47 protein-coding genes, 2 tRNA genes and 1 pseudogene (1 of these 50 only partly in view) are annotated in these 57,671 nt (G+C 59.0%); 34 read left to right on the top strand and 16 right to left on the bottom strand.

Annotated elements, in window-relative coordinates; all coding sequences use genetic code 11:
* Window positions 1-56 precede the first annotated feature (56 nt).
* The 6 genes and pseudogenes from hflK to JOE34_RS25765 all read left to right on the top strand — a co-directional run bounded on the left by hflK (window position 57) and on the right by JOE34_RS25765 (window position 10,184).
* On the top strand, window positions 57-1,262 hold the full coding sequence (gene hflK, locus JOE34_RS03410) for an FtsH protease activity modulator HflK (RefSeq protein ID WP_003422345.1): 1,206 nt from the start codon (window positions 57-59) through the stop codon (window positions 1,260-1,262).
* Complete coding sequence (hflC, locus tag JOE34_RS03405; protein WP_003393535.1) at window positions 1,262-2,131, top strand: protease modulator HflC; 870 nt, start codon at window positions 1,262-1,264, stop codon at window positions 2,129-2,131. The genes hflK and hflC overlap by 1 nt, the downstream gene beginning before the upstream one ends.
* Window positions 2,132-2,401: 270 nt before the next feature.
* Window positions 2,402-3,589, top strand: coding sequence for an ATP phosphoribosyltransferase regulatory subunit (locus JOE34_RS03400; protein ID WP_016567069.1), 1,188 nt, complete (start codon window positions 2,402-2,404; stop codon window positions 3,587-3,589).
* A gap of 54 nt (window positions 3,590-3,643) precedes the next feature.
* A complete protein-coding gene (locus JOE34_RS03395) occupies window positions 3,644-4,936 on the top strand; it encodes an adenylosuccinate synthase (RefSeq protein WP_003422343.1) in 1,293 nt (430 codons plus the stop codon).
* 170 nt (window positions 4,937-5,106) lie between these two features.
* A complete protein-coding gene (locus JOE34_RS03390) occupies window positions 5,107-7,041 on the top strand; it encodes a methyl-accepting chemotaxis protein (protein ID WP_016567070.1) in 1,935 nt (644 codons plus the stop codon).
* Between the two features lie 315 nt (window positions 7,042-7,356).
* A pseudogene (locus tag JOE34_RS25765) lies at window positions 7,357-10,184 on the top strand (hypothetical protein).
* 87 nt (window positions 10,185-10,271) lie between these two features.
* On the opposite strand, the gene JOE34_RS03375 reads toward JOE34_RS25765, so the two are convergent.
* Window positions 10,272-10,358: transfer RNA gene (locus JOE34_RS03375), tRNA-Leu, on the bottom strand.
* Between the two features lie 160 nt (window positions 10,359-10,518).
* Window positions 10,519-10,605, bottom strand: a tRNA-Leu gene (locus JOE34_RS03370).
* Between the two features lie 225 nt (window positions 10,606-10,830).
* On the opposite strand from JOE34_RS03370, the gene rnr reads away from it, so the two are divergent.
* The 12 genes from rnr (at window position 10,831) to azu (ending at window position 28,216) form a co-directional block, all read left to right on the top strand.
* Window positions 10,831-13,464: a ribonuclease R gene (gene rnr / locus JOE34_RS03365; RefSeq protein ID WP_003393525.1), complete on the top strand. Its 2,634-nt coding sequence runs from the start codon at window positions 10,831-10,833 to the stop codon at window positions 13,462-13,464.
* A complete protein-coding gene (gene rlmB / locus JOE34_RS03360) occupies window positions 13,461-14,222 on the top strand; it encodes a 23S rRNA (guanosine(2251)-2'-O)-methyltransferase RlmB (RefSeq protein WP_003317206.1) in 762 nt (253 codons plus the stop codon). The genes rnr and rlmB overlap by 4 nt, the downstream gene beginning before the upstream one ends.
* 214 nt (window positions 14,223-14,436) lie before the next feature.
* Window positions 14,437-14,862: a 30S ribosomal protein S6 gene (rpsF, locus tag JOE34_RS03355; RefSeq protein ID WP_002551828.1), complete on the top strand. Its 426-nt coding sequence runs from the start codon at window positions 14,437-14,439 to the stop codon at window positions 14,860-14,862.
* A 28-nt stretch (window positions 14,863-14,890) separates the two neighbouring features.
* Window positions 14,891-15,121: a 30S ribosomal protein S18 gene (rpsR, locus tag JOE34_RS03350; protein ID WP_002551829.1), complete on the top strand. Its 231-nt coding sequence runs from the start codon at window positions 14,891-14,893 to the stop codon at window positions 15,119-15,121.
* Window positions 15,122-15,160: 39 nt separating this feature from the next.
* Window positions 15,161-16,057 (top strand): hypothetical protein, encoded by an 897-nt coding sequence (locus tag JOE34_RS03345; protein ID WP_003422339.1) that lies wholly within the window; start codon window positions 15,161-15,163, stop codon window positions 16,055-16,057.
* A 19-nt stretch (window positions 16,058-16,076) separates the two neighbouring features.
* Window positions 16,077-16,523, top strand: coding sequence for a 50S ribosomal protein L9 (rplI, locus tag JOE34_RS03340; protein ID WP_003317208.1), 447 nt, complete (start codon window positions 16,077-16,079; stop codon window positions 16,521-16,523).
* Window positions 16,524-16,646: 123 nt separating this feature from the next.
* Window positions 16,647-18,041, top strand: a complete 1,395-nt coding sequence (dnaB, locus tag JOE34_RS03335) for a replicative DNA helicase (RefSeq protein WP_003317209.1) — start codon at window positions 16,647-16,649, stop codon at window positions 18,039-18,041.
* Between the two features lie 107 nt (window positions 18,042-18,148).
* Entirely contained in the window at window positions 18,149-20,458 is a 2,310-nt protein-coding gene (locus JOE34_RS03330; protein WP_003422338.1) for a YgiQ family radical SAM protein, read from the top strand.
* A 402-nt stretch (window positions 20,459-20,860) separates the two neighbouring features.
* Window positions 20,861-24,139 (top strand): transglutaminase family protein, encoded by a 3,279-nt coding sequence (locus JOE34_RS03325; RefSeq protein ID WP_209995112.1) that lies wholly within the window; start codon window positions 20,861-20,863, stop codon window positions 24,137-24,139.
* A gap of 89 nt (window positions 24,140-24,228) precedes the next feature.
* On the top strand, window positions 24,229-26,724 hold the full coding sequence (locus JOE34_RS03320) for a circularly permuted type 2 ATP-grasp protein (protein ID WP_209995111.1): 2,496 nt from the start codon (window positions 24,229-24,231) through the stop codon (window positions 26,722-26,724).
* Window positions 26,724-27,617: a transglutaminase family protein gene (locus JOE34_RS03315; protein WP_003393517.1), complete on the top strand. Its 894-nt coding sequence runs from the start codon at window positions 26,724-26,726 to the stop codon at window positions 27,615-27,617. Before JOE34_RS03320 ends, JOE34_RS03315 begins: the two co-directional genes overlap by 1 nt.
* A gap of 152 nt (window positions 27,618-27,769) precedes the next feature.
* Window positions 27,770-28,216 carry an azurin gene (azu, locus tag JOE34_RS03310; RefSeq protein WP_003319566.1) on the top strand — a complete coding sequence of 149 codons (447 nt, stop codon included), beginning with the start codon at window positions 27,770-27,772 and terminating at the stop codon, window positions 28,214-28,216.
* A gap of 195 nt (window positions 28,217-28,411) precedes the next feature.
* Here azu and nadE read toward each other — a convergent pair whose 3' ends face one another.
* The 3 genes from nadE to JOE34_RS03295 all read right to left on the bottom strand — a co-directional run bounded on the left by nadE (window position 28,412) and on the right by JOE34_RS03295 (window position 31,494).
* The gene (gene nadE / locus JOE34_RS03305; protein ID WP_010407724.1) at window positions 28,412-29,239 is read right to left on the bottom strand and encodes an ammonia-dependent NAD(+) synthetase; all 828 of its coding nucleotides are present in this window, start codon (window positions 29,237-29,239) and stop codon (window positions 28,412-28,414) included.
* A 26-nt stretch (window positions 29,240-29,265) separates the two neighbouring features.
* On the bottom strand, window positions 29,266-30,489 hold the full coding sequence (gene pncB, locus JOE34_RS03300; protein WP_003393514.1) for a nicotinate phosphoribosyltransferase: 1,224 nt from the start codon (window positions 30,487-30,489) through the stop codon (window positions 29,266-29,268).
* A gap of 99 nt (window positions 30,490-30,588) precedes the next feature.
* Complete coding sequence (locus tag JOE34_RS03295) at window positions 30,589-31,494, bottom strand: LysR substrate-binding domain-containing protein (protein ID WP_003393513.1); 906 nt, start codon at window positions 31,492-31,494, stop codon at window positions 30,589-30,591.
* Window positions 31,495-31,993: 499 nt separating this feature from the next.
* Here JOE34_RS03295 and JOE34_RS03290 point away from each other — a divergent pair, with 499 nt between their 5' ends.
* The 6 genes from JOE34_RS03290 (at window position 31,994) to JOE34_RS03265 (ending at window position 38,591) form a co-directional block, all read left to right on the top strand.
* Complete coding sequence (locus tag JOE34_RS03290) at window positions 31,994-33,130, top strand: branched-chain amino acid ABC transporter substrate-binding protein (protein ID WP_004393977.1); 1,137 nt, start codon at window positions 31,994-31,996, stop codon at window positions 33,128-33,130.
* A 161-nt stretch (window positions 33,131-33,291) separates the two neighbouring features.
* A complete protein-coding gene (locus JOE34_RS03285; protein WP_003317221.1) occupies window positions 33,292-34,206 on the top strand; it encodes a branched-chain amino acid ABC transporter permease in 915 nt (304 codons plus the stop codon).
* A gap of 2 nt (window positions 34,207-34,208) precedes the next feature.
* A complete protein-coding gene (gene livM, locus JOE34_RS03280) occupies window positions 34,209-35,522 on the top strand; it encodes a high-affinity branched-chain amino acid ABC transporter permease LivM (RefSeq protein ID WP_209995110.1) in 1,314 nt (437 codons plus the stop codon).
* Window positions 35,519-36,394, top strand: coding sequence for an ATP-binding cassette domain-containing protein (locus JOE34_RS03275; RefSeq protein ID WP_003317225.1), 876 nt, complete (start codon window positions 35,519-35,521; stop codon window positions 36,392-36,394). Before livM ends, JOE34_RS03275 begins: the two co-directional genes overlap by 4 nt.
* Window positions 36,391-37,107, top strand: coding sequence for an ABC transporter ATP-binding protein (locus tag JOE34_RS03270; protein ID WP_003317226.1), 717 nt, complete (start codon window positions 36,391-36,393; stop codon window positions 37,105-37,107). The genes JOE34_RS03275 and JOE34_RS03270 overlap by 4 nt, the downstream gene beginning before the upstream one ends.
* Before the next feature lie 719 nt (window positions 37,108-37,826).
* Complete coding sequence (locus JOE34_RS03265; RefSeq protein ID WP_003317227.1) at window positions 37,827-38,591, top strand: SDR family oxidoreductase; 765 nt, start codon at window positions 37,827-37,829, stop codon at window positions 38,589-38,591.
* A 36-nt stretch (window positions 38,592-38,627) separates the two neighbouring features.
* Here JOE34_RS03265 and JOE34_RS03260 read toward each other — a convergent pair whose 3' ends face one another.
* From JOE34_RS03260 to yghU, 7 genes are all read right to left on the bottom strand, one after another.
* Window positions 38,628-39,842, bottom strand: coding sequence for an AGE family epimerase/isomerase (locus JOE34_RS03260; RefSeq protein WP_209995109.1), 1,215 nt, complete (start codon window positions 39,840-39,842; stop codon window positions 38,628-38,630).
* A 72-nt stretch (window positions 39,843-39,914) separates the two neighbouring features.
* A complete protein-coding gene (gene dxs / locus JOE34_RS03255; protein WP_209995108.1) occupies window positions 39,915-41,807 on the bottom strand; it encodes a 1-deoxy-D-xylulose-5-phosphate synthase in 1,893 nt (630 codons plus the stop codon).
* Window positions 41,808-41,969: 162 nt separating this feature from the next.
* The gene (locus tag JOE34_RS03250; protein ID WP_024665259.1) at window positions 41,970-42,857 is read right to left on the bottom strand and encodes a farnesyl diphosphate synthase; all 888 of its coding nucleotides are present in this window, start codon (window positions 42,855-42,857) and stop codon (window positions 41,970-41,972) included.
* The gene (locus JOE34_RS03245; RefSeq protein WP_002551852.1) at window positions 42,854-43,099 is read right to left on the bottom strand and encodes an exodeoxyribonuclease VII small subunit; all 246 of its coding nucleotides are present in this window, start codon (window positions 43,097-43,099) and stop codon (window positions 42,854-42,856) included. The genes JOE34_RS03250 and JOE34_RS03245 overlap by 4 nt, the downstream gene beginning before the upstream one ends.
* A gap of 102 nt (window positions 43,100-43,201) precedes the next feature.
* A complete protein-coding gene (metC, locus tag JOE34_RS03240) occupies window positions 43,202-44,368 on the bottom strand; it encodes a cystathionine beta-lyase (protein ID WP_116895570.1) in 1,167 nt (388 codons plus the stop codon).
* A gap of 79 nt (window positions 44,369-44,447) precedes the next feature.
* Window positions 44,448-45,464 carry a PDDEXK nuclease domain-containing protein gene (locus JOE34_RS03235; protein ID WP_004394003.1) on the bottom strand — a complete coding sequence of 339 codons (1,017 nt, stop codon included), beginning with the start codon at window positions 45,462-45,464 and terminating at the stop codon, window positions 44,448-44,450.
* Window positions 45,465-45,666: 202 nt separating this feature from the next.
* Complete coding sequence (gene yghU, locus JOE34_RS03230; RefSeq protein ID WP_003317234.1) at window positions 45,667-46,509, bottom strand: glutathione-dependent disulfide-bond oxidoreductase; 843 nt, start codon at window positions 46,507-46,509, stop codon at window positions 45,667-45,669.
* Window positions 46,510-46,815: 306 nt separating this feature from the next.
* On the opposite strand from yghU, the gene JOE34_RS03225 reads away from it, so the two are divergent.
* The 10 genes from JOE34_RS03225 (at window position 46,816) to JOE34_RS03180 (ending at window position 54,906) form a co-directional block, all read left to right on the top strand.
* Window positions 46,816-47,592: an ABC transporter permease gene (locus JOE34_RS03225; RefSeq protein ID WP_032663105.1), complete on the top strand. Its 777-nt coding sequence runs from the start codon at window positions 46,816-46,818 to the stop codon at window positions 47,590-47,592.
* Window positions 47,589-48,293, top strand: coding sequence for an ABC transporter ATP-binding protein (locus tag JOE34_RS03220; RefSeq protein WP_010407784.1), 705 nt, complete (start codon window positions 47,589-47,591; stop codon window positions 48,291-48,293). Before JOE34_RS03225 ends, JOE34_RS03220 begins: the two co-directional genes overlap by 4 nt.
* A gap of 66 nt (window positions 48,294-48,359) precedes the next feature.
* On the top strand, window positions 48,360-49,121 hold the full coding sequence (locus JOE34_RS03215) for a glycosyltransferase family 2 protein (RefSeq protein ID WP_024662686.1): 762 nt from the start codon (window positions 48,360-48,362) through the stop codon (window positions 49,119-49,121).
* Window position 49,122: 1 nt separating this feature from the next.
* The gene (locus JOE34_RS03210; protein WP_016567084.1) at window positions 49,123-49,737 is read left to right on the top strand and encodes a phosphodiesterase; all 615 of its coding nucleotides are present in this window, start codon (window positions 49,123-49,125) and stop codon (window positions 49,735-49,737) included.
* A gap of 7 nt (window positions 49,738-49,744) precedes the next feature.
* A complete protein-coding gene (locus tag JOE34_RS03205) occupies window positions 49,745-50,383 on the top strand; it encodes an HAD family phosphatase (RefSeq protein WP_096114277.1) in 639 nt (212 codons plus the stop codon).
* The gene (locus tag JOE34_RS03200) at window positions 50,380-51,111 is read left to right on the top strand and encodes a glycosyltransferase family 2 protein (protein ID WP_209995107.1); all 732 of its coding nucleotides are present in this window, start codon (window positions 50,380-50,382) and stop codon (window positions 51,109-51,111) included. The genes JOE34_RS03205 and JOE34_RS03200 overlap by 4 nt, the downstream gene beginning before the upstream one ends.
* Window positions 51,108-51,428: a hypothetical protein gene (locus tag JOE34_RS03195; protein ID WP_003317241.1), complete on the top strand. Its 321-nt coding sequence runs from the start codon at window positions 51,108-51,110 to the stop codon at window positions 51,426-51,428. The genes JOE34_RS03200 and JOE34_RS03195 overlap by 4 nt, the downstream gene beginning before the upstream one ends.
* Before the next feature lie 2 nt (window positions 51,429-51,430).
* Window positions 51,431-53,206, top strand: a complete 1,776-nt coding sequence (locus JOE34_RS03190; protein WP_046718907.1) for a hypothetical protein — start codon at window positions 51,431-51,433, stop codon at window positions 53,204-53,206.
* Window positions 53,203-53,808: a hypothetical protein gene (locus JOE34_RS03185; RefSeq protein ID WP_032663111.1), complete on the top strand. Its 606-nt coding sequence runs from the start codon at window positions 53,203-53,205 to the stop codon at window positions 53,806-53,808. The genes JOE34_RS03190 and JOE34_RS03185 overlap by 4 nt, the downstream gene beginning before the upstream one ends.
* Window positions 53,809-53,862: 54 nt before the next feature.
* Window positions 53,863-54,906 carry a WavE lipopolysaccharide synthesis family protein gene (locus JOE34_RS03180; protein WP_209995106.1) on the top strand — a complete coding sequence of 348 codons (1,044 nt, stop codon included), beginning with the start codon at window positions 53,863-53,865 and terminating at the stop codon, window positions 54,904-54,906.
* Between the two features lie 30 nt (window positions 54,907-54,936).
* Here JOE34_RS03180 and JOE34_RS03175 read toward each other — a convergent pair whose 3' ends face one another.
* The 4 genes from JOE34_RS03175 to JOE34_RS03160 form a co-directional block, all read right to left on the bottom strand.
* The gene (locus JOE34_RS03175; RefSeq protein ID WP_209995105.1) at window positions 54,937-55,182 is read right to left on the bottom strand and encodes a helix-turn-helix transcriptional regulator; all 246 of its coding nucleotides are present in this window, start codon (window positions 55,180-55,182) and stop codon (window positions 54,937-54,939) included.
* Window positions 55,183-55,590: 408 nt separating this feature from the next.
* Window positions 55,591-56,322, bottom strand: coding sequence for an XRE family transcriptional regulator (locus JOE34_RS03170; protein WP_004409537.1), 732 nt, complete (start codon window positions 56,320-56,322; stop codon window positions 55,591-55,593).
* A gap of 355 nt (window positions 56,323-56,677) precedes the next feature.
* The gene (gene ppa / locus JOE34_RS03165; protein WP_003317259.1) at window positions 56,678-57,205 is read right to left on the bottom strand and encodes an inorganic diphosphatase; all 528 of its coding nucleotides are present in this window, start codon (window positions 57,203-57,205) and stop codon (window positions 56,678-56,680) included.
* 110 nt (window positions 57,206-57,315) lie between these two features.
* A protein-coding gene (locus JOE34_RS03160) for a M90 family metallopeptidase (protein ID WP_209995104.1) crosses the window boundary here: on the bottom strand, window positions 57,316-57,671 show its 3' portion. It continues 454 nt past the right edge of the window; 356 of the gene's 810 nt are visible here — the last part of the coding sequence; its start codon lies beyond the right edge, outside the window; it ends in the stop codon at window positions 57,316-57,318.

The following is a 57,671-nucleotide window of genomic DNA, read 5'->3' as shown; positions in this document are numbered from 1 at the left end:
GTAGCATTGGTCGGCGCGCCGCGGGCGCGTCTTTGCTTTATCAGATGGAGAGCGCTATGGCTTGGAATGAGCCGGGTGGCAACTCGAATAATCAAGATCCCTGGGGTGGCAAACGCCGTGGCGGCGACCGCAAGGGACCACCTGATCTCGACGAGGCCTTCCGTAAGCTGCAGGAAAGCCTGAAGGGGTTGTTCGGCGGCGGTAACAAACGCGGCAGCGATGGCGGCGGCAGTGGCAATGGCGGTGGTTCAGGCAAGGGCGGCGGCTTCGGCCTGCTCGGCATCGGGCTTGTCGTGCTCGTCGCTTTCTGGCTTTACAGCGCTATCTATGTGGTTGACGAGCAAGAGCAGGCTGTCGTGCTGCGTTTCGGTCAGTACCACGAGACCGTGGGCCCGGGTCTTAACATCTACTTCCCGCCGTTCGATCGCAAGTACATGGAGAACGTGACTCGCGAGCGTGCCTACAGCAAGCAGGGCCAGATGCTCACCGAAGACGAGAACATCGTCGAAGTGCCGCTGACCGTGCAATACAAGATCAGCGATCTTCAGGCCTTCGTGCTGAACGTCGATCAGCCTGAAATCAGCCTGCAGCACGCGACTGAAAGTGCGTTGCGCCATGTCGTGGGTTCCACGGCGATGGATCAGGTGCTGACTGAAGGCCGCGAACTGATGGCCAGCGAAATCAAGGAGCGTCTGCAACGCTTCCTGGATACCTACCGCACCGGCATCACCGTGACCCAGGTGAACGTACAGAGCGCCGCCGCGCCGCGTGAAGTGCAGGAAGCCTTTGATGACGTGATCCGCGCCCGTGAAGACGAGCAGCGTGCACGCAACCAGGCTGAAAGCTACGCCAATGGTGTGATCCCGGAAGCCCGTGGTCAGGCTCAGCGTATTCTCGAAGATGCCAACGGTTACCGCGATGAAGTGGTTTCGCGTGCCAAGGGTGAGGCGGATCGCTTTACCAAACTGGTTGCCGAGTACCGCAAGGCTCCTGAAGTCACCCGTCAGCGTCTGTATCTGGACACCATGCAGGAAGTCTTCAGCAATACCAGCAAGGTGCTCGTGACCGGCGACAAGGGGCAGAACAATCTGCTTTATCTGCCGCTCGACAAGATGATCGAGAGCAGCCGCAGCAGTAACGGCAATGGCTCCAATTCAGGTACGCCATCGCAGTCGGCCAATGATGCTGCCGCTGCTGCCGCCGCTGCCCGGGCGAATGAGGCTCAGCAGCGTGGTGAAGTACGTACCAGGGAGACTCGCTGATGAGTAACAAATCGCTGATCGCCCTCATTGTTGGCGTGATACTGGCCGTCATTGCCTGGAACAGCTTCTACATCGTGTCCCAGACAGAGCGTGCGGTCCTGCTGCAATTCGGTCGTGTGGTCCAGGCTGACGTTCAGCCGGGTCTGCATGTGAAGGTTCCTTACGTGAACCAGGTGCGCAAGTTCGACGGTCGTTTGCTGACCCTCGATGCACCGACCCAGCGCTTCCTGACACTGGAAAAGAAAGCGGTCATGGTCGATGCCTACGCCAAGTGGCGTGTGAAGGATGCGGAGCGTTTCTACACCGCGACTTCCGGCCTCAAGCAGATAGCCGACGAGCGTCTTTCGCGTCGTCTGGAATCCGGCCTGCGTGACCAGTTCGGCAAGCGCACCCTGCACGAAGTCGTGTCGGGTGAGCGAGACGCGCTGATGGCGGATATCACCGGCTCGCTGAACCGCATGGCCGAGAAAGAACTGGGTATCGAAGTCGTCGATGTCCGGGTCAAGGCCATCGATCTGCCGAAGGAAGTGAATCGCAGCGTTTTCGAACGTATGAGCACCGAGCGTGAGCGTGAAGCGCGCGAGCACCGTGCCAAGGGTAACGAGCTGGCTGAAGGCATCCGTGCCGACGCCGATCGTCAGCGTCGTGTGCTGCTGGCCGAAGCCTATCGCGAGTCGGAAGAAGCGCGTGGTGATGGTGATGCCCAGGCTGCCGCGATCTACTCCAAGGCGTATGGTCAGGACCAGGAGTTCTACGCGTTCTATCGCAGCCTGCGTGCCTACCGCGAAAGCTTTGCGAACAAGAGCGACGTGATGGTGCTTGATCCGAACAGCGAATTCTTTCGCTACATGGAAAAAGCCAAGCCGTAATTAATCATCCGCCGGGCGGCAAAACCGCCCGGTGGGGTGAACGTACGGTGAAACGTGTGTATCATGCGGCAGCCGGGAAATTCCCGGCTTTTTTGCGTCTGCACGATTGATTGGCCGTATCTGAATCGGAACGCGGCAAGATTTTTCGAGGAAAGTGGTCTGCAAGGCCTGTCTCGGGCATTTGTCGTGCCCGTCATACGGCGCACCACTTTCTGCTTCACTCAAGGTCGGCCCGTAGGCTGGCCGCCTGGATCACAGGGGAATGGCGTAATGGCAACGGTCGACCGCTGGCTGCTACCAGATGGCATCGAAGAAGTACTGCCACCGGAAGCGGCGCGCATTGAAGTAGCGCGCCGTCAGGTGTTGGATCTGTTTCAGAGCTGGGGCTATGAGTTTGTCGTCACCCCGCATATCGAGTATCTCGAGTCCCTGCTGACTGGCGCGGGTTCGGATCTGGATCTGCGCACCTTCAAGGTTATCGACCCGCAATCGGGCCGGCAGATGGGCTTTCGCGCCGACATCACGCCGCAGGTTGCACGCATCGATGCGCACACCCTGAAACGTGAAGGCCCGAGCCGTCTGTGCTACGCGGGCAGCGTTCTGCATGCCCAGCCGCGCGCGCTGTCGTCCTCGCGCAGCCCGATACAACTGGGTGCCGAGTTGTACGGCGATGCGAGCCCGAGCAGCGACGTCGAAGTCATCAGCCTGATGCTGGCCATGCTGCAACTGGCCGATGTGCCGGATGTGCACATGGACCTCGGGCATGTCGGTATCTATCGCGGTCTGGCGCGTGCCGCCGGCCTGTCGGGTGAAGTCGAGCAGCAGTTGTTCGATGCACTGCAGCGCAAGGCCATCGATGAGGTGATTGCCCTCACCGCCGATCTGCCGCCAGAGCTGGCAACGATGCTGCGCGCACTGGTCGATCTGTGCGGTGGTCGTGAGGTGCTGGACGCCGCACGTGATCGTCTGGCCGGCGCACCTGCGCCGGTGCTGGCCGCGCTGGATGACCTGCTGTCGATCGCCGAGCGTCTGACTGCGCGTTTCCCGCAGTTGCCGCTGTACTTTGATCTCGGCGAACTGCGCGGCTACCACTACCACACCGGTGTGGTGTTCGCGGTATTCGTACCGGGCGTGGGCCAGTCGATCGCTCAGGGCGGTCGTTACGATGACATCGGCGCCGACTTCGGTCGTGCCCGCCCGGCGACCGGCTTTTCCACCGACCTGAAAACCCTGGTTACCCTGGGGCAGGCAGAAATCGTCCTACCGTCTGGTGGCATCTGGGTGCCGGACAGTACGGATGCGGCACTCTGGCAGATGGTTTGCCAGTTGCGCAGTGAAGGTCAGCGTGTGGTTCAGGCCTTGCCTGGGCAGCAGGCGAGCGCCGCGCGTGAAGCCGACTGTGACCGGCAATTGATTCAGCATGGCGAGCACTGGCAGGTAATGCCGCTGGCTTCTTGAGTATTCCTGCCGGCCGCCGCCGGCACCAAGTTTGCGTGAATGAGGACAAGTGTTATGGGTAAGAATGTCGTAGTCCTGGGCACTCAATGGGGTGATGAGGGCAAAGGCAAGATCGTTGATCTGCTGACCGAACATGCTACCGCCGTAGTTCGCTATCAGGGTGGCCACAACGCGGGCCACACACTGGTGATCGACGGTGAGAAAACCGTATTGCACCTGATTCCGTCCGGTGTGCTGCGCGAAGGCGTGCAGTGCCTGATCGGTAACGGTGTGGTGGTTGCTCCCGACGCGCTCCTGCGCGAAATCATCAAGCTGGAAGAGAAAGGCATTCCGGTGCGCGAGCGCCTGCGCATCAGCCCGTCCTGCCCGCTGATCCTGTCGTATCACGTGGCACTCGACCAGGCGCGTGAAAAGGCCCGTGGCGAGTTCAAGATCGGCACCACCGGTCGCGGCATCGGCCCCGCTTACGAAGACAAGGTTGCACGTCGCGGTCTGCGCATCGGCGACCTGTTCCATCGCGAGCGTTTCGCCGCCAAGCTGGGCGAACTGCTCGACTACCACAACTTCGTGCTGGTCAATTACTACAAAGAGCCTGCCATCGACTTCCAGAAGACACTCGACGAGTGCATGGAATACGCTGACATGCTCAAGCCGCTGATGCTTGACGTCACCGCTGCGCTGCATGAAATGCGTCGCGACGGCAAAGACATCATGTTCGAAGGTGCCCAGGGTTCGCTGCTGGACATCGACCACGGTACCTACCCGTACGTCACCAGCTCCAACACCACTGCGGGCGGCATTGCCACCGGTTCCGGTTTTGGTCCGATGTACCTGGATTACATCCTGGGCATCACCAAGGCCTACACCACGCGCGTGGGTTCGGGTCCGTTCCCGACCGAACTGTTTGACGATGTCGGTGCCTTCCTGGCCAAGCGCGGTCACGAGTTCGGTGCTACCACCGGTCGAGCCCGCCGTTGCGGCTGGTTCGATGCGGTCATCCTGCGTCGCGCTATCGAAATCAACAGCATTTCGGGTCTGTGCCTGACCAAGCTGGACGTGCTCGACGGTCTGGAAACCATCAACATCTGCATCGGCTACGAGAACGAAGAAGGCGCGGTTATCGACGCGCCTACCGACGCTGACAGCTACCTCGGCCTGCGTCCGGTCTACGAAGAAATGCCGGGCTGGAGCGAGTCCACACTGGGTGCCAAGACCCTTGAAGAGCTGCCGGCCGCTGCACGCGCCTACATCAAACGCGTCGAAGAGCTGGTCGGTGCGCCTATCGATATCATTTCGACCGGTCCTGACCGCAACGAAACCATCGTACTGCGTCACCCGTTCGGCTGATCCATCGCCGAGCACACAAAGAGGGCCGCATTTGCGGCCCTTTTTGCGTTCAGCGTCGGGTGGATTCAATCCGGCAAAAAGTGAGACTTGTGTCACGGCACGGCGCTTGCTACAAAGATGACAGAAAAGTGCCATCATTTTAATGGCGCTGTGGGTGGAAGGATTCTCCTGTGTCTGCAGTCTTGTCTCTCTTGCAAAGTCGTCTGCTGCGCCCGGTCTTTATTGCGCTGGGCATTGCCCTTTTGGTGCAGGTCATCGTGGCGGTTGCGCTTACCCGGAGCACGGTCACCGCGCTTGAGGCTGATCTCGCCAACCGTCTCGGGGTAGATTCGCAACATCTTTCCGCAGAGCTGGAGTCGGCGAGTAGCGAAGTGACATCGAGCCTCGATGCGTTGTCATCCAGCACTCGTCAGCGCCTGAGTGTCGGGCTTTCTACCCGTCTGAAGGACGAGCAGGCTCAACTGCGTGCCACGCTGGAGAAAGACCTTCGCGAGTCCGCGACCGACATGGCCGAACTGCTGGCTGCCGTCGCTCCGCGCGCCATGTGGGACAACGACACTCCGACGCTTTCCGAATTCGCACGCCGTGCCCAGCGCAATCCCAACGTACTGTTCGTCGTTTATGACGACGCCGCAGGTGAGCACCTTACACGTTACATGAATCGCGACAATCCGCTGGTCAAGGCCCTGCTGGCCAAGGGTGAGGGCGAGCGGGCGATGGACAAGGTCCTCAATGCGGCGAAAAACGATCCTTCCGTGTATTACGTTGAAGCGTCCATCAGCCCTAACGGTGTCGAGATCGGCAAGGTGCGCATGGGTGTGTCAACGGCAACGGTCGAAGAGAACCTTGCCGCCCTGGACAAGCGTTTCGCGACCCTGATCACCAGTGGTGAACAATTGGTGTCTGACAGCCTTGCCAGTGCCTCGAAAGACAGCTCGACGGCCTTGCGCACGCGTCTGCAGTCGGCTCAGGCGGCAGGGGTGGCGATGACCGCCAACACGCGTGTTGCGGTTCAGGAAGCTGCCGAAACACTGCGCTGGAGAATCGGCATGGGTCTGGCGCTGGTCGGCCTGTGTGTCTTGCTGTTACTGGCGGTGGTGCTCGGACGTCGGGTTGTCAGCAAGTTGCATCTGTTGATCGCTGCACTCAATGACCTGGCGGCGGGGGAGGGCGATCTGACCAAGCGCGTCAAGCTGGACAGCAATGACGAGATTGGTGATATGTCGGCGGCGGTCAACCGCTTCATCGACAAGCTGCAACCTATCGTCCGCGAGGCGGGCGAAGTGGCGCAGCGCACCGGGCAGGAAATCGGTGTCATGAGCGAGCGTAACGCCGGTGCCGATGCGGCGGCCGAATTGCAGCGGGACGAAGTGGCGGCCAGCCTCAAAGCGCTGGAGCAGATGGCCGACGAGGCGCAGTCGGAAAGCCATGCGATGCAGGCAGCCCTGCGTCAGGTGATCGATATCAAGCAGGCAACCGATGAAAACACCCGTACCTCCAGTCAGGTTGGCGGGTTGATCGAAGCGCTGGCCGGGCAGGTTGAGACGGGGGCGCAAGTGATCGAGCGTCTGGCGCAGCAAAGCCAGCAGATCGAGGTGGTGCTGGAAGTCATTCATGGTATTGCCGAGCAAACCAACCTGCTGGCGTTGAACGCAGCCATCGAAGCGGCTCGCGCAGGTGAGACGGGCAGAGGCTTTGCCGTGGTGGCTGACGAAGTGCGTGCGCTGGCCAGCAAGACCCAAAGCTCGACGGGCGATATTCAGGAGCACATCGTGGCCTTGCAGCGCGGCGCGAAAGAGGCGGTCGCAGCCATCGGCATTGCCGGGCGCCAAGCCAAGGAAGGTCTTGAGGTGCTGCGCGACAGCGCCAAGCGGCAGCAGACGGTGCAAGCTTCCGTGGAGCAGGTGCATGCGGCCATTGGTCTGGCGACCAGGGCGGCCGTTCATCAGGCTGAAGGCGCTCAGGCGGTGCGTGGCCGGGTAGAGGTGATCCATGCTCAGGCCGAGCGTGCTGCCAAGGCGGTGGTGGAGACGACTGCCAGCGGCAAAGTGCTCGATGGGCTGGCTGCACAGTTGAAGGCGAGCCTGGGGCAGTTCCGGGCTTGAGGTGTTGAGCGTTTTTGGGAAAAGGCCTTCGCTTACACTTTGGTTTGCGAGGCGCTCAGCAGGATGTTTGACACAGTGCTGACATCGTAGCGAAGCGTCGTGTACTCATTTTCAAAGGCACAAGGCGGGCTGTGTCTGGATAATCGCAAAAAGTTTATTTTTAAAATGTCTACCTGTTACTTCTGATAGTAATCCTATAAGCAACGATCCTCTACAGTGAGCAAGAACTCATGATGACTGATGAGTACTCTGTACTGTGCTGGCCTCAGAACGTACAGCCGGATATATAATTTTATTTCTATGGAAGGAATGAATATGACTGTCTTATGGGATGTTCCTCTTGCCCCGGTAGGTGTTGGGGGTGTCTGGAGAACTGATGCGGTTACAGGAGTAAAATATGTTCAACTGGGCTACCCCGACAAGCCTTCATCACCCCCCTCGCCGTCGGATATGTCCTACCTTGCAGGGCGGGGGCTCGGAGTCAGGCTGTCGTCGATATGGAACAATTATTACGTGAGTTTTGCTCCTGGCGAGCACGTTCAAATTAATTTCAAGGGTAAGTCTCAGAGTGGAACGCTGATTAGTTGGAGTACGTCTTACATAGCGCGATCTGTCGTTGGTGGTGATGTACTTACCGTGACGGTGCCGTCTGATATTGTGAAAGCGCTCGCCGGTCAAACAGCGACTATTCAGTATGTCGTCAGGCCCGCAAGTTCCAGCATGACTGGCAAGATTCGCACATCGCGACCTCTTGAGTTTCAGATTCGAGTCTTTATCTGCCTGCTCCCGAATTGTTGGAAGCCGTCAACGACTCTATCGACCCGGACCACATCAGTGCCAAGGCAGCGGTCAACTTTGTAACGGTCAGTCTCGATTACCCAGGTATTCAGCTTGGGGACACTGTCAAACTTGTCAGGGAAGGCGTGGACGCCAAGCAGAATGCAATTAACTTTACTGACAAAGACCGGCCCATCAGTGCCAGCAATCTACAGCGTCGTCCAATGAAAATTACCTGGACAGATGCCGATATCAAGCCGCTGGTCAATGGGGTCATGAGTATCTACTACAAGGTTTATAGAGATGGCGTCTGGTATACCTCGCCCAAGCGCAATATCTATGTCGGACCAAGCCTTGCGAGTTTGCCGCCATTTATCAACGAAGTTTCTGATAATCGTCTCGATCCGGACAAAATTGCTGACTCTATCAATGTTCATATTCCTTCCGCTGGAACACTGGTAAAAGACAAGATCACGCTATTCTGGAGTGACTCGTCAAAACAGAAGACGTTTACCGATGAGGGGGTTGTTACACAGCAGAATGTCGATGGCGACATGTCATTTGATGTGTATCTGGATAATCCCATTGAATTCAACCGAGGCAAGGTTGTGACGGTTTTTTACCTGCTTGAGCGTGTCCTGCCAGATGGACGTAAAGTCAGTTTTCGCTCTGCTGACTATCAGTTTTTTGTCGGCAGCCAGAAGGATCAGGAGGCTGCAGATGCCAGGGTTTTGACCGGCGCTGTGGTGGACGGTGTCAAAGACGGCACAATGGATGCTGCTCTTGCGAGCGTTGGAACAAAACTCACCGTGCCTTCCGCCGAAACTCAGGTGGGAGACAGTGTTGCTGCTTATTGGCAGCCGGCCGAGGGTGGTGATCCGGTCGTATTGGGTGTTCAGGCTGTTGATGCAGCCAACGTGAATATCGACCTGGTATTCAACATTCCCGCGGCCTCCGTCAGCACAGCGCTCAACAAAAAGACCATTGTCTATTACGTTATTGAGCGAAAAGGGCTTGGCGGCAAGACTCAGAAGTTCAGGTCTCAGGAAGAACTGTTTTCGGTAGGCACTCAGGTGGCTGGTCTATTGCTTCCTGCTCCTGAGGTTCCGGCGTCTGTTGACTGGGTCCTTGATCCGATGGCCGTGCAAAATGGCACAACAGTGGTTGTTCAGCCTTACCCCACCATTGCTGTCGGCGACAAGGTCCGGCTCTTCTGGATCGGTACTGACGGCCCCGGGACGCCAGCTATAGCCGAACAAACTGTCGGCAGTGTGAGCAATGCATTGGAGTTCGTTATTCCAGCCTCGGCAATTGGTTCCAATACCGGGGCAGAGGTTTGGGTCTATTATCAGGTCACGCGCAACGGGCTGATCAATCCGATAGATTCTGACGACACCATCATCGATGTCGATCTACTTGGTGGGGATAACCTGTCTCTGCCAGTGGTCGGCCAGGCACCCGCAGATCTGCTGGATCTGGCCTCGGTAAAAACCGACATCGTGGTGACGCTCAAGAAGTGGCCATTCATGGCAGCCGGTCAACGTGTGTGGTTGCGGCTGGAAGGTACTGCCCAGGATGGTAGTGCGGTGGAGATCAACGTCTGGACAGCCAGAATATTGACCGATGCCGATGCAAAGCAGGACTTGGCTATTACTATCACTCGGGCCCAGTTCGATAATTTGGCGGCGGGCAGTCAGTTGCAGGTATTTGCAAAGGTTGCGTTCGATGGTGACTTCAGTGACACCTACGCTGAAGACTTTCCGACGCTGAGTTTGACAATCAAACCGCAAGGCAGCTTGCTGAGTGTCAAGTTTTCAGATGTTTCTTTAAGCGCTGCGTACCCGAAGCCAGGCAGCACTGCTGCAGTGCCGCCCGGCTCAAGTCAGTTGATGGTTGTTAGTGGCGGTAAAGGTCCCTATACGTTCGTGTCCGGGGATTCGTCTATCGTCGAGGTCGATGCTAAAGGCCTGTTGATGGCCAGGAAGAACGGATCTGTATATGTCCAGGTGCGAGATTCCCTTGGCCAGGTTGTGTACGTAACGGTCACTGTCCAAGGTATTTCCACGTTGGAGTACCTGAATTTCAGTACTTACACAGAATGCAAGAAAATTGCCGACAGCAGAGGTCTTGTCATTCCGGACCTGGCTACCTGGCGCAGGCTCCGTGCCGAGGGTGGCGGAAAGTTAAGCATCGACCTCCCGGCGGCGCCTGCTGGACAGCAATGGGATCGACGGGTCTGGGCAAGTGATAGTGGTAATCTTCCATTTACCAGAAAGAGTTATTTCCCGGATGATGACAAGGATAAGGATCTGAAAGACATAGTGATAGGTGGCGAGGCAGCCTATGGCTTTGGATTGAAGATATAAGCTGGATGCGGTCTGCTGATTTGAAATAGATGACTTTGCGATCCCAAAAACGAAAAAACCGAGCCATTGGCTCGGTTTTTTTTGAATTGGTGCCCAGAAGAAGACTCGAACTTCCACGACCTTGCGGTCACCAGCACCTGAAGCTGGCGTGTCTACCAATTTCACCATCTGGGCAGCATCAGCAGCGTGTACGCCGTTGATGGGGCGCACTATACGGCGATCGTTTTACTCTGTAAACCCCTGTTTTGATTTAATAATCAAACCCTGAAAATGCAAAAACCCGCTTTCGCGGGTTTTTGTAAGGCTTGAGACTGTTGTAGTCTGTCGCCTGAATTGGTGCCCAGAAGAAGACTCGAACTTCCACGACCTTGCGGTCACCAGCACCTGAAGCTGGCGTGTCTACCAATTTCACCATCTGGGCAGTATCGACAGGCATCAACCTGTCGATGGCGCGCACTATACGGAGCGTCTTTTAGGCTGTAAAGCCCGGCAGTGCAAAAAAACCGAAAAAAATCGCGGACGGCGTATTTCGAGTGTTTCAGCGGGGTCCTAGAGGCTTTTTGTCCAGTGGATTGAGCGTGAAATTTCCCGTTTCATGAGGTCTATGCCAAACTAACCCCTATATATACAAGGTGAAAACTATCTAATGGCCGATTGGCAGTCCCTCGATCCCGAGGCCGCTCGTGAAGCGGAAAAATACGAAAACCCTATTCCCAGTCGCGAGCTGATCTTGCAGCACCTTGCCGAGCGCGGTTCGCCGGCCAGTCGCGAGCAACTGGTCGAAGAGTTCGGCCTGACCACCGAAGATCAATTCGAGGCTCTGCGCCGCCGCCTGCGGGCGATGGAGCGTGACGCCCAGTTGATCTACACGCGTCGCGGCACTTATGCACCGGTAGACAAGCTTGACCTGATCCTGGGTCGCATCTCCGGGCATCGTGATGGCTTCGGCTTTCTGGTGCCGGACGACGGCTCCGACGACCTGTTCATGAGCCCGGCGCAAATGCGCCTGGTGTTCGATGGTGACCGGGCACTGGCCCGTGTTTCCGGTCTTGACCGTCGCGGTCGCCGCGAAGGTGTGATCGTCGAAGTGATCTCGCGTGCTCACGAAAGCATCGTGGGTCGCTATTTCGAAGAAAGCGGCATCGGCTTCGTGGTGCCCGACAACCCGAAAATCCAGCAGGAAGTGCTGGTGACGCCGGGTCGTAACAACGGCGCCAAGATCGGCCAGTTCGTCGAGGTGAAAATCACCCATTGGCCGACGCCGCGCTTCCAGCCGCAAGGTGACGTGATCGAAGTGGTGGGCAACTACATGGCGCCCGGCATGGAGATCGATGTAGCGCTGCGTACCTACGACATTCCGCACGTGTGGCCCGAAGCTGTCCTCAAGGAAGCTGCCAAGCTCAAGCCGGAAGTCGAAGAGAAGGACAAGGAACACCGCGTCGATCTGCGCCATCTGCCGTTCGTGACCATTGACGGCGAAGATGCTCGTGACTTCGACGATGCGGTTTACTGCGAAGCCAAGCCGGGCAAACTGCGTTTGTTCTCCGGTGGCTGGAAGCTCTACGTGGCGATTGCCGACGTATCGAGCTACGTGAAGATCGGCTCGGCGCTGGATGCTGAATCCCAGGTGCGCGGCAACTCGGTGTATTTCCCCGAGCGCGTCGTGCCCATGCTGCCTGAGCAATTGTCCAACGGCCTGTGCTCGCTGAACCCGCATGTCGATCGTCTGGCCATGGTCTGCGAGATGACAATCTCCAAGACCGGCGAGATGACTGACTACGTGTTCTACGAAGGCATCATCCACTCCCACGCTCGCCTGACCTACAACAAGGTCAGCACGATTCTGGAGCAGCCGAAAACCGCCGAGGCGAAAAGCCTGCGCGGCGAATACGGCGATGTGGTGCCGCACCTCAAACAGCTTTATGCCATGTACAAGGTATTGCTGGGCGCGCGTCATGTGCGTGGTGCGATCGATTTCGAAACTCAGGAAACCCGGATCATCTTCGGTTCCGAGCGCAAGATTGCCGAAATCCGTCCGACCACCCGTAATGATGCCCACAAGCTGATCGAGGAATGCATGCTGGCTGCCAACGTGGCCACCGCGCAGTTCCTGAAGAAGCACGAAATTCCTGCGTTGTACCGCGTTCACGATGGTCCGCCACCAGAGCGCCTGGAAAAACTGCGTGCGTTCCTCGGCGAGCTGGGTCTGACGTTGCACAAAGGCAAGGAAGGCCCGACACCGAAGGATTATCAGGCGCTGCTTGAAACCGTTCGCGATCGTCCTGACTACCACCTGATCCAGACCGTGATGCTGCGTTCGTTGAGCCAGGCGGTCTACAGCTCGGACAACAACGGTCACTTCGGTCTGAATTACGAAGCGTACACGCACTTCACGTCGCCTATCCGTCGTTATCCGGACCTGCTGACCCATCGCGCGATTCGCAGTGTCATTCGCTCCAAGCAGGATACGCCGCATGTTCGTCGTGCCGGCGCGGCCACGATTCCGAAGGCGCGCATCTACCCGTACGACGACGCGCTGCTCGACCAGTTGGGCGAACAATGTTCGATGAGCGAGCGCCGTGCCGACGAGGCCACGCGCGACGTGGTCAACTGGCTCAAGTGCGAATACATGAAGGATCGCGTAGGCGAGTCGTTCCCGGGCGTGATCACCGCTGTAACCGGCTTTGGCCTGTTCGTCGAGTTGACCGACATCTATGTCGAAGGCCTGGTCCACGTGACCGCCTTGCCGGGTGACTACTACCACTTCGATCCGCTGCACCACCGCCTTGCCGGCGAGCGTACCGGGCGTAACTTCCGCTTGGGCGACACCGTTGAAGTGCGGGTCATGCGCGTCGATCTGGACGAACGCAAGATCGATTTCGAGATCTCCGAAGCGGCAGCGGCTGCGAAGCCGACGGCTCGCAAGCGTCGTGGTAATGACACCGCGGCACCTGCTGCCACAGCCACGGCTGAAAAGGACAAGGCACCTGCCAAGTCCGGACGCCGTAGCGCTTCGACCAAGGACAGCAGTCCCGAAGCGTATCGCCCGAGCGATGCCGCCGCGAAAAACGCAGAAGTGCGTAAAAGCCGCGAGCTGAAAAAAGCGCTTCTGGCAGACGCGAAGGGTGGTAGCAAGGCATCGTCGGGAAAGTCTGACAGGTCGGGCTCTGCGCCTTCATCGGGCAAGCCGGCCAGCAAACACCGTAAAGGCTCGTCAAAAACGGGCTCCGCGCCAGCTGCGAAAAGCAGTGGCGCTCGTAAACCCAAGGCCAAGTCATGAGTCAGCTGGAAAAAATCTACGGCGTTCACGCTGTAGAAGCGTTACTTCGTCATCATCCGAAACGCGTCAAGCACATCTGGCTGGCCGAGGGTCGTAACGACCCTCGCGTCCAGACGCTGGTGGCACTGGCCGCGGAGAATCGCGTGACCATCGGGCAGGCCGAGCGCCGCGAAATGGATGCCTGGGTCGAGGGCGTGCATCAGGGCGTTGTTGCCGATGTCAGCCCGAGTCAGGTCTGGGGCGAGGCGATGCTCGACGAGCTGCTGGACCGCAGTGAAGGCTCGCCGCTGCTGTTGGTGCTGGACGGCGTGACCGATCCACACAACCTCGGCGCTTGCCTGCGTACCGCCGATGCGGCAGGTGCACTGGCGGTCATCGTGCCCAAGGACAAGTCCGCAACCCTGACGCCAGCCGTGCGAAAGGTCGCCTGCGGTGCCGCCGAGGTTATCCCGCTTGTGGCAGTGACCAACCTGGCGCGTACCCTGGAAAAACTGCAGCAGCGCGGATTGTGGGTGGTAGGTACTGCGGGCGAGGCCGAGGTCGAGCTGTATCAGCAGGACCTGACCGGGCCGACCATCATTATCATGGGCGCGGAAGGCAAGGGCATGCGTCGCCTGACCCGTGAACATTGTGATTATCTGGTGCGCCTGCCGATGGCGGGCAGTGTCAGCAGTCTCAATGTGTCGGTCGCGACCGGCGTGTGTCTGTTTGAAGCGCTGCGCCAGCGCAGTGTCAAGGCTGCCGGCAAAAAGGCCTGATTTCGGCGCCTGGCCAGAGCGAGCAGGTCGCGCCATGCGATCTGCTCATTAATTCACCAATTGCCTTGCGCCTCCCTCGACCCTTCTCTACAATTGCGCCCCTTGCTGTCACGGCAGGCGCGCATGTGCCTGTCCCTGAGCAAGACCAACAGTGTCATTCACTCCTTGTCTGACCGCTATTTGAGCGGCAGGCTACAACCCGTAAGGAGCATTCATGCGTCATTACGAAATTATCTTTTTGGTCCACCCGGATCAAAGCGAGCAAGTCGGCGGCATGGTAGAGCGTTACACCAAGCTGATCGAAGAAGACGGCGGCAAAATCCACCGTCTGGAAGATTGGGGCCGTCGTCAACTGGCTTACGCAATCAACAATGTTCACAAGGCTCACTACGTGATGCTGAACGTTGAGTGCACTGGCAAGGCTCTGGCCGAGCTGGAAGACAACTTCCGTTACAACGATGCTGTGATCCGTAACCTGGTCATCCGTCGCGACGAAGCCGTAACCGGCCAGTCCGAGATGCTCAAGGCTGAAGAGAACCGCAGTGAGCGCCGTGAGCGTCGTGACCGTCCTGAGCACTCCGACAGCGCCGATGGCGATGACGGCGACAACAGCGACGTTAGCGATAACGCTGACGAGTAATCCACGGACCTTTTGAGGAGCCAATTACATGGCACGTTTCTTCCGTCGTCGTAAATTCTGCCGCTTCACCGCTGAAGACGTCAAAGAGATCGATTACAAAGATCTCAACACTCTGAAAGCCTACGTATCCGAGACCGGCAAAATCGTTCCAAGCCGTATCACGGGTACCAAAGCACGTTATCAGCGTCAGCTGGCCACCGCTATCAAGCGTGCCCGCTTCCTGGCCCTGCTGGCCTACACCGACAGCCACGGCCGCTGAGACCAGGTAGTCGACAAAACGTAACAAAGGATAGAAAGCATGCGTGCCCTGGCTGAATTCATCATGCGCGGCCGTATGCAGGCCACTCTCGTAGTGGCTGGATGTGCGGCATTGCCGCTGTTGTTCTGGTTGAGTGCTGCCGCAGGGTGCCTTGTGCTCCTGCGACGCGGGTTCAGTGATGCCGTTGGTGTCCTGTCCTGGGCTCTGCTGCCGGCTTTGGTCTGGTGGTATTTCGGTGAACCCCGTACAGCCATGGTGCTGGCGGGTTCACTGAGTTTGGCAATGGTTTTGCGTGCCAGCGAGTCCTGGGTCCGTGTGCTGCTGGTCAGCGTGGCGTTGGGTGTGGTGTATGCAGTAATTCTGGGCACGGTTTTTCGCGAACCTCTGGAAGCAATGTCGCAGGAGTTGCAGAAACATCTGCCGACAATGCTGGCCGGGCTCTACGAGCAGTTGAACGTAGAAGAGCGAGCGCGTCTGGGGGCACTGATTGCACCCGTCCTGAATGGCCTGATAGCGGCTGTGCTGCAAATCGTCAGTGTGCTGTGCCTGATTCTTGGGCGGTACTGGCAAGCGATGATGTACAACCCTGGTGGTTTCGGGCGTGAGTTTCGCGCCGTGAAACTCCCGCTGGTGCCGGCGTTGGTGCTGGTGGTGTGCATGCTGGTGGGGCCGAATTTCGGTCCGCAGATAGCGATGCTTACACCACTGTGCAGCGTACCGCTGGTCTTTGCGGGCCTGGCCCTGATTCACGGACTGGTCGCTGAAAAGCGCCTGTCCAGGTTCTGGCTGGTGGGGATGTACATCACGCTGCTGGTGTTCATGCAGCTGATTTATCCGTTGCTCGTGGTAATTGCCATTGTCGACAGCCTGATTGATTTTCGCGGTCGCCGGAGCTCGAAAGATTCCGGCAATGGTCCTGCGAACGGTGAAGGTTAAAAGTTAAGAGGATTTCCACATGCAACTGATCCTTCTGGAAAAAGTCGCCAACCTGGGCAACCTGGGCGACAAAGTAAACGTTAAGGCCGGCTACGGTCGTAACTACCTGCTGCCTTACGGCAAAGCAACCGCTGCAACCGCTGCCAACGTGGCTGCGTTTGAAGAGCGTCGTGCCGAGCTGGAAAAACTGGCTGCAGACAAGAAAGCATCTGCCGAAACTCGCGCTGCCCAACTGGCTGAGCTGGAAGTGACTATCACTGCCACCGCTGGTGACGAAGGCAAGCTGTTCGGTTCGATCGGCACCCACGACATCGCTGATGCACTGACCGCCTCTGGCGTTGAAGTTGCAAAAAGCGAAGTTCGTCTGCCGAACGGCACTATCCGCAACGTTGGTGAATTCGACGTAGCCGTGCACCTGCACAGCGACGTAGAAGCAACCGTACGCGTTGTCGTAGTGGCTGCTTAAGCAACACGTAATCGTCTGGTGACATTGTCGTCAGAGGATTAACATCGGGCACGATCCTGTTTACAGGTCGTGCCCTTTGTCTTTGTGCCATCCCCATTCTGCAAACCTCGAATTGAAGTGGCCATGAACGATATTTCCGCCCCCGAACAATACGATCTGCAAACCGCTGCCCTGAAGGTGCCGCCACATTCCATCGAGGCCGAACAGGCTGTACTCGGTGGACTGATGCTGGACAACAACGCCTGGGAGCGGGTGCTCGATCAAGTTTCCGATGGTGATTTCTATCGACATGACCACCGCCTGATATTCCGCGCCATCGCCCGGTTGGCCGATCAGAACAGCCCGATTGACGTGGTCACCCTGGCTGAACAGCTGGACAAGGAAGGGCAGACCTCGCAAGTGGGCGGGCTGGGCTACCTCAGTGAGCTCGCAAAAAACACGCCTTCTGTCGCCAACATCAAGGCCTACGCGCAGATCGTCCGGGCCCGGGCCACGCTGCGGCAATTGATCGGCATCAGTACCGAAATCGCCGACAGTGCGTTCAACCCCGAAGGCCGGACCGCTGAAGAGATTCTTGACGAGGCTGAACGGCAGATCTTCCAGATCGCCGAAGCGCGTCCCAAGACCGGCGGTCCGGTCAGCGTCAACGACCTGCTGACCAAGGCCATCGACCGTATCGACACGCTGTTCAACAGCGACAACGCCATTACCGGCCTGTCGACCGGGTATACCGATCTCGATGAAAAGACCAGCGGACTGCAACCCTCCGACCTGATCATCGTTGCCGGACGTCCGTCGATGGGTAAGACCACCTTCGCCATGAACCTGGTCGAGAACGCGGTGCTGCGCAGTGACAAGGTGGTGCTGGTCTACTCGCTGGAGATGCCAGGCGAATCGTTGATCATGCGTATGTTGTCCTCGCTGGGGCGCATCGACCAGACCAAGGTGCGGGCCGGCCAGCTTGACGACGATGACTGGCCGCGCCTGACATCGGCGGTCAATCTGCTCAATGACCGCAAGCTGTTCATCGATGACACGGCCGGTATCAGCCCGTCTGAAATGCGTGCGCGGACACGGCGGATCGTGCGTGAGCATGGCGACATCGCCATGATCATGATCGACTACCTGCAACTGATGCAGATCCCCGGTTCCAGCGGTGACAACCGTACCAACGAGATTTCCGAGATCTCGCGCTCGTTGAAAGCCCTGGCCAAGGAATTCAACTGCCCGGTGATTGCCCTGTCGCAGCTCAACCGCTCCCTTGAGCAGCGTCCCAACAAACGCCCGATCAACTCTGACCTCCGGGAATCTGGAGCGATCGAGCAGGATGCCGACGTCATCATGTTCGTTTACCGGGACGAGGTGTATCACCCGGAAACCGAGCACAAGGGGATTGCCGAGATCATCATCGGCAAGCAGCGTAACGGCCCCATCGGCACCACGCGTCTGGCGTTCATCGGTAAATACACGCGCTTCGAGAACCTGGCGCCGGGCAGTTACAACTTTGACGACGATTGACTTCGGGTCGAGCCGATCAAATCCGACCACCGTGGTCGGACTTGATCAAAAAATGTGCTATATTCCGCGCCCGCGATTTTTCCAACGTGCAAACGCAGGTCCTGAACATGCAATCAGCCAAGCCGTTATTTGACTATCCCAAGTACTGGGCCGAATGTTTCGGACCAGCACCTTTCCTGCCCATGAGCCGGGAAGAAATGGATCTGCTTGGCTGGGATTCCTGCGACATCATCATCGTTACCGGCGATGCGTACGTGGATCACCCGTCTTTCGGCATGGCGATCATCGGTCGTCTGCTCGAGTCCCAGGGCTTTCGGGTCGGGATCATTGCGCAGCCCAACTGGCAGTCCAAAGACGACTTCATGAAGCTCGGCGAGCCGAATCTTTTTTTCGGTGTCGCTGCCGGCAACATGGACTCGATGATCAACCGCTATACCGCGGACAAGAAGATTCGCTCCGATGACGCCTATACCCCGGGCGGCATGGCCGGCAAGCGTCCGGACCGCGCAAGTCTGGTCTACAGCCAGCGCTGCAAGGAAGCCTACAAGCATGTACCAATCGTGCTGGGTGGTATCGAAGCTTCGTTGCGCCGCATTGCGCACTATGACTACTGGCAGGACAAGGTTCGCAACTCGATCCTGATCGACGCCTGCGCCGACATCCTGCTGTACGGCAACGCCGAGCGTGCGATTGTCGAAGTTGCCCAGCGTCTGTCCTACGGCCACAAGATCGAAGACATCACCGACGTGCGCGGTACGGCGTTCATTCGTCGTGACACGCCGCAGGGCTGGTATGAGGTCGATTCCACGCGTATCGACCGTCCGGGCAAGGTCGACAAGATCATCAACCCGTACGTCAACACCCAGGACACCGAGGCCTGCGCCATCGAGCAGGAAAAAGGCAACGTCGAGGACCCCAACGAAGCCAAGGTGGTGCAGATTCTTGCCAGCCCGCGCATGACCCGTGACAAGACGGTCATCCGTCTGCCATCGGTAGAAAAGGTCCGTAACGACGCTGTGCTGTATGCCCACGCCAACCGCGTGTTGCACCTTGAAACCAATCCGGGCAACGCTCGCGCGCTGGTGCAGAAGCATGGCGAGGTGGACGTCTGGTTCAACCCACCGCCCATTCCGATGACCACTGAAGAAATGGACTACGTGTTTGGCATGCCTTACGCGCGCGTCCCGCATCCTGCGTACGGCAAGGAAAAGATCCCCGCCTACGACATGATTCGCTTCTCGGTGAACATCATGCGTGGCTGCTTCGGTGGCTGTACCTTCTGCTCGATCACCGAGCACGAAGGGCGGATCATTCAGAACCGCTCCGAAGAGTCGATCATTCGCGAAATCGAAGAGATCCGCGACAAGGTGCCAGGCTTTACCGGGGTCATTTCCGACTTGGGCGGGCCGACCGCGAACATGTATCGCATCGCCTGCAAAAGCCCGGAGATCGAGTCGGCCTGCCGCAAGCCGTCCTGCGTATTCCCGGGTATCTGCCCGAACCTGAATACCGATCACTCGTCGCTGATCCAGCTGTATCGCAGCGCGCGTGCCTTGCCGGGCGTGAAAAAGATCCTGATCGCCTCCGGCCTGCGCTATGACCTCGCGGTCGAGTCGCCGGAGTACGTCAAGGAACTGGTCACGCACCACGTAGGTGGTTACCTGAAGATCGCCCCGGAACACACCGAGGAAGGTCCGCTCAACCAGATGATGAAGCCGGGCATTGGCAGCTATGACAAGTTCAAGCGCATGTTCGAGAAGTACACCAAGGAAGCCGGCAAGGAGCAGTACCTGATTCCTTACTTCATCGCCGCCCACCCGGGCACCACTGATGAAGACATGATGAACCTGGCGCTGTGGCTCAAGGGCAATGGTTTCCGCGCGGACCAGGTGCAGGCGTTCTACCCGTCGCCGATGGCCACGGCCACGGCCATGTACCACTCGGGCAAGAACCCGTTGCGCAAGGTCACCTACAAGAGCGATGCGGTCACCATCGTGAAGAGCGAAGCGCAGCGTCGTCTGCACAAGGCTTTCCTGCGCTATCACGACCCGAAAGGCTGGCCGATGCTGCGCGAGGCACTGGAGCGCATGGGTCGTGCCGATCTGATCGGGCCGGGCAAGGATCAACTGATCCCGTTGCATCAGCCGGTTACTGACAGCTACCAGAGTGCGCGCCGCAAGAACTCGACGCCGGCGGGCAGCCACAAGGTTGCGAAAACTGCCAAGACCACGCTGATTCAGACCCAGCACACCGGCCTGCCGCCACGTGGAAGCGATGGCAGCAAGCCGTGGGACAAGCGCGAAGAGGCCAAGGCTGCCGCAATGGCGCGCAACAAGCAGGCCGCCAAGGAGCGCATGGATGCAGCCAAAGGCAAAGGCACCAAACCGCCCAAGCGCAAGCCAGTGGTGCCACGCTAACGCTCAGCGATAGCGCCGCCTGCTCGTAGAGGGGCGGACGCAGAGCGTCCAGAACGGCATGTCGACGCGGAGCGTCGCACGATAGTTGAGATCATCGTTCCTCACGCTCCAGCGTGGGAATGCCGTTCGTGACGCTCCGCGTCACACCACTTGCGCCGCGCCGCTCTATCTATAAACGCCACCCACCCACACCGCTCACAATTCTTTACCCCCCATTCAATCCCTCTGCCACACTGTCTGCCTTATTACTGTGCGACCCTTGCACCGTTGGCTTCGGCCGGCACGATTTTGGTGCTGCGCCTGTTCAGGCGGGGAATGCCACTCTTGTTGGCGCACGACTTTGACCGGATGGCATAAGTCTTGCGCGGCTCAATTACCGTTCAGGCTCGCAGGAGGCACGCCGTGTCGATTCATATTGCCTTGCACCATGTCACGCACTATCGCTACGACCGCGCGGTCGAACTGGGTCCTCAGATCGTTCGCCTGCGCCCGGCCGCCCATAGCCGCACACGCGTGCTGTCGTATTCGCTGAAAGTCCTGCCTGAAAACCACTTCATCAACTGGCAGCAGGACCCTCAAGGCAATTACCTGGCGCGCCTGGTCTTCCCGGAAAAGACCGATGAATTCCGCGTCGAAGTCGATCTGGTCGCCGAGATGGCGGTGTTCAATCCGTTCGACTTCTTCCTCGAGCCCTACGCCGAGAACATCCCGTTCACCTACGCCAGCGAAGAGCAGCGCGAGCTGGCGCCGTACCTCGAAAAACTGCCGCTGACCCCGAGGTTTCAGGCGTACCTGGACAGCATCAGTCGCGAGCCGATTCCGGCCATCGACTTTCTGGTCGGCCTCAACCAGCGCCTGAGCCAGGACGTCGCTTACCTGATCCGCATGGAACCGGGCGTTCAGACCCCGGAATTCACCCTGCAAAACGCATCGGGCTCGTGCCGTGACTCCGCGTGGCTGCTGGTGCAGCTGTTGCGTCATCTGGGCATGGCGGCGCGGTTCGTGTCGGGCTACCTCATCCAGCTCAAGGCCGATGTCGAGGCGCTCGACGGGCCGTCGGGTACGGATGTCGACTTCACCGACCTGCACGCCTGGTGCGAGGTCTATCTGCCGGGCGCGGGCTGGGTCGGGCTGGATGCCACTTCCGGTCTGTTCGCTGGCGAAGGACACATTCCTCTGGCGTGCAGCCCCGAGCCTTCCTCGGCAGCGCCGATCAGTGGACTGGTCGAGCCGTGCGAAACCGATTTCAGCCACGAAATGTCGGTCGAGCGCATCTGGGAGGCGCCGCGCGTCACCAAGCCTTACACCGAAGCGCAATGGCAGGACATACAGGCCCTGGGCCGACAGATCGACGCCGATCTGCTGCGCGACGATGTGCGGTTGACCATGGGCGGCGAGCCGACCTTCGTGTCCATCGACGACCGTGATGGCGCTGAATGGAACACCGCTGCGCTGGGGCCGCGCAAGCGTGAGCTGTCCGCCGAGCTGTTCCAGCGCATGCGCGGGCATTACGCGCCGCTGGGCATCGTGCATTTCGGGCAAGGCAAATGGTATCCGGGTGAGCAGTTGCCGCGCTGGTCGCTGAACTGCTTCTGGCGCAAGGACGGCCAGCCGGTGTGGCGCAATAACACGCTGATCGCCGATGAGACTCGTGACTACGGCGCTACCGGCGAACTGGCGGGGCGTTTTCTGGCCAGTGTTGCCGAGCGCCTGAAGCTGCCGGCGCGCTTCGTTTTCCCGGCTTACGAAGACAATTTCTACTATTTATGGCGCGAAGGCGCGTTGCCGGTCAACGTCACGGCCGAAGATTCGCGACTCGGCGATGAACTGGAGCGTGCCCGTCTGCGCAAGGTCTTTGCCCAGGGGCTGGACAAGATGATCGGTCAGGTCCTGCCGCTGGCTCGCAACGCGGACGGTGACAGCTGGCAGAGTGGCCGCTGGTACCTGCGTGACGAGCATTGTCGTCTGGTGCCGGGGGATTCTGCGCTGGGCTATCGATTGCCGCTGGCGTCGCAGCCTTGGGTCAAGGCGGCGGAATACCCGTTCATTCACCCGACCGACCATAACCAAGACTTCCCCGAACTGGCCGACAGCGACTCGTTGACCTCGGTGCTCAAGTCCGCAGACACGGACGCCGAGCGCGCGCCGAAGATCGATGAGTCGGCCGACTGGCTGACCCGCACGGCGTTGTGCGCCGAGGCGCGGGAAGGGCGGCTGTACCTGTTCATGCCGCCGCTGCAAAAGCTTGAGGAATACCTTGAGCTGGTAGCTGTGATCGAAGCGGCTGCAGAAGAACTGCAGTGTCCGGTGCTGCTGGAAGGCTACGAGCCGCCAAGCGATCCGCGGCTATGCAATTTCCGGATCACCCCGGACCCTGGTGTGATTGAGGTGAACGTGCAGCCTTCGGCGAGCTGGGACGAACTGGTCGAGCGTACCGAGTTTCTCTATGAACAGGCACGCCTCACGCGTCTGACCACCGAGAAGTTCATGATCGATGGCCGTCACACCGGCACCGGCGGGGGCAACCATTTCGTCCTGGGCGGCGCGACGCCGGCAGATTCGCCATTTCTGCGGCGTCCGGACCTGCTGCGCAGCCTGATCAGCTACTGGCACAACCATCCTTCGCTGTCGTACCTGTTTTCCGGCCTATTCATCGGCCCGACGTCCCAGGCACCGCGCATCGATGAGGCGCGCAACGACTCGCTGTACGAGATGGAAATTGCTTTTGCGCAGATGCCGGCACCAGGCGAGGAGGTTGCGCCGTGGGTGGTGGACCGTCTGCTGCGTAACCTGCTGATCGACGTCACCGGCAATACCCACCGGGCCGAGTTCTGCATCGACAAGCTTTACTCGCCCGATGGTGCAACCGGACGGCTGGGGCTGCTGGAGCTGCGTGCGTTCGAGATGCCGCCGCATGCACGCATGAGCCTGGCGCAGCAGTTGTTGCTGCGCGCGCTGGTGGCGCGCTTCTGGCGTGAACCCTATGCACCCGCCAAGCTGGCGCGCTGGGGCACGCAACTGCATGACCGCTTCATGCTGCCGCACTTCATCGAGCAGGATTTTGCCGATGTGGTCGCCGACCTCAACGCGGCAGGCTACCCGGTGCAGGCCGACTGGTTCTCTGCGCACCTGGAATTCCGCTTTCCGAAAGTGGGCGATTACGCCGTCAACGGTATCGAACTGGAACTGCGTCAGGCGCTTGAGCCTTGGCATGTCCTGGGTGAAGAGGGCTCGGCTGGTGGCGCGGTACGCTACGTCGATTCCTCGCTTGAGCGTCTGCAAGTGCATGTCCGCGGGTTGCCGCCGCAGCGCTACGTGCTGACCTGTAACGGCGTGGCAGTGCCTTTGCAGCCGACCGGGCGGGCCGGTGAGTTCGTTGCCGGTGTGCGTTATCGCGCCTGGCAGCCGGCCAACTGCCTGCAACCGACCATCGGCGTGCACGCGCCGCTGGTTTTCGATCTGCTCGACACCTGGATGCACCGCTCGCTGGGTGGCTGCGAGTATCATGTCGCCCACCCGGGCGGCCGTAATTACGAAACCTTGCCGGTCAACGCCAACGAAGCGGAAAGCCGTCGTCTGTCACGTTTCTTCCGCATCGGCCATACCCCCGGCAAACTGGACGTTCCGTCGCTCAACATTAACGACGAGCTGCCGATGACGCTGGATATGCGTCTGCAATAAAAAAACAGTGGCTCTGTGCGTCAGATGCACACGGACGTGACATCTGACTGCACTAATCTGAAGTCCTTACGTTGCCTGCCGAGCCTTCCATGCCCGACCTGCTTGACCACTACCCGCTGTCCGAGGGTACTTACCACGAAATGCTCGACGCTGACGGAGCCGTTCGCCCGCACTGGCGTCGTCTGTACGAGCACATGCGGCGCAGCAGCGCGGCGCAACTGATCCAGCGTCAGGCCCTGCTGACCCGGCAGATTCAGGAAAACGGTGTCACCTACAACGTGTATGCCGACCCCAAAGGCGCTGATCGCCCGTGGGAGCTGGACCTGTTGCCGCACATCATTGCAGCGGATGAATGGCAGCACGTCGCGGCAGGGATTGCCCAGCGTGCGCGGTTGCTCAACGCTGTGCTCGCGGACCTTTATGGCCCGCAGACGTTGATCGCCAATGGCCTGCTGCCCGCCGAGCTGGTGTTTGGCCACAACAACTTTCTCTGGCCGTGTCAGGGCGTCAAGCCCCCTGAAGACACGTTCCTGCACATGTACGCCGTCGACCTGGCGCGCACCCCGGACGGGCGCTGGTGGGTCACAGCCGACCGTACCCAGGCGCCCTCGGGTGCCGGTTATGCGCTGGAAAACCGCCAAAGCGTCGCGCGTGCCCTGCCGGAAACCTATCGCGACCTGCAAGTCCGGCACCTGTCGGGTTTCTTCGACGCGCTGCAGCAGACGCTGGCCCGTCAGGCGCCGACCAGCAACGAAGCCCCCCTGATCGTCCTGCTGACGCCGGGCCGTTTCAACGAGAGCTACTTCGAACACTTGTACCTGGCGCGGCAACTGGGCTATCCGCTGGTCGAGGGTGGCGATCTGACGGTGCGCGATGCCACGGTCTACCTGAAAACCCTCAGCGGCTTGCGTCGGGTTCACGCCATCATGCGCCGGCTGGACGATGACTTCTGCGACCCTCTGGAATTGCGTACCGACTCTGCGCTGGGTGTGCCGGGGCTGCTTGAGGCGGTGCGTCAGGGCAATGTGCTGGTCGCCAACGCGTTGGGCAGTGGTGTGCTGGAGTCCCCAGGGCTGTTGGGCTTTTTGCCGAAAATCAGTCAATACCTGTTCGGCGAGGATCTGATTCTGCCCTCGGTAGCGACCTGGTGGTGCGGAGAGCCGCCGGTGCTGGCCCAGGCGCTGGAAAAACTGCCGGATCTGTTGATCAAGCCGGCGTTCCCCTCACAACACTTCGCGCCGGTGTTCGGCCGTGATCTGAATGAGGAGCAGCGCCTCGCACTTGCCCAGCGCATGCAGTCGCGGCCCTATGCCTACGTCGCTCAGGAGCTGGCGCAGCTGTCCCATGCTCCGGTGCTGCAGGCCGATGGCACCGGTTTGCAGCCGCGCGCCATCGGCATGCGGGTGTATGCAGTGGCCAGCCTCGACGGCTATCGCGTGCTGCCGGGCGGCCTGACCCGTGTGGCCGCCGAAGCCGATGCCGACGTGGTTTCGATGCAGCGTGGTGGGGCGAGCAAGGACACCTGGGTGCTGGGCGAGCGCTCGCACCTCGGCGAGCCGTGGAAGGGCCAGCGTAAGCTGGGTGTCTACGACTTGATCCGTCGCGACCCTTATCTGCCGTCACGGGTGGTGGAAAACCTGTTCTGGTTCGGACGTTACTGCGAGCGCTGCGACGACAGTGCGCGCCTGCTGCGCATCATGCTGACGCGCTACGTCGACGATGATGACCCTCTCGCGCTGCAAGCCGCCGTCGCGCTGGCCGAGAGCCTGGGCATGCTGCCCGAGGCGCAGGAGGGCGAAGAGCTGAAGGATCGCCTGCTTGCCGCGCTGCTGGGGGACGAGTGGCCGTTCAGCCTTCGGGCCAATTTGCAGCGGCTGCAATGGGCCGCTTCGCAAGTGCGTGGCAAGTTATCCAAGGAAAACTGGCAGGCGCTGGTCGAGTTGCAGCGCGAAGCCTTGAGCCTGGAAAGCGAAGAGCCGGATTTCGGCGAGCTGCTGGATTTTCTCAACCGCCTGGTGATGTCGCTGGCGGCGCTGTCCGGTTTTGCGCTGGACGACATGACCCGTGACGAAGGCTGGAATTTCCTCATGATCGGGCGACGGATCGAGCGCCTGAAGTTTCTCAGCACCAGTCTGTCGGCGTTTTTGCGCGGGCTGGTGGTTTTCGAACGGGCCGGGCTGGAGTGGTTGCTGGAGCTGGGCAACAGCAGCATCACCTATCGCTCGCGCTACATGGCCGTGCCGCACCTGATTCCGGTGCTCGACCTGTTGCTGCTCGACGATCAGAACCCGCATGCGGTGCTGTTCCAGCTCAAGCTGGTGCAGCGCTCGTTGCGCCGCTTGAACGACGAGTTCGATGCGCCACGCGACAGCAGCCTGTCGGTGTTGGCGCAGCGTCTTGCCGCGTTCGACCTGGGCAGTCTGGAGAACCCTTTGTTTGGCCAGAGCAGTATCGATGCCGTGCTCGACGGGCTGGCGGACTTGCTGCAAAGCATTGGCGACAGCAGTGGCCTGGCGTCCGATCGCCTGGCGTTGCGCCATTTTGCCCACGTCGATGATGTCAGCCAACGCACGGTGTCTGTCTGATGAGCGCTTTCTACCAGATTTTCCATGACACGCATTACAAGTACGACAGCCCGGTTTCGCTGGCCCAGCAACTGGCGCACCTGTGGCCACGCAGCAGTCCCTGGCAGCGTTGCACCGAGCAGGCGCTGGAGATTCTTCCTGAACCCACTACGCGTCGCGATGAGCTGGATGTGTTCGGCAACCCGCTGACTCGTCTGGCCTTCGAGCGTCCGCACGATGAGTTGCAGGTCAATGCGCGGTTGCGTATCGAGGTCATGGAGAAGCCGTTTCTGGACTTCAATCTGTCGCCGGAATGGGAGGTGACCCGCAGTGCGCTGACGTACAGCGCCAAGCCGATGACCGAGGACATTCTGGAGGCCTGCCGCTATCGCTTCGAATCCCCCTACGTTCACCTGAAGCGCTCGTTCGTCGAATTCTCGCAGGTCTGTTTCCCGCCTGGCCGCCCGTTGTTGCTGTGCGTACAGGCCTTGATGGAAAAGATTTTCGAGGAATTCACCTTCGATGAAGAGGCCACTCAGGTCGCCACGCCGCTGGTGGAAGTGCTGGAGCGGCGGCGGGGCGTGTGCCAGGACTTCGCCCATTTGATGCTGGCGTGTCTGCGCTCCCGGGGCCTGGCAGCGCGCTATGTGAGCGGCTATCTGCTCACCCAGCCGCCACCGGGCCAGCCCCGGCTGATCGGTGCCGATGCCTCGCACGCCTGGGTCTCGGTATTCTGCCCGGCCTCTGGCTGGGTCGACTTCGACCCCACCAACAATGTGCAGCCTGCGCTGGAACACATCAGCCTGGCCTGGGGGCGCGATTTCTCCGATGTCTCGCCGTTGCGTGGCGTGATTCTGGGCGGCGGCACGCATGATCCGGATGTGCGGGTCACGGTGATGCCGGTCAGCGGCTAATTACCGGGTCCCGTGAATCGTTCTTCAACAGGGCGCTCTCTCGCGAGCGTCCGCGGGACCATTTGACGCACGTTCTTGGAACCCCGGCCCTGATCGGGCACTCTCTTCCTACATCAGTTTTACGTTAATCAAGTCCTGCCCTGGAGATTCAAATGATTCGCAAGCTTGTAGCGATTTCGCTGTTGTCATTGGCCAGTGGTCAATTGCTGGCTGCCGAGTGCTCGGTCACAGTCGATTCGACCGATCAAATGATGTACGACACCAAAGCTATTGAGATCGACAAGGGCTGCAAGGAATTCACCGTCAACCTGACTCACTCCGGCAGCCTGCCGAAGAATGTCATGGGACATAACTGGGTACTGGGCAAAGAAGCCGACGCTCAGGCGATCACCACTGACGGCATGTCGGTTGGCATCGACAAGGATTACGTGAAGCCGGACGACACCCGCGTCATCGCCCACACCAAAGTCATCGGTGCTGGCGAAAAGGATTCGGTGACGTTTGACGTGTCGAAGCTTGATCCGGCGGAAAAATACCAGTTTTTCTGCACCTTCCCGGGCCATATCAGCATGATGAAAGGCGCTGTGACCCTGAAGTAACGACAGGTCCCCGGAGCGTCTGAGAGTATCGTTCCTCACGCTCCGTGGAATGCCGTTTGTGACGCTCTGCGTCACAGATCTGAGCCGCTGCGCACATTCAGGATCGGACGCGGAGCGTCCAGAACTGCATGCCGACGCAGAGCGTCGGCACGATAGCCAGCAATGAGCGTCACAAATCCGTGCCGCGCAGATCACTCATGGTGCGTAAGGCAATTCTCGCTTGTGCTGGGTCTTGGCGTAGGTTTCGCAAATGATCCGGAAGGCTTCCTCGCGTACCGGCTCGCCGTGCAGGAAGGCGTCGATCTCGGCGTAGGTCACGCCGTGCGAGGCTTCGTCCGGTTTGCCAGGTGACAGGTCTTCCAGGTCCGCAGTCGGCACTTTCTCGACCAGTGATTCAGGTGCGCCGAAATGGCGGGCGATGGCGCGTACCTGGTTTTTCACCAGGCCGCTCAACGGTGCCAGGTCGCAGGCGCCGTCGCCGAACTTGGTGAAGAAACCCATCACCGCTTCGGCCGCGTGATCGGTGCCGATCACCAGCCCCTGGTACGCCCCGGCGACGGTGTACTGCGCGACCATGCGCATGCGTGCTTTGGTGTTGCCGAGCACGAAATCCACCGAGGTCGCCGGGAGTCCGTCGAACGCCTTCACCTCGGCGGCCAGTGCTTTGACGCTGCTGCCGATGTTGATGGTATGGCGCTCGTCCGGCTCGATGAAGTCGACAGAGGCCTGGGCTTCGTGCTCATCGGCCTGCACCACGTAAGGCAGGCGCACTGCGATGAAGCGGTAGGCGTTGTCCCCCGTGCTTTCACGTAGCTCCTTGACCGCACGCTGGGCGAGCAAACCCGCCGTCAGCGAGTCGACCCCGCCGCTGATGCCGAGCACCAGGGTCTTGAGCCGTGCGTTCTGCAAGCACTCCTTGATGAAGTTGACGCGGCGGGCGACCTCGGCCTGCAGCGCGTTCTGGTCCGCGAAAGGTGGCTGGACCTTGAGCTGTTCAGCAATCTGGCGCTGTACGGCGTGCATGATTCACTCCTCGTAGATAGGACAATTCAAGCGGGTTTTTCCGGGCTAGGCAAATTAGGCACCTTGAACACATGCCGCAGGTAGGCGACAAAGTTCGGGTCCTTGCACTGCGTCTTGCCGGGCTCGTCAGAGATTTTCGCCACGGCCTGACCGGCGCACGCCGTCATTTTCAATACCATGTTCATCGGCGCAATGCCGGGGATGTCGGCCGTCAGGTTGGTGCCGATCCCGAAGCTGACATTGATGCGTCCGCGCAGTGCGCGAAAGATATCGAGCGCCTTGGGCAGGTTCAGCCCATCGGAAAACACCAGGGTCTTGCTCATCGGATCGATACCGAGCTTCTGGTAATGCGAGATGCATTTTTCGGCCCACTTCACCGGATCGCCCGAATCATGGCGCAAACCGTCGAACAGCTTGGCGAAGTACAGATCGAAGTCGTTCAGGAAGGCATCGGTGGTGATGCAGTCGGTCAGCGCGATCCCCAGCAGGCCGCGATATTCGCGGACCCAGCAATCGAGCGCGGCAATCTGACTGTCGATCAGGCGCGGTCCCAGCTGCTGATGCGCCATGATCCATTCATGGGCCATCGTGCCAAGCGGCTTCAGATCGAGCTGGCGCGCCAGATGCACATTGCTGGTGCCGACGAACTGACCTGGGAAGTCGTTTTTCAGGACGCCAAGCATTTCTTCCTGCACGCGGTAGGAAAACCGCCGGCGCGTGCCGAAGTCTGCCACTTTCAGCTCGGCCAGTTCGTCCGTCGTGGCATGCGTGGTCAGCCACTCGAACTTGTCATACAGACGATTCCGCGCCTGACTGAGCAGGGTGTCCGGGTAACGATGCCGGTTGCGCACTTCGCTGACGATGGCCAGCAGCGGCACTTCAAACAGAATGACGTGCAGCCACGGTCCGTGCAGGCGAATGCACAGTTCGTCATTCTCGATGGTGGTTTTCACGTAGCGGGTATTGAAGCGGAACAGCCCGAGAAAGCGCAGGAAATCCGGTTTGATGAAGGTGATGCGCTCCAGAAAAGCCAGGTGTTCGGGGCTCAGCGACAGCTCGCACAGCAGCTCGATCTGGTGCTTGATTTCATCCAGATAGGGGCGAAGGTCCTCCCCGTTGCGGCAACGAAACTCCCACTCGACGTCCACGTTCGGGTAGTTGTGCAGGACGGCCTGCATCATGGTCAGCTTGTAGAAATCGGTATCGAGCAGGCTTTGCACGATGCGATTGGAAAAGGCGCTCTCGCTCATTGAATCAGGCTCTCCAGAGCAGCCGGATAAAGTGGGGCGCGTGACTTCCTGTCTGTCACCATGGAAGGCTCACGGCCGGATGGGTGTGCATTGTCGCCCTTAAGCGGGGGGTTGATCCAACTGTTCCAGCATCCACTGTAGAAAAACCCGGATTTTGGGCACGTCGGCGGTGTGTTCCGGATAGGACAGGTAGTAGGCGCTGTTAGTGCTGGGTAATGCGTAATCCCAGGCAATCACCAGTTTGCCCTCGGCCAGTTCCTCCTCGACCAGAAAGCGTGGCAGCAGCGCAACACCGCAGCCGACCTGGGCCGCGCGGATGCACATATAGAAGGTTTCAAAGCGTGGCCCGTGATAGCTGTGGTCGGTGTGATAGCCCTGGCTTTCGAACCATTCATGCCACGCTTCGGGGCGGAAGGCATTCTGCAGCAGGACCAGCTCGCTCAGTTGCGTCGGGTCGCCGAGCGGCTCGTCGGGCAGGCTTTCGGGGGCGCACACCGGCACCAGTTCCTCGCCGAACAACTTCACGCTTTCTGCACCGGGCATGGCGGCCTGGCCGAAATAGAACGACACGTCGCAGCGGCCCTTGATCAGGTCATCGGATTCCTGTTCGTTGATCAGGTCCAGGTGAATGTGCGGGTGACGCAAGCGCCAGCCCTTGAGGCGCGGCACCAGCCAGCGGGCGCCGAATGTCGACGGGGTGGAGACCCGCAGCACCTCGGTTTCCCCGCCGTAGGAGCGCAGGAAGTGGGTGGACATCTCGATCTGGGTCAGGATCTTGCGCACTTCGGCCAGATACAGCGCCCCGGCCGGGGTCAGTTGCAGACGTCGGCGCACGCGCTGAAACAGCAGGTGCTGAACCAGCTCTTCGAGTTGCGCGACCTGCTTGCTGACAGCGCTCTGGGTCAGGTTGAGTTCTTCTGCTGCGCGCGTGAAGCTCAGGTGCCGGGTCACTGCCTCAAAGCATTGCAATGCGGCTATCGAGGGCAGATGACGTTTGTTCAGCATGATGACTTCTCTGTTTGCGGCGCGAAGGGGCTGGCGTAAGCAATATGAATTATCGGAATGATATCTCGCTTAAAGGTCGTTTGTCGGGCGTATGCAGGGACGTTATTACCGGCGTCGCGTGACGCGCGTTTCAGAATCTGACGATGGCTGCGGCAGGCCGCGTTTAATCCGCTAGCCTCAAATGGTGCGTCTCGTAGCGTTCGCGCACCGGGCGTGTGCAATTCGGTGACGTGAGCTGTTACAGGTGGGTTGCCCATCATGGCATGTGCTGGTTGCTACTCGAGTGCGCACGGGTTGCTCTTTTTTCTTCCGAGGTTGCACCTTGCGCGCTCGAAGCAACCAGAGTGCCCTGTTGCGCGGCCTTGCATGATGGATCGACACGAAAAACGCGACATCTCCTTCAACTAAAAAGCGATGGCACGCGCCTTGCTCTGAGCAACTCTGTATCTGTTCGATCATGAAAGTGCCAACTAAAAAAATATCCTCAGGAGCACCACTTATGTCGCATACGTTTTACAGGAAAGGTTTTCTGGCAATTGCAGTGGCTACTGCATTGGGCGTGTCTTCGTTTGCACAGGCGGACGTGAAAATCGGCGTAGCGGGCCCGATGACCGGCGCGAATGCGTCGTTTGGTCAGCAATACATGAAGGGCGCGCAGGCAGCAGCCGACGCGATCAATGCGGCAGGTGGTGTCAACGGGGAGAAAATCGTACTGGTCGCGGGCGATGACGCCTGTGAGCCCAAGCAGGCCGTGGCGGTTGCCAACCGCCTGGTGGATCAGGACAAGGTGATTGGCGTGGTCGGACACTTCTGTTCATCGTCGACCATTCCGGCTTCGGATATCTACAGCGATGCAGGTGTGATTGCCATCACGCCAGGCTCGACCAACCCGACCGTGACCGAGCGAGGCATGAAAGAAATGTTCCGCATGTGCGGTCGTGACGATCAGCAGGGTATCGTTGCCGGTGACTACATCGTCGACGTGCTCAAAGGCAAGAAAGTCGCTGTTATCAACGACAAGGACACTTACGGCAAGGGCCTCGCTGACGCAACGGCCAAGCAACTGACCGCGCGGGGCGTCAAGCCGATCCTCGAAGAGGGTCTGACCCGTGGCGAGAAAGATTTCAGTGCGCTGGTGACGAAGATTCGCTCGGTAGGCGCTGACGTCGTGTACTTCGGCGGTCTGCACCCGGAAGCCGGTCCGCTGGTTCGGCAGATGCGCGAGCAGGGCCTCAAGGACGTCAAGTTCATGTCCGATGATGGCGTCGTGACCGACGAACTGGTCACCACTGCGGGTGGCGCACAGTACGTCGATGGCGTGTACATGACCTTCGGCGCTGACCCGCGCGCATTGCCAGACAGCAAGGCTGTCGTGGAACAGTTCCGCAAGGCCGGTTACGAGCCTGAAGGTTACACCCTGTACGCTTACGCTTCGGTACAGGCCCTGGCGGCCGGGTTCAACGGCGCCAAGTCCAACAAGGGTGACGCAGCCGCCGTCTGGCTCAAGGCCAACCCGGTCAAGACTGTCATGGGTGAAAAAGCCTGGGATGCCAAGGGTGACCTGAAAGTCTCCGACTACGTGGTTTACCAGTGGGACGCCGCCGGCAAATACAAGCAACTCGAAAAACAGAAGTGAGATAGACCTCGCGTCGGCCCTGCGCGTCAGGCGCTGACCCGATGATGGGCTCGCCCAAGAGCGAGCCTGCATCTCTTTTAGCGTTTTCGGACCTGTCGGTCATGCCTCACGAGGGTGTGACTGGCGGGGTGCTGAGCTGCCTTTTTGTGTGAGTGTGCGTGATGGATGGAATCTTCCTGCAACAAATGGTCAACGGACTCACTCTCGGGTCTGTCTACGGCCTCATCGCCATCGGTTATACGATGGTCTACGGCATCATCGGCATGATCAACTTCGCCCATGGCGACGTGTACATGATTTCCGCCTACCTGGCCGCCATCGGCCTCGCGGTTCTGTCTTTCTTCGGCGTGGAATCCTTTCCATTCCTGATTCTCGGTACGCTGATCTTCACCATTGTGGTCACTGGCGTTTACGGCTTCGTCATCGAGCGTGTGGCGTACAAGCCACTGCGCAACTCGACCCGTCTGGCGCCGCTGATCAGCGCCATCGGCATTTCCCTGATCCTGCAGAACTACGCACAGATCAGCCAGGGCGCGCGCCAGCAAGGCGTGCCGACGCTGCTCGAAGGTGCGTGGCGCTTTGAAGTCGGCAGCGGCTTCGTGCAGATCACCTACACCAAGATCTTCATCCTCATTGCCGCCTTCGTCGGCATGGGCGTGCTGACCTACATCATCAAGTACACCAAGCTGGGCCGCATGTGCCGGGCCACGCAGCAAGACCGCAAGATGGCCTCGATCCTCGGCATCAACACCGACCGGGTCATTTCCTATGTGTTCATCATCGGCGCTGCCATGGCTGCGCTGGCCGGTGTGCTGATCACCATGAATTACGGCACGTTCGACTTCTATGCCGGCTTCATCATCGGCATCAAGGCGTTTACTGCGGCCGTTCTGGGCGGGATCGGTTCGTTACCGGGTGCCATGCTGGGCGGTTTGATCCTGGGGGTTGCCGAGTCGCAGTTCTCCGGTCTGATCAACTCCGATTACAAAGACGTGTTCAGTTTCGGCCTGCTGGTGCTGATTCTGATCTTCCGTCCCCAAGGCCTGCTGGGTCGCCCACTCGTGGCGAAGGTATAAGTATGTCCGCTCCTGTTGCTGTTCCAGTTTCCAAACCTGTTGAAATCAAGAAGAGTCTGATAGACGCCGTGGTCGCCGGGTTGCTGGCGCTGATCGTGTTCGGCCCCATCGTCGGGATCGTGCTCGATGGCTACAGCTTCAACCTGCAGCCGACCCGCGTGGCCTGGCTGGTGGGCGTGGTCATGATCGGTCGCTTTTTGATCAGTCTGTTTCTGCAAACACCCAGAGGCCTGCGTGTTTCCCAGAGCTTCGAAAGCTCCGACTCCGGCGTGCATGTGCTCAAACCGGATCATCGATCACGCTTGTACTGGATCATTCCGCTGCTGATCGTGATTGCCATCGTGTTCCCGATCTTCGCCAACAAGTACATTCTGACCGTGGTCATTCTCGGTCTGATCTACGTGCTGCTCGGCCTGGGTCTGAACATTGTGGTCGGTCTGGCGGGGCTGCTCGACCTTGGCTACGTGGCGTTTTACGCCATCGGTGCTTATGGTCTGGCGCTGGGCTATCAGTATCTGGGCCTGGGCTTCTGGTCGGCGTTACCGCTGGCGGCGATTGCGGCGGCGCTGGCCGGATGCATTCTCGGCTTCCCGGTGTTGCGCATGCATGGTGACTATCTGGCCATCGTGACCCTCGGGTTCGGCGAGATCATTCGCCTGGTGCTGAACAACTGGCTGTCGTTCACCGGCGGCCCGAATGGTGTGCCGGTGCCCGCGCCCACCTTCCTCGGGCTGGAGTTCGGCCGACGCGCCAAGGATGGCGGGGTGCCGATTCATGAATATTTCGGCTTCGATTACAACCCGGACCTGAAATTCATCTTCATCTACGCCGTGCTGTTCCTGGTCGTGCTGGCGGTGTTGTTCATCAAGCACCGCCTGACGCGCATGCCGATCGGGCGTGCCTGGGAAGCCTTGCGCGAGGACGAGATCGCCTGTCGTTCGATGGGCCTCAATCACGTGCTTGTCAAGCTGTCGGCGTTCACGATTGGCGCATCGACAGCAGGCCTTGCAGGGGTGTTTTTTGCCAGCTACCAGGGCTTCGTCAACCCGACCTCATTCACCTTTTTCGAGTCGGCGCTGATTCTGGCGATTGTGGTGCTGGGCGGCATGGGCTCGACCGTCGGTGTGGTGATCGCCGCGTTCGTGCTGACCGTTGCGCCTGAACTGCTGCGCAGCTTCTCCGAGTACCGCGTGCTGCTGTTCGGGATTCTGATGGTGCTGATGATGATCTGGCGACCACGCGGCCTGATTCGCATCAGCCGCACCGGGGTGAAACCGCGCAAAGGCGCGCTGGTGAAAGAGGGGGCTGCGCGATGAGCACTGAAGTGATTCTCTCCGTCGAGCACCTGATGATGCACTTTGGCGGCATCAAGGCCCTCAGCGACGTCAGCCTCAAGGTCCGTCGCAATTCGATTTTCGCCCTGATCGGCCCCAACGGTGCAGGCAAGACCACGGTCTTCAACTGCCTGACCGGTTTCTACAAGGCCACTGGCGGACGCATTGAGCTGCATACCCGTGGCAAGACCACCAACGTGATCAGGCTGTTGGGCGAGCCGTTCCAGGCGACTGACTTCGTGTCGCCGAAAAGCTTCCTCAGCCGGGTGTACTACAAAATGTTCGGCGGCACCCATCTGGTCAACAGGGCAGGGCTGGCGCGCACGTTCCAGAACATTCGCCTGTTCAAGGAAATGTCGGTGGTCGAAAACCTGCTGGTCGCCCAGCACATGTGGGTCAACCGCAGCCTGATCAGCGGGATTCTGAATACCAGGGGCTATCGCAAGGCCGAAGAGGACGCGCTGAATACCGCGTTCTACTGGCTGGAGGTGGTCGATCTGGTGGACTGCGCCAACCGTCTGGCTGGCGAGTTGTCCTACGGGCAGCAACGCCGTCTGGAGATTGCGCGAGCCATGTGCACGCGGCCGCAGGTGATCTGCCTGGATGAGCCTGCTGCCGGCCTCAACCCGCAGGAAACCGAGGCACTCAGCGGCATGATTCGTCTGCTGCGTGACGAGCACGACATGACCATCGTGCTGATCGAGCACGACATGGGCATGGTCATGGGGATTTCCGACGATATTGTGGTGCTCGACCATGGCAACGTGATAGCGATGGGCGGGCCGGAACAGATCCGTAACGATCCTAAGGTGATCGCCGCGTATCTGGGCGCTGATGAAGAGGAGCTGGTATGAGCAAGCCGATCCTCGAACTGAAAGAGATCGATGTGTTTTACGGGCCGATTCAGGCCCTGAAGAAAGTCTCGCTGCACATCAATGAGGGCGAAACGGTGAGCCTGATCGGCTCCAACGGCGCGGGCAAGTCCACGCTGCTGATGTCGATCTTCGGTCAGCCGCGCGCGGCCAGTGGGCAGATCATCTATCAGGGCACCGACATCACCCAGAAGTCCTCGCATTACATCGCCTCCAACGGCATTGCGCAGTCGCCGGAAGGGCGGCGGGTCTTTCCCGACATGTCGGTCGAGGAAAACCTGATGATGGGCACCATTCCGATTGGCGACAAGCATTCGGCCGAAGACATGCAGCGCATGTTCGAGCTGTTCCCCAGGCTCAAGGAACGTCGCAATCAGCGCGCCATGACCATGTCCGGAGGCGAGCAGCAAATGCTCGCCATCGCCCGCGCGCTGATGAGTCGTCCGAAGCTGCTGTTGCTCGATGAGCCAAGCCTGGGCCTGGCACCGATCATCGTCAAACAGATCTTTTCGACCCTGCGTGAACTGGCAGCCACGGGCATGACGATATTCCTGGTCGAGCAGAACGCCAACCATGCGCTCAAGCTGTCTGACCGGGCCTATGTCATGGTCAATGGCGAGATTCGACTGTCCGGCACCGGGAAGGAATTGCTGGTAAATGAAGAGGTAAGGAACGCTTATCTGGGCGGGCACTGAATTCGTCAAAACCCTGCCGTTTTCTTCGCGCGCCCCGGATGCTCAAACATCCGGGGCGCGGTCTATGGAATTGTGGAAAACAATTTTGGCGCGTCTTATAAGTGCGACATAAAACCGCTGCAAATGATTGTTTTGTCACCGTTTTGACTTGTTCAGGTTTACTGTGGAACTGGCTGTTAATAACTTGGGAGTATTTGCCTACAGCCCTTTATGCATAAGGCCTGTAGAAGAGTGGTTAAATTTCGTACAGAGGTTTTCGGCCAACTTTACGGGGCGTTTGTCAACAGCGTAGAGGCTGGTCGTTCATACAGTTTTTTCAGGTTAACAGCCTGTGGATAAGTCTGTTAACAAGCCTTGGAAAGACTGCCCCGGACGTTATAGGGTCTGGGCTACAGGCCATCACCGTTTTCTGACGCTTGGCGACCTCTTGGTGGTGTCGGGCAAAGTCAAGGAAAAAACTTCGCCTGATACGCTGCAGGCCCCGAAACACGTGACGTGCAGCGTCACTGACTTGCCCCCAGAGATTGTGGGTCTGACTGTGGATAAGGTGGGCAAAAGTGTCTGTGAGGCCCGTGGCGCAAGGCTTGCTTCGGGTTGGTTGTTTTTTGTACAAATACACTCGGTTGTTGCATCGATGTCCCGCTGACGGGCATTCTGCTGCCCTTGCCAGAAACTTATTAACAGGCAGCGCTGTTTTTGCGCCATGTCAGGAGAATGAAATGACTTCCACTGTATTCATCACGGGCGCCACTTCCGGTTTTGGCGAGGCGTGTGCCCGCCGTTTCGCCGAGGCAGGCTGGTCGCTGGTGCTGACCGGTCGACGCAAGGACCGTCTGGATGCCTTGAGCGCCGAGCTTTCGAAGCAGACCAAGGTGCATACGCTGGTGCTGGATGTGCGTGACCGCAAGGCGATGGAGAGCGGCATCGCAGGTTTGCCTGAAGAGTTCGGCAGCATTCGCGGGCTGATCAACAATGCCGGCCTGGCGCTGGGAATCGATCCTGCGCCCAAGTGCGATCTGGATGACTGGGACACCATGATCGACACCAACGTCAAAGGTCTGGTGTACACCACGCGTCTGCTGCTGCCACGCCTGATCGCGCATGGTCGCGGCGCGAGCATCGTCAACCTGGGTTCGGTCGCCGGTAACTATCCGTATCCAGGCGGCAACGTCTACGGTGGCACCAAGGCCTTTGTCGGGCAGTTCTCGCTGAACCTGCGCAACGACCTGATCGGCACCGGCGTGCGCGTCACCAACCTTGAGCCGGGGCTGTGCGAGAGCGAGTTTTCGCTGGTACGTTTCGGCGGTGATCAGGCCAAGTACGACGCCACCTACGCAGGTGCCGAGCCGATTCAGCCTCAGGACATCGCCGACACCATCTTCTGGATCATGAACACGCCCGCCCACGTCAACATCAACAGCCTGGAACTGATGCCAGTCAGCCAGACCTGGGCCGGCTTTGCGATTGATCGCAACCGCGGTTGATTGACGTGCTGATCGGGCCGCGCAGCTTTGGCCCGATCAGCTGTCTGCCGGCGTTGGCGGCGGGAATGCGCTGACGAAGCGGTTTTCGACGAAATCCGCCAGGCCGATGTAGCAGGTGGCCAAGTGGTAGGGCGTGGTCGACGGCATGTCGCTGCGGCTGACCCTGCCATCGGGCTCGACGCACTCGTTCCAGCCCTTGGCATGCAGAAAGCGCTGCTCGAAGGCCGACAACTGCTGAGTCAAGGCCAGCTCGCAGTCCGGGCGCAGGGCCATGGCCCGCAGGTATTCCGCCTGGGCCCAGATACGCTGGGTTGCATCGCGTACCGTACCATCGAGCGTCAGCATCGCCGTCACAGCCCCGCTGTGTGGATCGACACCCTGCGCCTGGGCGTAGGCGAACGCGCGGGTCATGGATTCATGCAGCTCGCGCCCGTGCAGTTCCGGCGACGATTGCAGCAGGAAGAACCATTCGAATTGATGACCTGGCTCGTACCAGTTATCCACAGCGCCCAGAGGCTTCTCCAGCATCACGCCGGTTGCCGTATCGACGAAACGGCGCTGCATGTGGATAACCAGCGCGTCCAGTGCCGCCTGCGTGGCAGGGTCGGCACGCACCGACAGGGTGGCCAGAAAGGCCTCTGCCAGATGCATCAAGGGGTTTTGCAGCGGGCCGGTGCCCAACACCGACCAGTCTTCATCGAGCTGCGCCTCGTACAGCCCGTCGTCGTCGGCAAAGCGTTCTGCCACAACGTTGAGCGCTGCGTTGAGCACCGACTCTGCCAGCGGGTCCTGCACTTTCGCCCAGTAATGCGCGCAGGCAAAAATAATGAAGGCGTGGGTGTAGAGGTCCTTGCGGCGATCCAGCGGCTTGCCCTGTGGGTCGATGCTGTAGAACCAGCCGCCATGCTCGGCATCGTGGAAGTGCTGTTGCAGAGAACGGAACAATTCACCGGCCCGCGCCCGTGCATCTGGCACTTGTGCGTGATCGATGAGGCTGGAAAACAGAAACAGCTGACGCGCACAGGCCATGGCGCGATAGCGTTGCGGCGGCAACGGTTGATCGCCGGCGTCGAGTGCTTCGTAGGGCAATGCCAGTTGCGCGTTCCAGCCAGGACCCTGCCACAGCGGAACGACGACCTGCATGAAGTGCTGCTGCAAGGCGGCGAACAACGAGGTCAATTCAGGCGTGGAGGCGGAACGGGTCACATGAGGCATCGGCTGGCATCGCGGCAGTGTCGAGGTGCGCAGCATGTTATCAGGATTGCTGCACCAAGACGGGTGATGATCGTTCCTCACGCCAGGCGCGTGAGGAACCTCTGGCAGTCAGCCAATCAGCGCCAGTCGCTCGTTGATCGCGGCTTCGATCCCTTGGGCATCCAGGCCGCACTCGGTGAGCATCTGCGCAGGCTTGGCGTGCTCGACGTAGACATCCGGCAGCCCCAGGTGCAATACCGACTTGAGGATATTGGCGCGTGCCAGGAACTCGCTGACCGCAGCACCGGCACCGCCCATGACGGCGTTTTCTTCCAGTGTGACCAGCAACTCGTGATTGGCGGCAGCTTCGCTCACCAAGGCTTCGTCCAGTGGTTTGACGAAGCGCATGTCGATCACTGTTGCGTCGAGCTTCTCGGCCACCACCAACGCCTCGGCCAGTTGCACGCCGAACGCCAGTATCGCAACGCCCTGGCCCTGACGCCGCACAACGCCCTTGCCGATCTCGACCGGTTCAAGATTGGCCTCGATCACCGCATTAGGGCCGGTGCCGCGTGGGTAGCGCACTGCCGCAGGGCCGGTATGCAGGTAACCGGTGCTGAGCAGCTTGCGCAGTTCGTTTTCATCGCTCGGCGTCATCACCAGCATGCCAGGGATGCAGCGCAGGTAGGAGAGGTCGAAGCTGCCTGCGTGAGTCGGGCCGTCTTCGCCTACCAGTCCGGCGCGGTCGATGGCGAACAGCACGTCGAGGTTCTGTACCGCGACGTCGTGGATCAGCTGATCGTAACCACGCTGCAGGAAGGTCGAATAGATCGCCACCACCGGCTTGCTGCCTTCGCAGGCCATACCGGCAGCCAGGGTCACTGCGTGTTGTTCGGCGATGGCCACGTCGAAGTAACGCTCGGGGAAGCGTTCGCTGAACGCGACCAGGTCCGAACCTTCCTTCATCGCGGGCGTGATGCCGACCAGCCGTGCGTCAGCGTCGGCCATGTCACAGATCCACTGGCCGAATACGCCGGAGTATTTCGGTGCGCTGATCTTTTTCTGCGCGGCAGGCGCATTCAGCGGCTCGAGCTTGGTGATGGCGTGATAGCCGATCGGATCGACTTCGGCCGGCTCGAAACCCTTGCCCTTCTTGGTCACCACATGCAGAAACTGCGGGCCTTTCAGGTCACGCATGTTGCGCAGGGTGGCGATCAGGGTCGGCAGGTCGTGGCCGTCGATAGGACCGATGTAGTTCCAGCCCAGCTCTTCGAAGAGCGTGCCCGGGACCAGCATGCCTTTGGCGTACTCTTCGGTGCGCCGCGCGATTTCCCAGGCGCCGGGAAGGCGCGAAAGCACCTTTTTGCTGCCTTCACGCATGCTGCTGTAGGTGCGGCTGGAAAGAATCTTGGCCAGGTAATTCGACAGCCCGCCGACATTGCGCGAGATCGACATGTCGTTGTCGTTGAGGATCACCAGCATGTCGGCGGCCACTTCCGGCGCGTGGTTCAGCGCTTCGAAGGCCATACCGGCAGTCAGCGCTCCGTCGCCGATCACGGCAATCGATTTGCGCTCGCTGCCCTGCAGGCGCGAGCCAATCGCCATGCCCAGCGCGGCGCTGATCGAGGTGCTGGAGTGCCCGACACCAAAGGTGTCGTACTCGCTTTCGCTGCGACGCGGAAAGGCCGCAACCCCGTCCTTCTGGCGCAGGGTGGACATGCGCGCGCGACGGCCGGTGAGGATCTTGTGCGGATAGGCTTGATGACCCACGTCCCACACCAGACGGTCGTCCGGGGTGTCGAAAACGTAATGCAGCGCGATGGTCAGCTCGATGACCCCGAGACCGGCACCAAAATGCCCTCCGGTCTGGCCAACGGAATACAGCAATTCCAGGCGCAGCTCATCGGCCAGGGTTTCCAGCTCGGCTTCGCCCAGACGGCGCAGGCCGTGCGGGGTATCGGCTCGGTCGAGCAACGGCGTGACCGGGCGCTCGCGGGGGATCTCTTTGAACGTCGTGGGCATCAGGCGAATCGTTATAAGTAAAAGAGGCGGCAGTTTACCTTATGCATCGTACGCTGCCCATGAAGTGAGTCGGCGGATGATCTGCCGACTGACATGTGTAATGACTGAGACCACGATAAAGCGTGGTTGATTCAGCGGATTTTCCGGTTCGGGTGACAGTTGTCAGTGGCGACGTTCGACGATATAGCGCGCCAGCTGGCGCAATGGCTCTGCGGCGGCATCGAACGGGCTCAGCGCCTGCAGCGCCTGATCACGCAGTTCCAGTGCGTAGTGTTTGGCCGCTTCCAGGCCCAGCAGCGCCGGGTAGGTCGGCTTGTCGCGGGCGATGTCGGCACCCTGGCGCTTGCCGAGGGTCGCGGTATCGCTTTCGACATCGAGAATGTCGTCCTGAACCTGAAAAGCCAGGCCGATTGCACGCGCGTAGACCTGCAGAGCATCGAGCCGCGGCTGATCGGCGTGACCGCTGGCCAGTGCGCCCAGCCGGACGCTGGCTTCGATCAATGCACCGGTCTTGTGGCGATGCATGTATTCCAGCGCGGCCTGATCGAGCTTCAGCCCCACTGAACCCAGATCGATAGCCTGACCACCCACCATGCCTGCCGGTCCGGCCGCATTCGCGAGGGCGGTAACCATCTGCAGACGCGTCTCGGCATCGCGTGACGTCAGGTGGGGGGCGAGCAGGGCCGTGAAGGCCAGGCTTTGCAGGCCGTCACCGGCGAGGATTGCGCAGGCTTCATCGAAGGCCTTGTGCGTGGTCGGCTGGCCGCGACGCAGGTCGTCGTCGTCCATTGCCGGCAAATCGTCATGTACCAGCGAGTAGGCGTGAATCAGTTCAACGGCACAGGCGGCGCCGTTGGCATCCTCGGCTACACCGCCCAGTGCTTCGCAGGCGGCATACGCGAGCAGCGGGCGCACGCGCTTGCCGCCGTTCATCACGCTGTAGCGCATGGCTTCGTAGAGGCGTTCGAGCTCAGGGCCCGGAGCCTTGAACAGCCCGTCGAGTGCTGCGTTGACGCGAGTCTGGCTTTGCGCTTGATAGCTCGCGATCATTCGGGGAGTTCCGCATCGTCGAACGGCTCTTCGCTCAGCTCGCCATCGCGTTCCAGCAGCACCTGAACCTTCTGCTCGGCCTGGGTGAGGGCGCTCTGGCAGTCGCGGGTCAGGCGTACACCTTGCTCGAAGGCGGTCAGGGAGTCTTCCAGCGACAACTCGCCATTCTCCAGCCGCTCTACCAGCGCTTGCAGGTCAGCGAGTGACTGTTCGAAATCCAGTGCAGCTTTCTTGCGGGCCATGGGGGCATTTCCGGTAGAGGTTAAACCGCGCGACACTAGCAGAGCGAGGGCGTCTGGGCAAATTGCGGCGACGGACCTGCGCTCTTCAAGCGGCTGCCGGGTTCAACCTGCCGCGAATCCGTTGCGCAGGTCTGCGATCAGATCTTCCGGGCTTTCCAGGCCGACCTGCAGCCGCAGCATCGGGCCAGCGCCGCGGTCAGGACCGTGTTGTTCGACTTCCGTGATGAGGCTTTCAAACCCACCCCAGGAGTAGCCGACGCCGAACAGTTTCAACGCGCCGGTAAAGCGATCCAGCACCTGCCGGTCGGTGGTATTGAATTCGAAACTGAGCAAGCCGTTGCAGCCGTGGAAGTCGCGCTTCCAGATCGCGTGGCCTGGATCGTCCGGCAACGCGAGATAGAGCACGCGGGCAACCTGGGGCTGGGCCTGCAGCCATTGTGCGATTTGCAGCGCGTGACGCTCATGCATGGCCATGCGCGCCGCCAGACTGCGGGCACCACGCAGCACCAGATAGGCATCATCAGGGCTGACGGTATTGCCCACGGCGGTGTTCATGGTTTTCAGGGCATGCCAGTGCGCTTCGGTGGTGCTGACGCTGCCCATCATGACGTCGGAGTGGCCGGCCACGTACTTGGTCAGGGCCATCAGCGAAATGTCCGCGCCCAGCTCCAGCGGCTTGAACAACACCCCCGAGCCCCATGAGTTATCCACAGCCAGCAGCAGATTCCTTGCTTTGCACAGCTGTGACAGGGCAGGCAGGTCACACATGTCGAATGTCAGCGAGCCGGGCACCTCGGCATAGATCATCCGGGTGTTGGCCTTGATCAGCGATTCCACGTTACTGCCGTCGGCCGCGTAGAAATCGAACTGGATGTCGAAGGCGGTCAGCATGGTTTTCGCCAGCCGCCGAACAGGGCCATAGACCGATTCGGTCATCAGGACATGATCGCCGGGACGCAGAAACGATTGAAACATCTGCGCCACTGCGGCCAGCCCGGTCGGGTACAGGCAGGTGCCGTGTGCGCCTTCGAGCTCGGAGATCAGGTCTTGCAAGGCAAACGCAGTCGGGTTGCCGTTGGCACCGTAAGTCAGCGAGCGCTCAGGCCCCGCGGTGCGAATTTCCGCCTGCCGCAAGCTTTCCAGACTGTCGAACAGCACTGTACTGAGGCGTACGACGGGTGGGTTGACCGCAATCCCGGGCCCGCTGCTGGCACTGCGGCCGCATTGCGACAGGGCGGTGTGGGCACGAGGGTCTTTGTCTTGCGGCATTGGAGGCTCCGGGTGGAAAAGGCTTGCAGGCTGCGGCGCTGGTACCCGCAAGCGTAATGCATCGTGCGCCTGGCAGGTATCACTGATCGTTCAACATAGCGCTCGCGTAGAACTCATGCAGTTTCGCTTGCAGTAACTGTCTGTCCGGCAGGCGGGTCTGGTACTCGGCAATCAACGCGGGTGAAAGCGAGCGGTTCAGAGCGTACTCGACTACTTCGTCGTTTTTGCTGGCGCAGAGTAAAACGCCAATGGCCGGGTTTTCATGGGGTTTGCGTTCGTTGCGGTCCAGCGCTTCCAGGTAGAAGTCCAGCTTGCCGAGGTATTCGGGCTCAAAGCGGCCGACCTTGAGCTCAATGGCAACGAGGCAGTTGAGGCCTCGATGGAAAAACAGCAGATCCAGAGCAAAGTCCTGGCCGCCGACCTGCAACGCGTACTCGGAGCCGACAAAACAGAAATCGCGGCCTAGCTCGATCAGAAAGTCCCTCAGGCGTTTCAACAAGCCGCCATGCAGGTCCGCCTCGGCGTGCCCCGGTGGCAGCTCCAGAAACTCCACCATGTAGGCATCACGGAATATATCCAGTGCGGCCGGCCGGGTTTCCTTGAGCATCGCCGAGGCTTTGGCTGGCTGGGTGACAGTGCGCTCGAATAGAGCGTTCTTGAATTGGCGCTCAAGTTCGCGTTTTGACCACCTTTCCTGAGTTGCCATTTTCAGGTAGAACTCGCGTTCTTCAGGACGCTTGCTCTGGCTGAAAATGATCAGGTTATGTGACCAGGATAATTGTCGCGCCAGTGGCGCGACTTTCTCTTCTGCACGGTAAATCTCATAGAATTGACGCATGCGAAAAAGGTTGCTGCGCGTGAAACCACGCAGTCCTGGCTGGGTGGTGGCCAGATGCTCGGCAAGCTGGGTGACCACCGCGTCACCCCATTCAGCGTTTTCAAGCTTGCGACTGATGTAAGCGCCGACTTGCCAGTAAAGCTCGATCAATTGGGTGTTCACCGCCTGTGCGGCCTGCTGTCGAGCGCTCCGGATCATGGCGAGCACTTCATCAAAGCGATCATGTACAGGCGTATGCGGTGTGTTGGGAGTACTCATACTGAAAGTACTCCACTGCGTGGCGACCTGATGGGCGATTGCAAGCGAAAGTCTGGAAGAACAGTTGTTCGGCTCATAAAGGCGCGTCCTTGGGCGGTGGCTAAGGTCGGCTACTTTACGTGCAGATCAGGACGTTCTGTTCCAGAGTTTCCTTTGGGTTTGTAGCATCAGGTTTCTGTCCGCGAAGGACTTGACGTGTGCCTTATTTATCCAGATCGGACGCCTGATGCCGCTCCGGAACCTGATCGGCTTCTTCGCCCCAGGTGCGATTGACCTTCTGGCCTTTGATAACGGCAGGGCGTGCGGCGATTTCTTCTGTCCAGCGAATCAGATTCGGGTATTCGTGTACCGAGAGGAATTCGGCAGCCGAATACACCTTGTTCTGCACCAACGCGCCATACCATGGCCAGACCGCGATATCGGCAATCGTGTAGGTGTCGCCAGCCAGGTAGCGGTGCTCGCCCAGGCGACGGTTCAGCACATCGAGTTGGCGCTTGGCTTCCATCGCGAAGCGGTTGATGGGGTATTCGAGTTTTTCGGGCGCATAGGCGTAGAAATGCCCGAAACCACCACCCAGATACGGCGCAGCGCCCATCTGCCAGAACAGCCAGTTCAGCGTTTCGGTGCGGCCTGCCGGGTCGGCGGGCAGGAAGCTGGAAAACTTCTCTGCCAGGTACAGCAGGATAGAGCCGGACTCGAATACCCGAACAGGTGTTTCATGGCTTCGATCCAGCAATGCCGGGATCTTGGAATTGGGATTGATCTCGACAAAGCCGCTGGAGAACTGATCGCCCTCGGAGATGCGGATCAGCCAGGCATCGTATTCCGCGCCGCTGTGCCCGAGCGCCAGCAGCTCTTCGAGCATGATCGTGACCTTCACGCCGTTGGGGGTGGCCAGCGAATAAAGCTGCAGCGGGTGCTTGCCGACCGGCAGCACCTTGTCGTGCGTGGGGCCGGCGACGGGCCGGTTGATGCTGGCGAACGTGCCGCCCGCTTTTGTTTCCTGCTGCCAGACCTTCGGCGGGGTGTAGGACGTTTGGGTCATGAGGAGCCTCGCTTGTTCAAGGGTGATCGCTGGACCGGTCGTGTTGCAAAGGACCATTGACGTTATAGATCAACGCGGGTGCAGGGAAGTGCCTTGCGATCGTGAACGAGTGTGGCGAGGGGCTCATTTCGCTACCGCTGGGAGTTTGTGGAATATTCCTACAGCAACTAAGGCGGCATCCTATAGCTGTGGCTGGGTAAAAGAAGAGAACATGTGTTCGCAGCATGAGGCCATAAGGTTAGCCATTTATGATCTTGGTTGTCAAAGTCGCTCTCTCTGATTTACCTATTAATAGCTGGATACCGTATGCCGTCTTTTTGCAGTCCGGGCGTTATGAAGTGGCGTGACCTGATCATCAATCTTGTTTCCAAGGAAATAAAAATCCGTTACATGGGCGCAACGTTGGGCTTTGTCTGGTCATTGGGCAATCCGCTGGTTGTAACACTCACGTATTACACGGTGTTCACCTATATTCTGCCCAGCAGTCAGGATCGCTTCGCGCTGCACCTGGTGACAGGTGTTGTGCACTGGATGCTTCTGGCACAAATTGTTTCGCAAAGCGGAGAGTGGCTGATCAATAACGGCAACCTCATTCGAAAGTTGCGTTTTCCCCGTCTGTTACTACCCGTGTCCGGTGCGCTGGCAATCGTTGTTTTCTGGGCCGGCTGCATGCTCGTCTATGCATCGCTGTTTGCCATGCTCGGTGGCGTCTTTTCGCGTGCGCTGTTGTTTTATCCGATTGTGCTGATCGCATTCATGGCATTGATCATGGGCTTTGGTCTGGCGCTCAGTGTCATTCAGGTCACCGTACGGGATGCCAAGCACTTCATCGACGTGTTTCTACCCTTGCTGTTCTGGCTCACACCCATCGTATGGGTGACCTCATCGCTGCCCGACGGTATCGCCCGCATTGCGGCCTATAACCCGATAGGCCTGTACTTCAACACTTTCACCAGCATTCTGCATACCGGAGTCGTTCCGGAGCCCCGTGATCTGCTGCTGTGCGTGCTCATGGGCGCTGCGTCGCTGCTTGTGGGCCTGTTGATGTTCAGGAAGGTGGACAACGTGGTGGAGTATCTATGAGTCGCGTCGTCATCAAGGCAGAGAACCTCACCAAGCAGTTTGTTCTGCGCCACAACAGAGGCGGTTTGAAGAAGAAGTTTCTCGGGCTGTTTGACGCTCAATACCGTGAACGTGCCGAAACATTCACGGCAGTCAGCGATGTATCGTTCACCTTGCACAAAGGTGAGTCGCTTGCACTGGTGGGGCATAACGGTTCAGGTAAAAGTACCTTGTTGCAATTGGTCTCACGCATTCTTGTGCCCACCAGTGGGCGTCTGACCAGCGTGGGTCGGGTGGCACCGCTAATCGAAATAGGGGTGGGTTTTCACCCTGAACTGACCGGCGAGGAAAATATCTACCTCAATGCCAGCCTGTTTGGATTGAGTAACAAGGAAGTGCGTTCGCGTTTCAACGAGATTGTCGATTTTTCCGGGTTGGGAAACTTCATCGATACGCCGGTAAAGAACTATTCGTCAGGCATGTACATGAGGCTGGGTTTTTCAGTCGCCGTTCATGTCGAGCCTCAGACATTACTGGCTGACGAAGTTCTTGCGGTAGGGGACGAAGAGTTCAAGCGCAAATGCCACGAACGAATTCGCATGATGCAGGATGACGGGATGGCCTTGATTCTTGTTACCCACGCAGTAGAAGAAGGTAAAGAGTTTTGCCAGCGTTACTTGACGCTCGAGCGTGGCCGGATGACCGAGCACGGTTATTACTGATTCATTGTTTCGCGATGCCATGCTTCCAATCAACTTGGCCATCACTCCATTCATAAAGGTATTTCCATGTTGCAAATTATCGTTCCGATGGCCGGGGCCGGGAGTCGCTTTGCGGTTGCGGGCTACACCGATCCCAAACCGTTGATTCCTGTACATGGTGTACCGATGATCAAGGTCGTGATCGACAACCTGACGCCGGAGTGCCCGCACAGATTCATCTTTATCTGTCAGGCGGAACAGGTCGCCCGTTACGGGCTGAGGGAAAAACTGCGTACCTGGGCGCCCGGCTGCGAGATCGTCGAACTCGGCGGCCTGACCGGGGGCGCTGCGTGCTCGGTGTATGCAGCGAGGCACCTGCTCGATGACAGCCAGCAAGTGATGATTGCCAACAGCGACCAGTACGTCGATGTGGATATAAACGCCTATCTGCAGGTAATTAACGAGAGCGATGCAGAGGGCTTGATCATGACCATGAAAGCCAGCGATCCGAAATGGTCGTTCGTGGGCTTCGGTGCAGCAGGCCTGATCGACCGTGTGGTGGAAAAAGAGGTTATCTCTGACGAGGCCACTGTCGGCATCTATAACTTTCGCCGTGCAGGTCAACTGATATCGGCCATCGAGGCGATGGTCGCGAAAGATCTTCGCGTCAATGGCGAGTTCTATGTCGCACCGGTTTACAACGAGCTTATCGGGCAGGGCGCCAGGGTCATTCATTACAGCATTGGTGCAGAAGGTCATGGCATGTATGGCCTGGGCATCCCGGCAGACCTCAACCAGTTCCTGTCGTTGCCGCTGAGCAGGCAGGCAGCCTCGGGAAAAGAGGCCTGACATGCAGATCATCAGCCATCGCGGCTATTGGCTGCAAAGGCCAGAGCGCAATCTGCCCGAAGCTTTTCATCGATCATTCGACCTTGGCTTCGGCACCGAAACCGATGTCCGTGATGTGGCTGGCCAGCTGGTTATTTCCCACGACATGCCCGCGGGCGGCGAGCTGACGCTGGACGGCCTGCTCGACATCATGGCGGGCCGCAACCTGCCGCTGGCCATCAACGTCAAGGCGGATGGCCTGGCGCAGGCTCTCGCTGAAACCTTCGCGCGGTACGGCCATACCAACTGGTTCGCCTTCGATATGGCGGTTCCGGACATGCGCAGTTACCTCAACGCCAACCTCATCACTTACACCCGTCTCAGCGACGTTGAGCCTTCGCCTGCCTGGCTTGAACAGGCTGCAGGCGTCTGGCTTGACGGTTTTGAGGGTGAGTGGTTCTCCAACCAGGTCATTGGCGATCTTCTTTCCCTGGGCAAGCGGATTTGTGTGGTGTCACCCGAATTGCACGGGCGTGGTCATGACGCCCTGTGGCAGCAATTGCTTGAGTTCAGGTCGCAGGACCGTTTGATGCTGTGCACTGATCTTCCCGCAGACGCAGCCACTTTCTTCACGTGAGGCAATCATGATCAAGGCAGTGATTTTCGATATGGACGGTGTCCTTATCGACGCCAAGGAATGGCATTACGACGCACTGAACAAAGCGCTCAGCCTGTTCGGTTACAACATCAGTCGCCACGAACACCTCACCGCCTACGACGGTCTGCCCACCTCGCGCAAACTCGACATGCTGAGTGTCGAACGCGACCTGCCGGTTGCGTTGCACGCCTTCATCAACGAGATGAAACAGCAGTACACCATGGAGATCGTTTACGCCCAGTGCAAACCGACCTTTGTGCATCAATACGCGTTGTCATCACTGAAAGCGCTGGGTTACAAGCTGGCAGTGGCGTCCAACTCCATTCGCAACACCGTGGAGGTCATGATGAACAGGGCAGATCTCGACCGATACCTCGATCTGCGGCTCTCCAACGAAGACGTCAGGCATGCCAAGCCAGCGCCGGACATCTATACCAAGGCCATCAGCCAATTGGGTCTTCGGCCTGAAGAGTGCCTGATCGTCGAGGACAACGAGAATGGCATCAAGGCCGCAAGAGACTCCGGCGCACATGTGCTGGTCGTGGCTGAAACCTGCGATGTAAACCTTAATAACATTCTTGGCAAAGTCGAGCAGATCAACTTCGAAAAGGCGGCAGTCCTGTGAGCGCGTTGAACATCATCCTTCTGACCGGCAGGCAGTCAGAGGCGCCGCACGATGAGGGCGAGTACCCGCACTACCTGTGCGAATACAACGGCAAGCCACTGATTCATAAACTGATAGATAACTGCGCAGTACTTCAGCCGCGCAGGATGATCTGCACATTCTCGAACCACGATATCGCCCGGCTGCACCTTCGCAACATGGTCCCGCAGATGCACCCGTCGGCCAGTGTTCTGCCGGTTCACAACATCACCCGGGGTGCGGCGTGCACGGCGCTTCTGGCGAGTGAAGAAATCGACAACGATGATGAACTGCTGATTCTCAGTGTCAGCGATTCTCTGGATATCGAGCTGCAGGATGTAGTGCGCGCGTTTCGGGAAAGTCATGAGGATGCCGGAGTGGTCATCTTCAATTCTCTGCACCCTCGTTATTCATTCGCGCGCCTGGATAGCGACTGCCGGGTTATCGAAGCTGCTGAAAAAAATCCGATCAGCTCAAACGCCATTGCAGGTGTGTACTGGTTCAAGTCCGGCTCGCTGTTCGTATCGGCGGCCAAGGAGATGATTCGCAAGGACGCCAGGGTCAACGACAACTTCTACATAGCCCCCGCCCTTAATGAGCTGGTGCTCTTGCAGAAGAGGATCGGCGCCTACCGGATCGAACCGAATCAGTACCGGCCACTGAAAACCGACAGTCAGCTCCACGCTTTCGAAGCAGGAGAAATGCGATGAAAACGGCCAGACTGGAAGACATGGTCAAAGGCTGGTTCGTGGGCGGATTCGAACCTGCAGTTTTCAGTACCGAGTCCTGTGAGGTCGGGGTCAAGACCTACAAGGCAGGTGAAAAGGAAGCGGCTCATTACCACAAGGTCGCCACCGAGATAACCGTGCTCATCGCCGGGTCAGTCAACATGCGCGATCAGGTCTGGCATGCCGGCGACATCATCGTTCTGGAACCGGGTGACATCACGGCGTTCGAAGCGCTCACCGATGCGACCACCGTTGTCGTGAAGGTGCCAGGTGCGCTTGCTGACAAGTACGTCGTCTGACCATGAAAACGACCCATCTGCAGCATCACCCAAGCCTCGGTTACATAGCGGCTGGCAGTCTGCGCAGCCTCCCGGTGGGGCTGCTGCTGCCCCATGACTGTTCCAGCTTGATCTCATTTCGCGCGCATCCCTTTCGCAAGCCTGAAAGGGTGATCAAGAAACTGCATGCCGCACAGCGTCCGTTGTGTCTGTATGGGTCGGGTAGCTACTGTTTTTATGGTGTCCAGAGTGATTCGCCGCTGGCACCCCTGCTGCTGTGGGACGGTGCGCACTTTCTGAATGTTGGCGAAAAAATCACGGTTATCGAAGACTCGCCTATCGAGTGTTATCTGGATCGTGATTACTTCGCCGGCTCGCTCAAGGTCATTGCGCGTTCGGCCAGCTCGGTCACTTACAAGAAAGTGTCCAGGCTGACTGCGGAATCGAACGACGATCTCGACAGCTGGACCTTCGGCATTCCTGTCGGTCCAGGCGACGCCACCGTTCTCAATGCCGTCGTGAAGCGCATTCTGGAAACTGACATCCCGCACAAGGAGATACTGCTGTGCGGCACACCGGGAAGTAACTTCGCCTATTTCGACAAGGTCCGCATCGTGGGGGAGGACATCACGGCCCCGCCCGTGCAGATCTGCAAGAAGAAAAACCGTCTCGCGCTGGAGGCCAGACACAGCAATCTGGTGATCCTGCATGACCGCGTCTTTTTGCCAAAACACTTCGGGGAAGTTGTCCGCCGCTTTGGTCCGCGCTATCCGTTGATGACCTTGCAAAGCATGTTCTTCGATAACCGAATCAGCATGCATCCGCGGCGTTACTCGGATTACGGCATGGCTATGGACGAGGTCGCGCAGGGGCTGCTGGGGCTGCACCGCACCAGCGGTAATGCTCAGTCCATTGCGCCTTCAATATTCCCGGACGTCGACCGGACCGGGTTCTGTTTCGCCAGCCCGATGCGCTACAACAACGATGCAAGTTACCCGACAGGCAGTCTCTACATTTGTCGCAAGGACGTATGGAATGCCTGGCCGCTGGACGAGTCCCTGCACTGGGTGGAATACGAAGACATCGAGCATGCATTGCGAGCGTCTCGCGCGGGTATTCCGAACCGGATCAACCCTTTCGGCATCACTCAGTCAGTGACCTCCCGGGCGCTGCTGGGTGGCAATGCTCCGGTCGAATCCGTTGACGGATGTCTCGGCGTATCGGGGCCTTGTTATGTGTCACTGCTGGAAAAGAAACCTCTTTTGAACCTGTCTGCCGAGACCGCGCTGGCCAGATTGCGGCAATTTGCTGACAAATACCTGGCCAACCCGTCGGCGGTCGTCATTCCAACCGGTCTTGATCACGTCTCTGTTCGAGCCTGGATCGAACTGATCGATAACGTAGTTCAGCAGTCCACCTTCAAAAACGACAGTGAGACGGTCAGAGAGTTTATCGGCGACTTCGAGAGGCTCGTCTTGCTCGACCAGCTACCGAGTACGCGTCAGGAGTTTCTGGTCAATCGCTTCCTCACAGACCCTGCGCTGGCCAAACAGACACTGATCACGCAGAGCTGCGAAGTGCGCAATATGTTGCGTCAACGCGGCACGCAGACCTGGTTTGCTCGTCAGCAGGATGATTACTTTCACCACAACCTTCTGTCACTCCCTGGCATTTTGATTTCGGCCGTTCGTGCTTATCGAAATAACGGGAAAAGTTTCTATTTTGAAAGCCTGTGGGCTGCTGTGAAAGCCATCTACAACTCGACTCCCTTCATGTCCTACAGCAAGGGGGCGAAGTGAAGATATTCGTCGTTTCTCAGTTGAGCTCCAGTACCGCCAGCCATCAACTGATCTGTCAGCTGGCGCGCATCCAGCACGAGCATAGGAAGACTGTTCCCGTCCTTGTGATTGATGACCGCTACAACCTCTCCGAACTACCCGTCAGCGATTCATCGACCGAACACGCTTTGTTCTGCCTGGATGATTTTCTTCACGACAATGGTGTAAGCGGCATTGTGGCGAACAGAATTGCCCAGCACATGGATAAAGTCGAAAGCGACTGGGTGCTGATTGATTTTGGCCAGCATGACTCGGCTACCTGCATGGACTTCATCCAGAAAATTGCTCGTTACAACTATCTGAGCGCCAGGCTGCGAAAGCGAAATCTCGTGATCATGGTGCCCGCCATGCACCTGGGCATTTATTCGCGAACCCTCAATGCCTCGTTCAACAATTTACCGGCAAGCACAACAGCCTCAGTCCGTTCCGTTCAGATTGGCAGGCTGCTCATGGTCACCCGTCTTGAGAGAGTGCTGATGAGTATTCCAAGGCTGGCCGGCGTCTTGCGCCGAATGAGGCGTGTTGCTCTGCGCGTCTTTCGGCGTGTTCCAAGATCCCATTGACCGATCTGCCGTTAGCCGTCGGTAGCAGGCGCTTCTCATTACAAGGTTAAACACATGCCTCATCTTGTGGCCGTTGATTCCAGAAAAATCAGCGTGGTTATTCAGGGCCCTCTGTATCGCAACCTGAGTTCCAAACGAAATATCTTCGCCTGCATCGCATCGATCCGTACGCACCTGCCTCAAGCCGAAATCATCGTTTCGACCTGGCGTCATGAAGATACGTCCGATGTGAAGGCGGACCAGATCGTCATGTCGGATGATCCGGGTGCCTTCGTCGATGACGCCGGAAATCAGATCAACATCAATCGCATGCTGCTATCGACGTTATGCGGTATTCAGAGCGCTTCAAGACCCTATGTCATGAAAATGCGCGCCGACCATAACCTGACCAGCGCGGCACTGGCTGTCATAGGCCAGTCTGATGATACCGAGCCGGGCGAGACACAACTTTTCGACACGCCCATCACCACCACGACGCTTTATATTCGCGACCCTGAACGGTTGCCGATGTTGTTCCACATATCGGATCTGGTTCAATTCGGCACGCGCGGCGCAATGCTCGCCATGTGGGGGCAACCGCTGTTCGAAAGGGACGCGCTTTTCAACGCCAGGCCGTCTCGCAATCCGTTTGGCAACTTCATTGGCTACACGTCCGCGCGCATGGTGAGCGAGCAGGCACTGATGCTGGGTGTCATGCGCAGGAAGGGTATTGAGGCCCTGCTCGCGCGACCCTGCGAGGTAGGGCTGAGCAACCTGAAGTTATGGGACAACATCTTGAGGCGCAACTTCAGAGTCCTCAACCACTGCGAGGCTGGCGTCGACTTTCCGGAGCGCTTTCTGACCAGCCGCCGCGTACTGACCACACTCTACAAGGCCTCTGCGATAGAGCAATTGCAGAGCCTCGACCCTAAGGGCTACAGGCTGAGAATTGCGCGTATCTGGCTCAATCAATACCTGCTGACCTGCCTGCGCCCCGGCTGGTGGGTGTCCTTTGCGACCATCGTACTGTTCAGCACCTCACCGACCCTCGCCAAGCGCATCCGCTCGTACTGGCGCACGCTCAGGAAGGTCGCGCATGCGGAGTCATATCGGGTTTGAGGGCTGGGCGTGTGTAGGTATCGAAATACGTCACGCGTTACGCAAGCGTTCATCCAGCTTGCTGAGCAACGCATATGGATCAGCCCCGAGCCCCCGGCACACATCCATGAACTCGATGACATCGAGCCTGCGCTCGGCGTTCTCTGTCTTCGAGATAAACGACTGCGGTCGCCCTAGCCTGACGGCTAATTCTTTTTGCGTCATACCGGCTGCATTGCGCGCCTCCAGCAAAAGATCAAGCAACGCCTGGTAGCGAGCGTTATGGATGGTTTTCACTTGGCAAACCCTCTAATAGTCCGGTTACCTGAATAAACCTGACTTGGGATTATCCTAAAGTGGGTTTTCGACCGGGATAGCCAGCAAAGTGCTGCCAGCGGCTGATTTAGCGGGAAGCTTCTCAAGCAGATGATATCCACTGTCCAGCCGCAGTAAGAAAGCTGTAGGCATTAAAAAGCCGGCTTGTGGCCGGCTTCTCGTAGGCGGTTCTGATCTATTTTTGATAGACCGCAATCGCCTTCAACAGATGCGCCTCTTGAAGAAGCGCGAATCGGCAACAGGGCAAACGGATCACATGCCCCGTTCAAACACCGCATCGCATGACTGCGTCAGGTGCTCTGGATGGCGAACAGGATACTGAACTTCGCCTTCCATGCCCAGCCCGAATGCTTTTCAGCCGTAAACACCTCATAACAGCAGCATGGCATTGCGTCGGCTGTTCAGTGTCGACCACCAGAATATCCAGCCCAGAATCCGTATTTTTTCCCGGTCGATATCTTCGGCGCTGAACAGTTCGTCCGGGTATTCGGCGTCGTTGTGGCTGCGCAGGCGCAGGCCGCCGTTGGGCAGGCGGTAGAGGTAGCGGACGCGCAGGATGCCGCCGTGTTCGAGGGCGTAGATTTCGCCGTCGATGACCTGGGTCAGCTCGCGGTCGACGCCGAGGATCGAGCCGTCCTGGATCTTGTCGGCCATGCTGTTGCCGACCATGGCGACGCACATGCAGTTTTTCGGGTCGATGCCCATGTTCTGCAGGACTTGCAGGGGCAGGCGGATTTTCTGTCCGGGGGCTTCGGCGAGGACGGTCTTGCCGACGCCGTGGGTGGATTCGGCTTCCATGAAGATCTGGATTTCCACGTCGCCGCGCGACACGTTTCTGGCCTGATGAATGATGACGCGGGTATCGCCGCCAGTGTTTTCATTGGCGCATTCGTTAGGGTGTTTGGGGCCTTCGCCGGTGCGCAGCCAGCGGGCGTTGACGGTCAACAGTTCAGCCACCTCGTCAATCCGCGCCATGGGCACGCCGCGCTTGAACCAGTTATTGACGTGTTGCGGCGTGATTTTGCGGTTGGCGGCAAAATCAGTCGCTGTGAGATGGCACTCCCGAAGGAGGATGCGGAGTCGATCACCTGATGTATTCATAGTGGCGAAGTCTACGGGCGTCGCCGGGGCGTTTAAATGAACGAGGTGTTGACGTCGACGTTATCCCAGGGTGGGCGTGGCTATCCGGACTACGGATGGAATGAATGTCGTGTAGGTGGATTCCGTAATAGCGCTTTTGGCACTAAACGAGGTATTGCGCGTTTACCCCCGCTATACGGGCATTAACGAACTGTTGCTTGAATGTCTAAAAGCCGGGCGCATTTTTAAACGTGCGTGCTGCAAAAAAGATGGATTGGGTTTCAGCGAGCGAGGTGTGCGGGGAGGTGCAGCGAGGAGGGGCGGGAAGCGTGTTTCAGGGCACGGGTGGGGCGTGCCCTGAAACGCCAATCGATGATCAGCCTTTGTACGCTGCAACCGATTTGGTGATCTCGGCACGGGCAGCGTCAGCATTGCCCCAACCTTCGATCTTCACCCATTTGCCTTTTTCGAGATCCTTGTAGTTCTCGAAGAAGTGCTTGATCTGCTCAAGCAGCAGCGGCGGCAGGTCGGTGTACTCTTTCACGTCGACGTACAGCTGGGACAGCTTGTCGTGTGGCACTGCGATAACTTTGGCATCGCCGCCGCCGTCGTCAGTCATGTGCAGGATGCCGACCGGGCGTGCGCGGATAACCGAACCTGGGGTAACCGGGTATGGGGTTACCACCAGCACGTCCAGCGGGTCGCCGTCGTCAGCCAGGGTGTTGGGGATGAAACCGTAGTTGGCCGGGTAGAACATTGGGGTGGCCATGAAACGGTCAACGAACAGGCAATCGGAATCTTTGTCGATTTCGTATTTGATCGGCGCGTGGTTGGCCGGGATTTCGATGGCGACGTAGATGTCGTTCGGCAGGTCTTTACCAGCCGGAATCTTGCTGTAGCTCATTGGGCATTGCCCCCCTGGTTGAACAGACAGATTGTGGCGCGAACCGCCATAAAGTGGTCCGGATTATAGGCATATTCTGTTTTGGTTGCTACGCATGGCCTTGGCGGCCGTCAGCTGTCCCGGTAAGCCGGGTCCTGTTGATGCAGCAGGTCGAGCCGCGCCAGGGTGTCCTGACGGTAGAACGCTTTCAGTTGTTCGTAGACTGCCGGGTAACTGCCGTGCAGCAGGTCGGGCGCGCTGAAGAAGTATTCGCTGGTCACGGCGAAGAACTCGGCGGGGTCTTCGGCGGCATAGGGATCAATGGCGGGTTCGGCGTCGGGGTTATGGTCCAGTTGCCGGTTGAGATCATCGAACGCGCTTTGCATGACGCGAGCCCATTCGGTCACCTGCATGTCACTGTGCAGCGGCGGCAGGCCATTGGCGTCGCCGTTGAGCATGTCGAGCTTGTGCGCCAGTTCATGGATCA

It is taken from the genome of Pseudomonas sp. PvP028, assembly GCF_017832255.1.
GTDB classification, from domain to species: Bacteria; Pseudomonadota; Gammaproteobacteria; order Pseudomonadales; family Pseudomonadaceae; genus Aquipseudomonas; species Aquipseudomonas syringae.
Note: the sequence above shows the minus strand (reverse complement) of the source record. Positions and strands in the feature narration are given on the sequence as shown.

Bases quoted from the DNA above. Each gene is read 5' to 3' on its own strand.
- ppa (WP_003317259.1), bottom strand. From the start codon at position 57,205: ATGAGCTACAGCAAGATTCCGGCTGGTAAAGACCTGCCGAACGACATC.
- JOE34_RS03270 (WP_003317226.1), top strand. From the start codon at position 36,391: ATGAGCAAGCCGATCCTCGAACTGAAAGAGATCGATGTGTTTTACGGG.
- nadE (WP_010407724.1), bottom strand. From the start codon at position 29,239: ATGCACGCCGTACAGCGCCAGATTGCTGAACAGCTCAAGGTCCAGCCA.
- hflK (WP_003422345.1), top strand. From the start codon at position 57: ATGGCTTGGAATGAGCCGGGTGGCAACTCGAATAATCAAGATCCCTGG.
- hflC (WP_003393535.1), top strand. From the start codon at position 1,262: ATGAGTAACAAATCGCTGATCGCCCTCATTGTTGGCGTGATACTGGCC.
- metC (WP_116895570.1), bottom strand. From the start codon at position 44,368: ATGCCGCAAGACAAAGACCCTCGTGCCCACACCGCCCTGTCGCAATGC.
- JOE34_RS03345 (WP_003422339.1), top strand. From the start codon at position 15,161: ATGCGTGCCCTGGCTGAATTCATCATGCGCGGCCGTATGCAGGCCACT.
- dnaB (WP_003317209.1), top strand. From the start codon at position 16,647: ATGAACGATATTTCCGCCCCCGAACAATACGATCTGCAAACCGCTGCC.
- JOE34_RS03320 (WP_209995111.1), top strand. From the start codon at position 24,229: ATGCCCGACCTGCTTGACCACTACCCGCTGTCCGAGGGTACTTACCAC.
- JOE34_RS03295 (WP_003393513.1), bottom strand. From the start codon at position 31,494: ATGCTGAACAAACGTCATCTGCCCTCGATAGCCGCATTGCAATGCTTT.
- dxs (WP_209995108.1), bottom strand. From the start codon at position 41,807: ATGCCCACGACGTTCAAAGAGATCCCCCGCGAGCGCCCGGTCACGCCG.
- JOE34_RS03275 (WP_003317225.1), top strand. From the start codon at position 35,519: ATGAGCACTGAAGTGATTCTCTCCGTCGAGCACCTGATGATGCACTTT.
- JOE34_RS03225 (WP_032663105.1), top strand. From the start codon at position 46,816: ATGCCGTCTTTTTGCAGTCCGGGCGTTATGAAGTGGCGTGACCTGATC.
- JOE34_RS03265 (WP_003317227.1), top strand. From the start codon at position 37,827: ATGACTTCCACTGTATTCATCACGGGCGCCACTTCCGGTTTTGGCGAG.
- JOE34_RS03235 (WP_004394003.1), bottom strand. From the start codon at position 45,464: ATGAGTACTCCCAACACACCGCATACGCCTGTACATGATCGCTTTGAT.
- JOE34_RS03315 (WP_003393517.1), top strand. From the start codon at position 26,724: ATGAGCGCTTTCTACCAGATTTTCCATGACACGCATTACAAGTACGAC.
- JOE34_RS03285 (WP_003317221.1), top strand. From the start codon at position 33,292: ATGGATGGAATCTTCCTGCAACAAATGGTCAACGGACTCACTCTCGGG.
- rplI (WP_003317208.1), top strand. From the start codon at position 16,077: ATGCAACTGATCCTTCTGGAAAAAGTCGCCAACCTGGGCAACCTGGGC.
- rlmB (WP_003317206.1), top strand. From the start codon at position 13,461: ATGAGTCAGCTGGAAAAAATCTACGGCGTTCACGCTGTAGAAGCGTTA.
- rpsR (WP_002551829.1), top strand. From the start codon at position 14,891: ATGGCACGTTTCTTCCGTCGTCGTAAATTCTGCCGCTTCACCGCTGAA.
- yghU (WP_003317234.1), bottom strand. From the start codon at position 46,509: ATGACCCAAACGTCCTACACCCCGCCGAAGGTCTGGCAGCAGGAAACA.
- JOE34_RS03180 (WP_209995106.1), top strand. From the start codon at position 53,863: ATGCCTCATCTTGTGGCCGTTGATTCCAGAAAAATCAGCGTGGTTATT.
- rpsF (WP_002551828.1), top strand. From the start codon at position 14,437: ATGCGTCATTACGAAATTATCTTTTTGGTCCACCCGGATCAAAGCGAG.
- JOE34_RS03400 (WP_016567069.1), top strand. From the start codon at position 2,402: ATGGCAACGGTCGACCGCTGGCTGCTACCAGATGGCATCGAAGAAGTA.
- pncB (WP_003393514.1), bottom strand. From the start codon at position 30,489: ATGAGCGAGAGCGCCTTTTCCAATCGCATCGTGCAAAGCCTGCTCGAT.
- JOE34_RS03330 (WP_003422338.1), top strand. From the start codon at position 18,149: ATGCAATCAGCCAAGCCGTTATTTGACTATCCCAAGTACTGGGCCGAA.
- JOE34_RS03215 (WP_024662686.1), top strand. From the start codon at position 48,360: ATGTTGCAAATTATCGTTCCGATGGCCGGGGCCGGGAGTCGCTTTGCG.
- livM (WP_209995110.1), top strand. From the start codon at position 34,209: ATGTCCGCTCCTGTTGCTGTTCCAGTTTCCAAACCTGTTGAAATCAAG.
- JOE34_RS03210 (WP_016567084.1), top strand. From the start codon at position 49,123: ATGCAGATCATCAGCCATCGCGGCTATTGGCTGCAAAGGCCAGAGCGC.
- JOE34_RS03190 (WP_046718907.1), top strand. From the start codon at position 51,431: ATGAAAACGACCCATCTGCAGCATCACCCAAGCCTCGGTTACATAGCG.
- JOE34_RS03290 (WP_004393977.1), top strand. From the start codon at position 31,994: ATGTCGCATACGTTTTACAGGAAAGGTTTTCTGGCAATTGCAGTGGCT.
- JOE34_RS03245 (WP_002551852.1), bottom strand. From the start codon at position 43,099: ATGGCCCGCAAGAAAGCTGCACTGGATTTCGAACAGTCACTCGCTGAC.
- JOE34_RS03170 (WP_004409537.1), bottom strand. From the start codon at position 56,322: ATGAATACATCAGGTGATCGACTCCGCATCCTCCTTCGGGAGTGCCAT.
- azu (WP_003319566.1), top strand. From the start codon at position 27,770: ATGATTCGCAAGCTTGTAGCGATTTCGCTGTTGTCATTGGCCAGTGGT.
- rnr (WP_003393525.1), top strand. From the start codon at position 10,831: ATGGCCGATTGGCAGTCCCTCGATCCCGAGGCCGCTCGTGAAGCGGAA.
- JOE34_RS03220 (WP_010407784.1), top strand. From the start codon at position 47,589: ATGAGTCGCGTCGTCATCAAGGCAGAGAACCTCACCAAGCAGTTTGTT.
- JOE34_RS03260 (WP_209995109.1), bottom strand. From the start codon at position 39,842: ATGCTGCGCACCTCGACACTGCCGCGATGCCAGCCGATGCCTCATGTG.
- JOE34_RS03250 (WP_024665259.1), bottom strand. From the start codon at position 42,857: ATGATCGCGAGCTATCAAGCGCAAAGCCAGACTCGCGTCAACGCAGCA.
- JOE34_RS03195 (WP_003317241.1), top strand. From the start codon at position 51,108: ATGAAAACGGCCAGACTGGAAGACATGGTCAAAGGCTGGTTCGTGGGC.
- JOE34_RS03395 (WP_003422343.1), top strand. From the start codon at position 3,644: ATGGGTAAGAATGTCGTAGTCCTGGGCACTCAATGGGGTGATGAGGGC.
- JOE34_RS03205 (WP_096114277.1), top strand. From the start codon at position 49,745: ATGATCAAGGCAGTGATTTTCGATATGGACGGTGTCCTTATCGACGCC.